General features: G+C 72.8%; 50 protein-coding genes, 1 other RNA gene and 3 pseudogenes. 16 read left to right on the top strand and 38 right to left on the bottom strand.

Going from position 1 to position 56,612, the window contains the following annotated elements:
• Positions 1-122 precede the first annotated feature (122 nt).
• Positions 123-488: a PadR family transcriptional regulator gene (locus ACWD6N_RS25670; RefSeq protein WP_354968539.1), complete on the top strand. Its 366-nt coding sequence runs from the start codon at positions 123-125 to the stop codon at positions 486-488.
• Positions 485-1,465, top strand: a complete 981-nt coding sequence (locus ACWD6N_RS25665) for a serine/threonine-protein kinase (RefSeq protein ID WP_354968538.1) — start codon at positions 485-487, stop codon at positions 1,463-1,465. The genes ACWD6N_RS25670 and ACWD6N_RS25665 overlap by 4 nt, the downstream gene beginning before the upstream one ends.
• 8 nt (positions 1,466-1,473) lie before the next feature.
• Here ACWD6N_RS25665 and mptB (ACWD6N_RS25660) read toward each other — a convergent pair whose 3' ends face one another.
• The 5 genes from mptB (ACWD6N_RS25660) to ACWD6N_RS25640 form a co-directional block, all read right to left on the bottom strand.
• Positions 1,474-2,955: a polyprenol phosphomannose-dependent alpha 1,6 mannosyltransferase MptB gene (gene mptB / locus ACWD6N_RS25660; protein WP_450005203.1), complete on the bottom strand. Its 1,482-nt coding sequence runs from the start codon at positions 2,953-2,955 to the stop codon at positions 1,474-1,476.
• Between the two features lie 14 nt (positions 2,956-2,969).
• The gene (gene mptB / locus ACWD6N_RS25655; protein ID WP_450005204.1) at positions 2,970-4,370 is read right to left on the bottom strand and encodes a polyprenol phosphomannose-dependent alpha 1,6 mannosyltransferase MptB; all 1,401 of its coding nucleotides are present in this window, start codon (positions 4,368-4,370) and stop codon (positions 2,970-2,972) included.
• Between the two features lie 71 nt (positions 4,371-4,441).
• The gene (locus ACWD6N_RS25650; protein WP_354968536.1) at positions 4,442-6,091 is read right to left on the bottom strand and encodes a hypothetical protein; all 1,650 of its coding nucleotides are present in this window, start codon (positions 6,089-6,091) and stop codon (positions 4,442-4,444) included.
• Positions 6,084-9,122, bottom strand: coding sequence for a bifunctional [glutamine synthetase] adenylyltransferase/[glutamine synthetase]-adenylyl-L-tyrosine phosphorylase (locus ACWD6N_RS25645; protein WP_354968535.1), 3,039 nt, complete (start codon positions 9,120-9,122; stop codon positions 6,084-6,086). Before ACWD6N_RS25645 ends, ACWD6N_RS25650 begins: the two co-directional genes overlap by 8 nt.
• A complete protein-coding gene (locus ACWD6N_RS25640; protein ID WP_354968534.1) occupies positions 9,122-9,889 on the bottom strand; it encodes a type 1 glutamine amidotransferase in 768 nt (255 codons plus the stop codon). Before ACWD6N_RS25640 ends, ACWD6N_RS25645 begins: the two co-directional genes overlap by 1 nt.
• A gap of 114 nt (positions 9,890-10,003) precedes the next feature.
• Between ACWD6N_RS25640 and ACWD6N_RS25635 the strand changes: the two genes are divergently transcribed.
• On the top strand, positions 10,004-10,939 hold the full coding sequence (locus tag ACWD6N_RS25635) for a S66 peptidase family protein (RefSeq protein ID WP_354968533.1): 936 nt from the start codon (positions 10,004-10,006) through the stop codon (positions 10,937-10,939).
• A gap of 19 nt (positions 10,940-10,958) precedes the next feature.
• On the opposite strand, the gene ACWD6N_RS25630 is transcribed toward ACWD6N_RS25635, so the two are convergent.
• Complete coding sequence (locus tag ACWD6N_RS25630; protein WP_450005202.1) at positions 10,959-11,843, bottom strand: virginiamycin B lyase family protein; 885 nt, start codon at positions 11,841-11,843, stop codon at positions 10,959-10,961.
• Positions 11,844-12,075: 232 nt separating this feature from the next.
• Between ACWD6N_RS25630 and ACWD6N_RS25625 the strand changes: the two genes are divergently transcribed.
• Positions 12,076-12,552 (top strand): hypothetical protein, encoded by a 477-nt coding sequence (locus ACWD6N_RS25625; RefSeq protein ID WP_354968531.1) that lies wholly within the window; start codon positions 12,076-12,078, stop codon positions 12,550-12,552.
• A 48-nt stretch (positions 12,553-12,600) separates the two neighbouring features.
• On the opposite strand, the gene ACWD6N_RS25620 is transcribed toward ACWD6N_RS25625, so the two are convergent.
• From ACWD6N_RS25620 to glnA, 4 genes are all read right to left on the bottom strand, one after another.
• Complete coding sequence (locus tag ACWD6N_RS25620; RefSeq protein ID WP_354968530.1) at positions 12,601-12,981, bottom strand: VOC family protein; 381 nt, start codon at positions 12,979-12,981, stop codon at positions 12,601-12,603.
• Between the two features lie 151 nt (positions 12,982-13,132).
• Positions 13,133-13,825, bottom strand: coding sequence for a helix-turn-helix transcriptional regulator (locus tag ACWD6N_RS25615; protein WP_354968529.1), 693 nt, complete (start codon positions 13,823-13,825; stop codon positions 13,133-13,135).
• Positions 13,826-13,861: 36 nt separating this feature from the next.
• Entirely contained in the window at positions 13,862-14,287 is a 426-nt protein-coding gene (locus ACWD6N_RS25610) for a DUF350 domain-containing protein (protein WP_354968528.1), read from the bottom strand.
• 88 nt (positions 14,288-14,375) lie between these two features.
• Positions 14,376-15,725 carry a type I glutamate--ammonia ligase gene (gene glnA / locus ACWD6N_RS25605; RefSeq protein WP_354968527.1) on the bottom strand — a complete coding sequence of 450 codons (1,350 nt, stop codon included), beginning with the start codon at positions 15,723-15,725 and terminating at the stop codon, positions 14,376-14,378.
• Positions 15,726-15,982: 257 nt separating this feature from the next.
• Here glnA and ACWD6N_RS25600 point away from each other — a divergent pair, with 257 nt between their 5' ends.
• The 3 genes and pseudogenes from ACWD6N_RS25600 (at position 15,983) to ACWD6N_RS25590 (ending at position 20,129) form a co-directional block, all read left to right on the top strand.
• Entirely contained in the window at positions 15,983-17,740 is a 1,758-nt protein-coding gene (locus ACWD6N_RS25600; RefSeq protein ID WP_354968526.1) for an NAD+ synthase, read from the top strand.
• A 120-nt stretch (positions 17,741-17,860) separates the two neighbouring features.
• Positions 17,861-18,706 carry a 3-methyl-2-oxobutanoate hydroxymethyltransferase gene (gene panB, locus ACWD6N_RS25595; protein ID WP_354968525.1) on the top strand — a complete coding sequence of 282 codons (846 nt, stop codon included), beginning with the start codon at positions 17,861-17,863 and terminating at the stop codon, positions 18,704-18,706.
• A 173-nt stretch (positions 18,707-18,879) separates the two neighbouring features.
• Positions 18,880-20,129, top strand: a pseudogene (locus tag ACWD6N_RS25590) (DUF222 domain-containing protein).
• 144 nt (positions 20,130-20,273) lie between these two features.
• Here ACWD6N_RS25590 and npdG read toward each other — a convergent pair.
• The 4 genes from npdG to ACWD6N_RS25570 form a co-directional block, all read right to left on the bottom strand.
• Positions 20,274-20,972: an NADPH-dependent F420 reductase gene (npdG, locus tag ACWD6N_RS25585; protein WP_354968524.1), complete on the bottom strand. Its 699-nt coding sequence runs from the start codon at positions 20,970-20,972 to the stop codon at positions 20,274-20,276.
• 81 nt (positions 20,973-21,053) lie between these two features.
• Positions 21,054-22,484 carry an RNB domain-containing ribonuclease gene (locus tag ACWD6N_RS25580; RefSeq protein WP_354968523.1) on the bottom strand — a complete coding sequence of 477 codons (1,431 nt, stop codon included), beginning with the start codon at positions 22,482-22,484 and terminating at the stop codon, positions 21,054-21,056.
• Between the two features lie 98 nt (positions 22,485-22,582).
• On the bottom strand, positions 22,583-23,425 hold the full coding sequence (locus ACWD6N_RS25575) for a histone (RefSeq protein ID WP_354968522.1): 843 nt from the start codon (positions 23,423-23,425) through the stop codon (positions 22,583-22,585).
• Between the two features lie 82 nt (positions 23,426-23,507).
• Positions 23,508-23,711, bottom strand: a complete 204-nt coding sequence (locus tag ACWD6N_RS25570) for a hypothetical protein (RefSeq protein WP_354968521.1) — start codon at positions 23,709-23,711, stop codon at positions 23,508-23,510.
• A gap of 198 nt (positions 23,712-23,909) precedes the next feature.
• Between ACWD6N_RS25570 and ACWD6N_RS25565 the strand changes: the two genes are divergently transcribed.
• Both ACWD6N_RS25565 and ACWD6N_RS25560 read left to right on the top strand, forming a co-directional pair.
• Complete coding sequence (locus ACWD6N_RS25565; RefSeq protein ID WP_354968520.1) at positions 23,910-25,184, top strand: M48 family metalloprotease; 1,275 nt, start codon at positions 23,910-23,912, stop codon at positions 25,182-25,184.
• A gap of 58 nt (positions 25,185-25,242) precedes the next feature.
• Positions 25,243-25,740, top strand: a complete 498-nt coding sequence (locus tag ACWD6N_RS25560) for an NUDIX hydrolase (RefSeq protein WP_354968519.1) — start codon at positions 25,243-25,245, stop codon at positions 25,738-25,740.
• Positions 25,741-25,750: 10 nt separating this feature from the next.
• Here ACWD6N_RS25560 and ACWD6N_RS25555 read toward each other — a convergent pair whose 3' ends face one another.
• From ACWD6N_RS25555 to ACWD6N_RS25545, 3 genes are read right to left on the bottom strand one after another with little or no spacing between them, the layout of a single operon-like run.
• Positions 25,751-26,716 carry a hypothetical protein gene (locus ACWD6N_RS25555; RefSeq protein WP_354968518.1) on the bottom strand — a complete coding sequence of 322 codons (966 nt, stop codon included), beginning with the start codon at positions 26,714-26,716 and terminating at the stop codon, positions 25,751-25,753.
• Positions 26,710-27,042: a PadR family transcriptional regulator gene (locus ACWD6N_RS25550; protein ID WP_354968517.1), complete on the bottom strand. Its 333-nt coding sequence runs from the start codon at positions 27,040-27,042 to the stop codon at positions 26,710-26,712. Before ACWD6N_RS25550 ends, ACWD6N_RS25555 begins: the two co-directional genes overlap by 7 nt.
• A 20-nt stretch (positions 27,043-27,062) precedes the next feature.
• Positions 27,063-27,935: an AraC family transcriptional regulator gene (locus tag ACWD6N_RS25545; protein ID WP_354968516.1), complete on the bottom strand. Its 873-nt coding sequence runs from the start codon at positions 27,933-27,935 to the stop codon at positions 27,063-27,065.
• 159 nt (positions 27,936-28,094) lie between these two features.
• Between ACWD6N_RS25545 and ACWD6N_RS25540 the strand changes: the two genes are divergently transcribed.
• Positions 28,095-28,703 (top strand): GrpB family protein, encoded by a 609-nt coding sequence (locus ACWD6N_RS25540; protein ID WP_354968515.1) that lies wholly within the window; start codon positions 28,095-28,097, stop codon positions 28,701-28,703.
• A 6-nt stretch (positions 28,704-28,709) separates the two neighbouring features.
• Here ACWD6N_RS25540 and ACWD6N_RS25535 read toward each other — a convergent pair whose 3' ends face one another.
• Genes ACWD6N_RS25535 through ACWD6N_RS25525 form a run of 3 tightly spaced genes read right to left on the bottom strand, consistent with a single transcriptional unit; the run spans position 28,710 to position 31,531 of the window.
• The gene (locus ACWD6N_RS25535) at positions 28,710-29,306 is read right to left on the bottom strand and encodes a GNAT family N-acetyltransferase (protein WP_354968514.1); all 597 of its coding nucleotides are present in this window, start codon (positions 29,304-29,306) and stop codon (positions 28,710-28,712) included.
• 44 nt (positions 29,307-29,350) lie between these two features.
• A complete protein-coding gene (locus tag ACWD6N_RS25530) occupies positions 29,351-30,304 on the bottom strand; it encodes a redoxin domain-containing protein (RefSeq protein ID WP_354968513.1) in 954 nt (317 codons plus the stop codon).
• Positions 30,305-31,531, bottom strand: a complete 1,227-nt coding sequence (locus ACWD6N_RS25525; protein ID WP_354968540.1) for an epoxide hydrolase family protein — start codon at positions 31,529-31,531, stop codon at positions 30,305-30,307.
• 242 nt (positions 31,532-31,773) lie between these two features.
• Here ACWD6N_RS25525 and ACWD6N_RS25520 point away from each other — a divergent pair.
• Positions 31,774-32,666 (top strand): IS5 family transposase gene (locus ACWD6N_RS25520; RefSeq protein WP_449941900.1). Its coding sequence is split into 2 segments (ribosomal slippage): positions 31,774-32,140 and positions 32,140-32,666, totalling 894 coding nucleotides; the frame shifts between segments, so codons are not numbered across the junction.
• Positions 32,667-32,809: 143 nt separating this feature from the next.
• Here the strand turns inward: ACWD6N_RS25520 and ACWD6N_RS25515 are convergent.
• On the bottom strand, positions 32,810-33,769 hold the full coding sequence (locus ACWD6N_RS25515; RefSeq protein ID WP_354965405.1) for a TIGR03619 family F420-dependent LLM class oxidoreductase: 960 nt from the start codon (positions 33,767-33,769) through the stop codon (positions 32,810-32,812).
• Between the two features lie 116 nt (positions 33,770-33,885).
• Here ACWD6N_RS25515 and ACWD6N_RS25510 point away from each other — a divergent pair, with 116 nt between their 5' ends.
• Positions 33,886-34,275 (top strand): MerR family transcriptional regulator, encoded by a 390-nt coding sequence (locus ACWD6N_RS25510; RefSeq protein ID WP_354965406.1) that lies wholly within the window; start codon positions 33,886-33,888, stop codon positions 34,273-34,275.
• 167 nt (positions 34,276-34,442) lie between these two features.
• On the opposite strand, the gene rnpB is transcribed toward ACWD6N_RS25510, so the two are convergent.
• Positions 34,443-34,859: RNase P RNA component class A (gene rnpB, locus ACWD6N_RS25505), an RNA gene on the bottom strand.
• 150 nt (positions 34,860-35,009) lie between these two features.
• Between rnpB and ACWD6N_RS25500 the strand changes: the two genes are divergently transcribed.
• Complete coding sequence (locus ACWD6N_RS25500; RefSeq protein WP_354965407.1) at positions 35,010-35,771, top strand: sulfite exporter TauE/SafE family protein; 762 nt, start codon at positions 35,010-35,012, stop codon at positions 35,769-35,771.
• A gap of 25 nt (positions 35,772-35,796) precedes the next feature.
• Here ACWD6N_RS25500 and ACWD6N_RS25495 read toward each other — a convergent pair whose 3' ends face one another.
• Positions 35,797-37,029, bottom strand: a complete 1,233-nt coding sequence (locus ACWD6N_RS25495; protein ID WP_354965408.1) for an MFS transporter — start codon at positions 37,027-37,029, stop codon at positions 35,797-35,799.
• A gap of 54 nt (positions 37,030-37,083) precedes the next feature.
• On the opposite strand from ACWD6N_RS25495, the gene ACWD6N_RS25490 reads away from it, so the two are divergent.
• Positions 37,084-37,569, top strand: coding sequence for a MarR family winged helix-turn-helix transcriptional regulator (locus tag ACWD6N_RS25490; RefSeq protein ID WP_354965409.1), 486 nt, complete (start codon positions 37,084-37,086; stop codon positions 37,567-37,569).
• A 78-nt stretch (positions 37,570-37,647) separates the two neighbouring features.
• Here the strand turns inward: ACWD6N_RS25490 and mctP are convergent, their stop codons facing one another.
• From mctP to ACWD6N_RS25455, 7 genes are all read right to left on the bottom strand, one after another.
• Entirely contained in the window at positions 37,648-39,297 is a 1,650-nt protein-coding gene (mctP, locus tag ACWD6N_RS25485) for a monocarboxylate uptake permease MctP (RefSeq protein WP_354965410.1), read from the bottom strand.
• Entirely contained in the window at positions 39,297-39,539 is a 243-nt protein-coding gene (locus ACWD6N_RS25480; protein WP_354965411.1) for a DUF3311 domain-containing protein, read from the bottom strand. Before ACWD6N_RS25480 ends, mctP begins: the two co-directional genes overlap by 1 nt.
• Before the next feature lie 163 nt (positions 39,540-39,702).
• Positions 39,703-40,860, bottom strand: a complete 1,158-nt coding sequence (locus ACWD6N_RS25475) for a bifunctional RNase H/acid phosphatase (protein ID WP_354965412.1) — start codon at positions 40,858-40,860, stop codon at positions 39,703-39,705.
• Between the two features lie 3 nt (positions 40,861-40,863).
• A complete protein-coding gene (locus tag ACWD6N_RS25470) occupies positions 40,864-41,601 on the bottom strand; it encodes a zinc ribbon domain-containing protein (RefSeq protein WP_354965413.1) in 738 nt (245 codons plus the stop codon).
• Positions 41,591-42,427 carry a Nif3-like dinuclear metal center hexameric protein gene (locus ACWD6N_RS25465; RefSeq protein ID WP_354965646.1) on the bottom strand — a complete coding sequence of 279 codons (837 nt, stop codon included), beginning with the start codon at positions 42,425-42,427 and terminating at the stop codon, positions 41,591-41,593. Before ACWD6N_RS25465 ends, ACWD6N_RS25470 begins: the two co-directional genes overlap by 11 nt.
• A 163-nt stretch (positions 42,428-42,590) precedes the next feature.
• Positions 42,591-43,163, bottom strand: coding sequence for a flavoprotein (locus ACWD6N_RS25460; RefSeq protein WP_354965414.1), 573 nt, complete (start codon positions 43,161-43,163; stop codon positions 42,591-42,593).
• Positions 43,164-43,179: 16 nt separating this feature from the next.
• Positions 43,180-44,409 (bottom strand): helix-turn-helix domain-containing protein, encoded by a 1,230-nt coding sequence (locus ACWD6N_RS25455; RefSeq protein WP_354965415.1) that lies wholly within the window; start codon positions 44,407-44,409, stop codon positions 43,180-43,182.
• A gap of 248 nt (positions 44,410-44,657) precedes the next feature.
• Here ACWD6N_RS25455 and ACWD6N_RS25450 point away from each other — a divergent pair, with 248 nt between their 5' ends.
• A complete protein-coding gene (locus tag ACWD6N_RS25450; protein ID WP_354965416.1) occupies positions 44,658-45,329 on the top strand; it encodes a bifunctional DNA primase/polymerase in 672 nt (223 codons plus the stop codon).
• 263 nt (positions 45,330-45,592) lie between these two features.
• Here ACWD6N_RS25450 and ACWD6N_RS25445 read toward each other — a convergent pair whose 3' ends face one another.
• Genes ACWD6N_RS25445 through ACWD6N_RS25425 form a run of 5 tightly spaced genes read right to left on the bottom strand, consistent with a single transcriptional unit; the run spans position 45,593 to position 51,821 of the window.
• Entirely contained in the window at positions 45,593-46,315 is a 723-nt protein-coding gene (locus tag ACWD6N_RS25445; protein WP_354965647.1) for an FAD:protein FMN transferase, read from the bottom strand.
• A gap of 49 nt (positions 46,316-46,364) precedes the next feature.
• A complete protein-coding gene (locus ACWD6N_RS25440) occupies positions 46,365-46,955 on the bottom strand; it encodes an FMN-binding protein (RefSeq protein ID WP_354965417.1) in 591 nt (196 codons plus the stop codon).
• Between the two features lie 11 nt (positions 46,956-46,966).
• Positions 46,967-48,385: a ferredoxin reductase family protein gene (locus ACWD6N_RS25435; protein ID WP_354965418.1), complete on the bottom strand. Its 1,419-nt coding sequence runs from the start codon at positions 48,383-48,385 to the stop codon at positions 46,967-46,969.
• Positions 48,382-49,764 (bottom strand): DUF1501 domain-containing protein, encoded by a 1,383-nt coding sequence (locus ACWD6N_RS25430; protein ID WP_354965419.1) that lies wholly within the window; start codon positions 49,762-49,764, stop codon positions 48,382-48,384. The genes ACWD6N_RS25435 and ACWD6N_RS25430 overlap by 4 nt, the downstream gene beginning before the upstream one ends.
• 8 nt (positions 49,765-49,772) lie before the next feature.
• Entirely contained in the window at positions 49,773-51,821 is a 2,049-nt protein-coding gene (locus ACWD6N_RS25425; protein WP_354965420.1) for a DUF1800 domain-containing protein, read from the bottom strand.
• A 430-nt stretch (positions 51,822-52,251) separates the two neighbouring features.
• Between ACWD6N_RS25425 and ACWD6N_RS25420 the strand changes: the two genes are divergently transcribed.
• Complete coding sequence (locus tag ACWD6N_RS25420; RefSeq protein WP_354965421.1) at positions 52,252-52,509, top strand: DUF3040 domain-containing protein; 258 nt, start codon at positions 52,252-52,254, stop codon at positions 52,507-52,509.
• A gap of 4 nt (positions 52,510-52,513) precedes the next feature.
• Here the strand turns inward: ACWD6N_RS25420 and ACWD6N_RS25415 are convergent, their stop codons facing one another.
• From ACWD6N_RS25415 to ACWD6N_RS25405, 3 genes and pseudogenes are all read right to left on the bottom strand, one after another.
• Complete coding sequence (locus ACWD6N_RS25415; protein WP_354965422.1) at positions 52,514-53,443, bottom strand: SWIM zinc finger family protein; 930 nt, start codon at positions 53,441-53,443, stop codon at positions 52,514-52,516.
• A pseudogene (locus ACWD6N_RS25410) lies at positions 53,440-55,605 on the bottom strand (DEAD/DEAH box helicase); the annotation flags it as partial. The gene ACWD6N_RS25415 and the pseudogene ACWD6N_RS25410, both read right to left, overlap by 4 nt.
• Before the next feature lie 107 nt (positions 55,606-55,712).
• Positions 55,713-56,612 (bottom strand): annotated as a pseudogene (locus tag ACWD6N_RS25405) (ATP-dependent helicase); the annotation flags it as partial.

Genomic DNA, 56,612 nt, shown 5'->3' with positions numbered 1-56,612 from the left:
CTCCGCTACCTCCTGCTCACCTTCCCCACAACCCCGGTGTGCCCGGCCCCCCCGTCCGCGCCCCCGACCCAGCCGCTTTATAACGCCCCCCGATATACCTTCGTCTCCGATATATTGAGGCGGTGGAAACACCGCTGCGCGAACCCACCTTCCTGATCCTCACCGCGCTCGCCGCCGAGCCAATGCACGGCTACGGGCTGATCGGTGAGGTCGCCACCCTCTCCGACAACCGCGTGTCCCTCCGCCCCGGGACGCTCTACGGGGCGCTCGACCGGCTGGTCGACGCCGGCCTCGTCGAGGTCGACCGGGAAGAGGTGGTGGACGGCCGGCTGCGCCGCTACTACCGGCTCTCCCCCGCTGGCGACGCCACGCTGAGCGCCGAGACCGAGCGGCTGCGCCGCAACGTCGAAGCCGCCACCGCGCGGCTGTCCAAGCGGACTCGCGCCGCCCACCCGATCACCCCGCGCACGGCCGGAGGGCTGGCATGAACGACCTGGAACGCCGTTACCTCCGGCTGCTGCGCATTTACCCCGCCGACTACCGGCGCGCCCGCGGCGCCGAAATCGTCGGCACCTACCTGGACCTGGCCGCACCCGGTCGGCGTTGGCCCTCGCCCGCGGACGCCGCGGACGTCCTGCGCGGCGGGCTCCGCCAGCGGGTGCGCGCTGCCGGCGCGGCCGACCTGGTGCCAGGCGTACGCCTCGCGGCTGTCCTGGCCCTCCTCGCCGCCACCTCGCTCGCCGGGGTCTGGGCGGTGCTGGAGCTACGCCCCGCTCCGCCCGGCTTCGGCGAGCCAGCCGCCGGGCCGTTCGTCTCGCTCGGCATCATGGCGTGGACCGCCTGGCTGCTCGCCGCGGTGGTGCATGCCCTGACGCCCGGTCGGTGGACCCGGCGCGCCATCACGCTCGCGGTGCTCCTCACGGTCGCACTCGTCCCCGCCGCCGCACTCACCGGCCTGCCGCGCCCGCCGCTGTTCGTGCTGCTACCGCAGGTCGCGTTGGGCCTGGTCGCGCTCGGCGCATCCGACGGGCTGCCGGCGCCGCTGCGGGCGGTGCCGCTGGTCGCCGCTGGCGCCGCCAGCCTCGCGGGGACGAATCTGTTGCCCCCGGACGTGTTCGCCTCGAGCTACTACACCTGGACCGTGGTCCCGGTTCTGCCGAGCGCCGCCGTGGCGGTGCTCGCCGTGGTGGTGCTGCTCGGCGCGGGGCTGGTGCTGCGCCGCGACCACCGGGGCGGCTGGGCCGGCCTGATCCTGCTCACACCGGTGGGCCTGCTGGCCCTGCAGCCGCTGGCGGGGGCGGCGGACGGCCTGCCGAGCAGGCTCGTCCCGAGCTGGGCGGCGCTCGCCGCGACGGCTGTCCTGGTCGCGTTGGTCGGCCCCGCCCTGCTGCCGCTGGCGCTCGCCCTGCGCGCCCGACTGGCCCGACCCCGCGCCTCCTGCCCTGCCTGCGGCGCCCGCCGCTAACCTCATGATCAGCGCGGTCGGGGATGCTGGCGCAGGGCGCGCAGGAGCACAGTCAGGAGTAGGGCGGTCATCGCCACGGCGCCGGGGGCCTTGGTGAAGCGGGCCAGGTTGGTGCCGTCGGGTAGTGCGAGGAAGGCCGCCACGGCCGCCGGCAGCACGAACCACGTCGTCCGCATGGCGGTGAGGGCGAGCAGCGCCAGCGGCCAGGTCGCGTACCAGGGGTGGAAGACCGGGGACAGGACGACGGTGGCGACCAGCGCCAGCGCCGCGCCGTGCAGCGCCACCCGGGGGCGGGTCGCGTCGATCCGGGCCACCCGGACGTCGTTCGACGCGCGCAGCGTCCGCCAGGCCCGCCACCAGAGCACCACCAGCACTCCGGCGAGCAGCAGCAGCGCGACCGCCCGGACCACCGGCACCGCCGCCGGGCCCCCGCCGACCAGCGCGCCCGCGTAGTCGACGACGAAACCGACCGCAGTGGGCGGCGACGTCCACTGCTCGGAGTCCCCGCTGTGGGTCAACCCGCCCACCCAGCCGAACCCGAGGCCGGACAGCGCCGAGGTGACCAGCAGCGCGGCGAGCAGCCCGCCGGCCAGCCACCCGCCGTCGCGCAGCAGCGCCCGCACGGTGTACCGGCCGTGCACCGCGGCCAGCGCGGCGAACGGCACCACCACCACGGCACTCGCCTTCACCGTCACCGCCAGCCCGAGCAGCGCCCCGGCGAGCAGCAGCGCCGCAGGTCGGCCCGGCCGGCGGATCACCACCAGCAGCCCGCACAGCAGCAGGCCCAGCATCACCGCGTCGTTGTGCGCGCCGGCCACCAGGTGCACCCCGACCAGCGGGCTGGCCAGCGCCAGCCAGGCGGCCCGTCGGGTCGGCACCCCGGCCGCGCGGGCCAGCGCGGGCAGACAGAACGCGGCCAGCAGCAGGCCCGCCACCGCGATCACCCGCAGCAGCACGATCGCCCCGGTGAGCCCGCCGCCGAGGCCGACCGCGAGCGCCGCGAGCAACACGAAGACCGGCCCGTACGGGGCGGGGGTGTCCCGCCAGATCGACGCCACGGTGTCCAGCCACGGGCAGCCCGCCGCCGCCACCGGAGTGGCGTACGGGTCGAGGCCGTGCGCGTACGTCCAGCCCTGGCAGGCGTACGAGTACACGTCCCGGCTGCCCAACGGCGGCGCGAGCAGCAGCGGCAACGCCCACAGGCCGGCGGTGACGTACGCCCACCGCGTCGACGGCGCGCCCTCGCGCAGCGACCACCACGCCCCGACCAGCAGTGCGGTGCCGCCCAGCCAGCAGATCAGCGTCGCCTGGCCGCCCGGGGAGCGCCAGATCGACACCGGCGTCGCGCCCAGCGGGGCGTCGGCCAGCGCCCCGCCGAGGTACCCGGCAACGGCGAGCAGGGCCGCGCCGGCCAGGCCGCCGTACCGGGCGGCACGCGCCGTCAGCGGACCGGGAGCGGCGGATGGTGGTGGGGCGCCGGGAGCGGTCACCGGCGCACCTTCCCTCAGTCGGCGGCGACCGGCTGGCGGGCCGCCCGAGCCGACCGTACCAACCGGATGACCACCACGATCACCAACAGCGTCATCAGCGGCGCCCCGACCGACTTGGTGTACCGGGGCAGGCCGGTGCCATCGGGCAGCACCAGGAACGACGCGACCAGGGCCACCACGGTGAACCACCGGGTCCGCCGGGCGGTGGCCGCCAGCACGAACAACGGCCAGGTCCAGTACCAGGGATGCACCACGGGAGAGAGCGCGACCGTGAGGGCGAGCGCGAGGCCGGCGTAGAACAGCGGATCGCGGGTGCGAGCCCGCCACCAGAGCCAGACCAGGAGTACGGCCAGGAGCACGACGGCGATCCCGCGCGTCACCGGCAGCGCGTCAACGTGCCCGCCGAACAGCGCCGCGACAATGCCGACCGTCTGTCCGACCGCTGTCGGCGGGGATGTCCACGCGACGGCGGCGCCTCCCTGGGACAACCCGCCGACCCAGCCGAAGTCCAGCCCACCGGCGGCGGTCACGCCCACAACGGTGGCGACCGCGCCGCCGACCACCCAGCCGCCGTCGCGGATCAGAGTCCGGATCCGGAACGGCCCGGCGGTGGCCGCCAGCGCGGCGAACGGCACCACCACCACGGCGGTGACCTTGATCGCCACCGCGACACCGAGCAGCACCCCGCCAACCAGCAGCAGCCCACGCCGTCCCGGCCGGGACGCCACCACGGCCAGCCCACCGACCAGCGCGGCGAGCATCAGCACGTCGTTGTGTGGGCCACCGATCAGGTGCGCGGCGACCAGCGGGCAGCCCAGCGCCAGCCACACCGCCCGCTTGGCCGGCACGCCGGCTCGACGAGCCAGCGCCGGCAGTGCCCACGCGCTCAACACCACCCCGACCAGCGACAACGCCCGGAACAGCACGATGCTGGCGGTCAGCGAACCGGCGACCTTGACCACCGCACCCGCGATGAGCACGAACAGCGGACCGTACGGCGCCGGGGTGTCCCGCCAGATGTAGGAGACCGTGTCCAGCCAGGGACAGGGCAGGGCGGAGACACCCTGCTCGTACGGGCTGATGCCGCCGACGAAGCTGGCGCCCTGGCAGGCGTACGCGTACACGTCCCGGCTGCCGGTGGGCGGCGCGACGAGCAGCGGCAGCAGCCAGAGCGCCACGGTGACCAGGGCCCAGCGGGTCGACGGCCCCCCGTCGCGCAGAGCCCACCAGGCGTATGCCATCAGGCCGATGCCGACCGCCCACGCGGCGAGGATCAGCGGTCCGTTCGGACCCTGCCAGATGCTGACCGGGGTGCTGCGCAGCGGGCCGCCGGGAAACGCGCCCCCGAGGAAGGCGGACAGCGCGAGCAGCGTCGAGCCGGCCAGGCCGGTCCAGCGCGCGAGGTGGTGAGGCACGTCCGACATGCTGCCAGCCCGTCGGCGGGGAGCCGACGGCAGGCACCCGGCCGGAGTGCGTCCCCGGCCGGTCAGCAGTGGTTCGCCGGTGCGAGGCCGCTGGAGATCGAGTAGTCACCGGCGGCGCGAACCCGCACCTCGGTCCACCCGTTCGCGCCGGGCCGCACGCAGCCGTCCGGGCCGGTGAGCGACAGCCAGCGCGACCAGCGGACCCGAACCAGCACGTCGCCCGGCGCGGCGGTCAACCGGACCGAGCCCCGGTCTGCGGCGACGAGCTGGCCCGGGTCCCCGACCAGCGGAGTCGGATCGACCACGGCATACATCCGCCAGGTCGGATCACGCCAGACCTCCCGCAGGTACGGCAGGCCGGTGCGGATCAGCTCGGCCTCGTCGCGGCCCCAGCGGTCCGCGGGAGCGTCCGCGAGCACCACGTAGGTCACCGCCACGTCGCGTAACCAGTGTTCGTAGGTCTCCGCGCTCAGGCCGCCGTCGTAGAACAGCGCATTGCGATCGCTGTCGACCTGGCGTTCCCAACCGCGGGCCAGCGGCACGGTCGGCGGCAGGTACGCGGACTCCCAGTGGTCCCGCAGCGGCACCACCTCGACCCGCCCGACCGGCTGCCGCCGCTCCAGTTCCGCGACGAGCGGCCGGTAGAACGCCGCGGCGCTCTCCGCGGCGCCGGCCCGGACGACGTCGCTCACCATCACCGGGGGCTGCCACCACACGGTCGCGGCGAGCAGCCCGGCCAGCCACGGCCCCGGAAGCGGGGCGTACCCGGCCAGCACGGGCAGGGCGAAGAGCATCGGCAGGCGCAACGCGTTGGAACCGATCGGGCTGGGCACGTAGTAGGCCCCGACCAGGAGCAGCACCGTGAGCACCGCGCCGACGCGCAGCACCCGGCGACGACGGGGCAGCACGACGCCCACCAGCACCGCGAGCGCGACGTTGATCCGCATCGACTCAGCCGAGTAGGGCTGGGTGCCTCCGTTGCCGAAGAACAACGCGATCGGAGCCAGCGTGACCGCGGGTGCCACGGCCAGGACGACGCCCTCCGCCAACGGTCGCTCCGCCCGCCAGCCACCCGGCAGTGGGCGGCCCGGCCCGTCACCGCGGCGCAGGGCGGCCAGCAGCAACGCCCCGCCGGCCAGCCCGGTGAACAGGCCGGCGACCGGGCTCGCGGCCGTCGCCAGGGCGGCGCAGGCGGCGGCGAGCGCCAGCCGTACCGAACGCGGTGGACGCTCCGCGCTGACCGCGCAGAGCGCCAGCAGCCCGAACGTCAGCCCCACGGCGAAGGTGATCCGGCCGCTCGCCAGGTTGCCGACCAGCACCACGGCACCGAGGACGCCGGCCAGCAGCGGCCGGCGAGCCCGATTCCGGTGGAACAGCCAGCCCAGCGCGGCCGCGCCGAGCACGGCGGCCACGGCGCCCAGCGGACGCACGCCCATCAGTGCGCCCAACCGGGCCGTGAACAGGCTGTAGCCGTACTGGTTGACGCCGCCGTACCAGCCGAGGTCGAGGGGCGTGGCACCGTACCGGTCGGCGAACTCGGCACGGGCCACCTGGGCGGCGAGGTCGGTGCCCATCCGCGGCGCGAGCAGGAACACGGCCGCGAGCAACACCGCGACCCCGGCAGCCGGCGCCCAGACCGCGTACGGGGATCGGGCGCGTCCGGTCCGCCGGCCGGCCGGTGTACCGGTCGGCTGGGTCAGCGCGTCAGGCATCGAGGACCCGTTCCGCCGCGGCGCGGGAGCGGCGGCCCGTGCGCAGGTACTCGTCGAGGAACTCCCCCGGGTCGTCCCGGCCGAGCAGCGCGACCACCCCGGCCAACTCGACCCCGTGCCGGGGCAGTTGGTCGCCGGCCCGACCACGGACCAGCATCAACGCGTTACGGACCTGCGCGGCCAGGGACCAGCCGGCCGCCATCTCGGCGGCGTCCGCCGGGTCGATCAGGCCGGCCCGCTCGGCGGCCGCGAGCGCGTCGAGGGTACGCGTGCCGCGCAGCGCGGGGACCGCGCCGGCGTGCCGGAGCTGGACCAGCTGCACCGCCCACTCCACGTCGGCCAGCCCGCCGCGGCCCAGCTTGGTGTGGGTGGCCGGGTCGGCGCCGCGGGGCAGTCGCTCGGTCTCCACCCGGGCCTTGATCCGGCGGATCTCGACGACCTGCTCGCGGGTGAGCCCCTCGGCCGGGTAGCGCACCGGGTCGATCAGCGCCTCGAACTCGGCGCCCAGGTCGGCGTCACCGCAGACGAACCGGGCGCGCAGCAGCGCCTGGGCCTCCCACACGCGCGACCAGCGGGCGTAGTACTGGGCGTAGGCGGCGAGGCTGCGCACCAAGGGGCCCTGCCGGCCCTCGGGGCGCAGGTCGGCGTCGACGCCGAGCGGCGGGTCGGGCGCGGGCACGCCGAGCAGCCGGCGCAGCTCCTCGGCGATCGCGTGGGCGGCGGCGCTGGCCGCGCTCTCGTTGCTCCCGGCGGGCGGGTCGTAGACGAAGAGCACGTCGGCGTCGGAGAGGTAGTTCGACTCGTACCCGCCGAGCCGGCCCACGCCGATCACCGCGAACCGCAGTCCGGGCGGTGCCGGCTGGCTGGCCTGGGCGGCTCGCAGCGCGGCGGCCAGGGTGGCGTCGGTGACGTCGGCGAGCGCCGTGCCGACGGCGGTGATGTCGGCCAGCCCGGGGGCCGGCCGGGTTCCGCCGTCCGTACGGGTGGGGGTGGGCGCGAGCGAACCGGCCCGGCAGAGCACGTCGGCGCACGCCACCCGGACCAGCTCCCGGCGGCGCAACGCGCGCACCGCCCGGGTGGCCTCGACCGGGTCGGTGTGCCGGGCCGCCGCCGCGAGAAACCCCTCCCGGAGCACCTCGCGTGGGCGGGGCGCCAGCTCGTTCTCCTCGGCCAGCAGCCGCAGCGCCTCCGGATCCCGCGCGAGCAGGTCGGCGGCGTACCGGGAGAGGGCGAGGACCCGGGCCAGCCGTCGGGCGACCGGGCCACCGTCGCGCAGCAGCCGCAGATACCAGGGGGTGCTGCCCAGCTTGTCGGAGACCTGTCGGTAGTTGAGCAGCCCCCGGTCCGGCTCCGGCGCGTCGGCGAACTCGCTGAGCAGGACCGGCAGCAGGGTCCGCTGGATGGCCGCGGTGCGGCTCACCCCTCCGGTGAGGGCCTGGAGGTGGCGCAGCGCCCCGGCCGGGTCGGCGAAGCCGAGGATCTCCAGCCGGTGCCGGGCCGCCTCCGGGGTGAGCCGCAGCCCGTCGGCCGGCACCCGGGCGACCGACTCCAGCAGCGGTCGGTACAGCAGCTTGGCGTGCAGCCGGCGTACCTCGGCGGCGTGCGTCACCCACTCGGCCCGGAAGGCTTCCACGGCGCTGCGCCCCGGCGTCGCCGTGTAGTCCAGCGCGGCGGCGAGCCAGCGCAGCGCGGCCGGCTCGGTGGGCACGGTGTGGGTGCGCCGCAGGCCCTGCAACTGGAGTCGGTGCTCGATGCCGCGCAGGAAGCGGTAGCCGCGCAGCAGCGCCTCGCCGTCGGCACGACCGACGTAGCCGCCGGCGACGAGCGCGCGTAACGCCGGGATGGTGCCGGGCACCCGCAGCGTCTCGTCGCCACGACCGTGCACGAGCTGCAACAGCTGAACGGCGAACTCGATGTCGCGCAGCCCGCCGGAGCCGCGCTTGATCTCGCGCTCCAGCTCCTTCGGCGGGATGTTGTCGATGATCCGGCGCCGCATCGCTCGGACGTCCTCGACCGCCTCGGGCCGTTCCGCCGCTCGCCACACCAGCGGCGCGAGCTGGTCGATCCACTCCTTCGCCAGCGGCAGGTCACCGGCGGCCGGGCGGGCCTTGAGCAACGCCTGGAACTCCCAGGTGCGCGCCCACCGGCGGTAGTAGGCCAGGTGGCTCGCGAGGGTCCGCACCAGCGGGCCCCGGTTGCCCTCCGGACGCAGCGCCGCGTCCACCGGCCAGGCGACCAGCCCGCAGATGTGGATCAGCCGGGTCGCCACCAGGGTGGCGGCGGAGAGGTCGGCGTCCTCGGCGGCCACGAAGATGACGTCCACGTCGGAGACGTAGTTCAGCTCGTCGCCGCCGCACTTGCCCATCGCCACCACGGCCAGCCGGGGCCGCGCGGTGCCCGCGGGCAGCTCCGCGACCGCGACCTCGTACGCCGCGGCCAGCGTCGCGTCCGCCAGCGCCGAGAGCGCGGCCATGGTCTGCTCCAGGCCGCGCCCGCCGGTCAGGTCGGCCGCCGCGATCCGCAGCAGGGCCAGCCGGTACGCGGACCGCAGCACCGCCACCGGGTTGCCGTCGCCGGCCGGCTCCAGCCGCCCCTCGGCGGTGGGGGCGAGCCCGTCCGGGGCGGTGCGCAGCGCCGCGTAGTGCTCGGGGTGGGCCACCAGATGGTCGCCGAGCGCCGACGAGGCGCCGAGCACCGCGATCAGCCGCCGCCGCAACCCGGAGTCGGCGTGCAGCTCCGCGAGCAGCGGCGACCCGGGGTCGGTCACGCCGGGCGCGGTGCCGCCGTTCGTGCGGCGTTCGGCCTCGACGATGCGGTGCAGCTGGCGAAGCGCCAGGTCCGGGTCGGCGGCCCGGGACAGCGCGGCGAGCAGCTCCACGGCCGGCTCGTCGACCGGCTCCTGCTCCGCCGGCCGCCACAACCGCAGCCCGTCCGGGCCGAGCAGGTCGGCGGCGCGCGCCCCGCCGTCGCCCTCGGCGGTGCCGAAGCCGTACCGGGCGAGCCGGCCCGACGCCCTGGTCGGCCGGCTCATCAGTGCCCGAGCAGCGGCAGGCCACGCCGCACGGTGCTGTCGTCCAGCTCACCGAGGGCCAGCGCGGCGAACCGGGCGGCGAACGGCTGCCAGACCTCCTCCACGTCGACCATCACCGAGGCGCAGGCCGCGACCACCAGCTCCGGGTCGTAGCCCAGGTCGGCGAGGAGCGTCGAGTCGGCGGCCCAGTCGGCGATCATCGCGGTGTCGCACTCGATGTGGAACTGCAGCCCCCAGGCCCGGTCACCGAGCCGGAACGCCTGGTTCGGGTAGCGGGTGGAGGCGGCCAGCAGGGTGGCGCCTCGGGGCAGCTCGGTGATCTCGTCCGAGTGCCACTGGAGCACGTCCGGGATCAGCGGCACGTACCGGAAGAGCGGGTCGTTCTCTGCGGCGTCCCGCCGGCCGACCACGCCGGGGCCGATCTCCGGCCCGGACGGGCTCCGCTCGACCAGCCCGGCGTGCGCGGCGGCGAGCAGCTGCGCCCCCAGGCAGACGGCCAGCGTGGGCACCCGGTGGCGGACCGCCTTGCGCAGCAGCCCCTCCACCGCCGGGAACCAGGGTGCGCCGGGCGAGCCGTCCGGCAGCGGGTACGCCTGCTGCTCGCCGCCGAGCACCACGAGCGCCGCGTACCCCTCCAGGTCGGCGGGGAGCTCGTCGCCGGCGTGCGGGCGGACCACCCACAGCTCCAGCCCAGCCTCGGTCAGCCATTCGCCCAGTCGGCGCAGGTCGTCCGACGGGTCGTTCTCGATCACCAGCGCGGTTGCCACCCGTCGAGGCTAGCCGGTGCGCCGCCGGGCGCCACGCCCCGCCACGGCCCCGCGCTCTCCGCCCCCGCCAACGTGCGCCGACCCGGCGCAGCGGGGTCGATAGGCTCTGCGGTTGTGATCAGCGAGGACCTGACCGTCATCCGCCCGCCCGCGCTGCGCCCGGGCGACACGGTGCTGCTGGTGTCGCCGTCCGGGCCGACCTCGCCGCAGCGGGTGGCCCGTGGGATGGAACTGCTCACCGGCTGGGGCCTGCGGCCGGTGCCGGCGCCGAACGCGTACGCCCGGCAGGGCTACCTGGCGGGCGCGGACGAGCTGCGCGCCGCCGACCTGAACGCCGCGTTCGCCGACCCGCAGGTGCGCGGGGTGATCTGCACCCGTGGCGGATACGGGGCCCAGCGGGTGGTGGACGCCATCGACATGGCCGCGGTCCGCCGCGACCCGAAGGTGGTGGCGGGCTTCTCCGACATCACCGCGCTGCAGTTCGCGCTCTGGCGGGGCGCCCGGCTCGCCGGGGTGCACGGCCCGGGGGCGGCCTGGCGGGATGAACGCACCCCGCTGCGCTCGGCCGAGTCGCTGCACGCCGCGCTGATGACGACCGAACCGGTGACGGTCACCGCGGTGGCCGGCGAGGAGACCTATCCGGTCCGCGTCCCGGGTCGGGCCACCGGCACCCTGCTCGGCGGCAACCTGTGCATGATCGCCGCGTCGATCGGCACGCCGGACCTGCCCGACCTGACCGGGGCGGTGCTGTTGATCGAGGACGTGCAGGAACCTCCGTACAAGGTCGACCGGATGCTCACCCACCTGCGCCGGGCCGGCGCGCTGGACGGGTTGGCCGGGGTGGCGGTCGGCCAGTTCACCGACTGCGCCGACGGCTGGGACACCACGATCGTCGACGTACTCGGCGAACGCCTCGGTGGCCTCGGCGTACCGGTGCTCGGCGGACTGCCGATCGGCCACGGCCCCGGCCAGCTGACCGTCCCCGTCGGCACCCAGGCCACCCTCGACACCACCACGGCCACCCTCACCGTCTCCCCCGCCGTCGCCTGACCCGCTCCCCTCGCCCGCGTCACAAGGTGAAGCGGGCCAGGTGGCCGTTCTCCAAGGCTGCGTAGATGCTGCCGTCGGGGGCGACGGTGAGGCCGTGCGGCTCGGAGTTCGGGGTGGGCAGCTCGTAGGTGTCGACCCGGCCGGTCGGGTCGACGTGGCCGATGCGGTTTCCGGCCCACTCGGTGAACCAGGCGCCCCCGGACGGATCGGCGACGATGCCGTGCGGCCGGGCCGTCCGGTCCGGCAGCGGGTACTCCTCGATCTGACCGTCGGGGCTGATCCGCCCGACCTGACCGGCCCCGATCTCCACGAACCAGAGCGCCCCGTCCACGCCCGCGGTGATACCGACCGGTGCGGCGCGCTCGGTGGGCAACGGGTGCACCCGTACGGCGCCGTCCATGCCGACCCGGGCGATCGCGTTCGCCTGGTTGAGGGTGCACCAGACGGCGTCGTCCGGGCCGGCCGCCACCATCGAGGCGAACGCCCCGGAGACCGGCAACGGCACCTCGGTGACCACCCCGTCGGTGCTCACCCGTCCGACGGTGTCGGAGTTCATCCCGGCGTACCAGAGGGCGCCGTCCGGGCCCGCGGCGATGCCGCACGGGCCGGTGCCCGCCGGCAACGCGACCTCGCGCTGCTCCCCGTCGGTGGTGATCCGGCCGATCCGGTCGTCCCCGGAGCGGGTGAACCAGAGCGCGCCGTCCGGACCGGACGTGACGATCAAGGGCCGGCTGCCCGGATCGCCGGCCGCCCAGCGGCGCACCGAACCATCCACGTCCACCCGGGCGATCGCGCCGGCGTGGACCAGGGTCAGCCATAGGGCCTCGTCGGGGCCGGTGGTGATGCCGTACGGCCCGGCCTGCGGGTCGGTGATCGGGAGTTCCCGGATCGGTGTGGACGTCACGAGAGGCTGCCTTCCGTCGGTGGATCCCGGTCGACCGGGCCCGCACGGCTCGGCCCACCCGGGGCACGGCGAGGAACCACCCTCACCCATCGGGCGTACCGAGGCAACCCGTTTGTCCGACTCGGCGGGCCGGATTGCCAGCTGGCGGACAGCTTCGGCACGGGTTCCACCCAGCCGGGCTGGTCACTGTCGGTGATGACATCGCAGCACCACCGAGAATCTGGAGGAGAGCATGTCCCGCACCATCCGCAAGAAGCACCTGCTGGCCGGTCTGGCCACCGCCGGCGTCCTCGGCGTGGGGATCGCGGCCCCGACGATCGCGTTCGCCGCGGACGCCACGTCGACGCCGAGCGCCAGTAGCACCGCCGACGGCCCGGGCACGAAGGCCGACCGGCAGGGCGAGTTCGCCGAGGCGCTCGCCAAGGAGCTGGGCGTCTCCCCCGACAAGGTGACCGCCGCGCTGGAGAAGGTCCGCGAGCAGCAGCGCGCTGACCGGCCGGAGCGGCCGTCCACCGAGGACCGGCAGGCCGCGCTCAAGGAGCGGCTCGACCAGGCGGTCAAGGACGGCAAGCTCACCCAGGAGCAGGCCGACGCGATCACCAAGGCCGTCGAGGCCGGTGTCTTCCCCGGCCCGGGCGGCCACCGCGGTCCGGGTGGTCACGGCGGGCCGGGCGGACACGGCGGCCCCGGCGGTACGGCCGGCAGGTGACCGTCGGCGGCCCCGCCCGACCGGGCGGGGCCGCCACCGACCAGACCGTCAGCCGGCGGGGGCGGGCGGGGGCGTGAACACGCCGAGGTGGTTGCCGGCCGGGTCGAGCAGATGGGCGAGGGTGAGCCCGCTCGGGGTCGTACGCGCCGCCACCAGCACCTTGCCGCCGGCCGCCTCGGCCCGCTGGCAGGTCTGGGCCACGTCGGCGACCTCGGCGTAGAACACGGCGTAGTTCGGCGACGTCCCGTCGGTCGCCCGGATCGCCCCGCCGATTCCGGTGTCGCCACCGGCGCCGGTCACCCGGTAGGACCCGCCGTTGGCCGCGCCCTGCTCCTCGAAGGTCCAACCGAACAACTCGCCGTAGAAGCGCTCCGCCTCCTCCGGCCGATCGGTGCCGATCTCGAACCAGGTGATGGGCGTCGTGGACATCTGCTGCCTCCAGGTTTCCCGTGCCGGCCGTGCGGCCGTCGTCAGGAGCAGTCTCGGGGCCGTCCGCGACACCGTCCTGTCGGTGTTTCCGGATCACCCGACGGGGTCCGCGCCGGCCGGGCCGTGCCCGACGCGACCCGCGCCGTCGGTCTCAGACCAGGCTGAGCCGTCGGACCCGCTCCTGCGGGATGTCGAGATCCGCCGGGCGCAGCTCCCGGGCCACCACCTCGGGCAGTGCCCGCACGCCCCGGATCCGGTCAGTGCGGAAGCAGCGCAGCTCGTCGCGCAGCCGGCACCAGGCGAGCAGGTACCAGTGTCGAGGGTTGCCGAGGTAGCCGAGCGGCTCGACGTCGCGTGCCGAATCAGCGCCGTCGCGGTTCGCGTACCGGATGCGCAGCACCCGCCGCGCTGCGACCGCGTCGGCGACGATGGCCGGGACGGGCGTGGCCGGCCCGTCGCCGATCAGGTGCACGCGGCCGGCGAGCCGGTGCGCCTCGGCCGCGTCGGCGGCCGGCAGGACCGCCACCAGCTTGCGCAGCGCGGTGGCACCGGGCCCGGCGAACGGCGTGCCGGCGAGCCGGTGCAGCGCGACGGCCATCGCCACCGCCTCGGCGGCGGTGAGGTTGACCGGGGGCAGGGTGCGGGCGCGGTCCAGCACGTAGCCGCCGGTGCGCCCCGGCTCCGCCCAGATCGGCACGCCGGCCTCCTGCAGGGCGCCGATGTCGCGCTCGATGGTCCGGCTGCTCACCTCGAAACGCGCGGCCAGCCAGCGGGCGCTACGCGGCCGGGGCGACATCGCCCGCAGCTCCTCGACCAGGGCGTAGAGGCGGTCCGTGCGGTTCATGCCCGGCACGCTACGGCCGGGGTACGACGACCGCGCTCAGGCGATGCAGGCGCAGACGATCAGCGCCGCGCCGAAGTGGGTGGCCGCGCTGACCCGGGCCGCCGGGTGCGGCTCCGGCGAGCAGATGACCTCGCCGAGCTTGCCCGGGGTGAGCAGGTCGAGCACCACGAAGGCCAGCGCCATGATGGCCAGACCGAGCAGCCCGAACACCACGGTGGAGGCGAGCCCCTTGCCGAAGTCGCTGTAGCTGGTGAGGATCGCGGTGAAGACGATCCCGGCGATGCCCAGCTGGTTGGCGGCGAGCAGCAGCCCCGCGTTGGCGTTGCGGTCCACCCAGATCAGGTCCCGCAGGCGGCCGGGAGTGAGCAGGTCGACCAGCCCGAACCCGGCCGCCATCAGCCCCACGCCGACGACACCGAACAAGACGCTCTGCCAGGCACCGCTGAGCAGATCCTCCAGCACCGACTGCCTCCCGACTCTCCGCCCGGAGGGGTACCGGCGCGGTGATCGAGACGATAGCGGCAGCGCGCAACGGCGTCAGCCCCCGTGGCTACAGCGCCAGGTAGCGCTGCCGCTCGTACGGGGTGACCTCGCGGCGGTACTGCTCCCACTCGGCTCGCTTGTTGCGCAGGAAGAAGTCGAAGACGTGCTCGCCGAGCACCTCGGCGACCAGCTCGGACCCGGCCATCACGTCGATCGCCTCGGCGAGGTTCTCCGGCAGCGCCTCGTACCCCATCGCCCGCCGCTCGGCGTTGGTCAGCGACCAGACGTCGTCCTCGGCGCCCGGCGGCAGCTCGTAGCCCTCCTCGATGCCCTTCATGCCGGCGCCGAGCAGCACCGCGAAGGCGAGGTACGGGTTGGCCGCCGAGTCCGGCGAACGGACCTCGACCCGGGCCGAGTTGGGCTTGCCGTAGGCCGGCACCCGGACCAGCGCGGACCGGTTCAGGTGCCCCCAGCAGACGTACGCCGGGCTCTCGGTGATCCGGTCCGGCAGGTGCTGCGGGAAGAGCCGCTTGTACGAGTTGACCCACTGGTTGGTGACCGCGGTGTACTCGCGGGCGTGCACCAGCAGGCCGGCGATGAACGACTTCGCCACCTTGGAGAGCTTCATCGGGTCGCCGTTGTCGTGGAAGGCGTTGCGCTCGCCCTCGAACAGCGACAGGTGGGTGTGCATGCCGCTGCCCGGCTGGTCGGTGAACGGCTTCGGCATGAAGCTCGCCTGCACGCCGGTGGAGAGCGCCACCTCCTTGACCACGTGCCGGAAGGTCATGATGTTGTCGGCGGTGGTGAGCGCGTCGGCGTAACGCAGGTCGATCTCCTGCTGGCCGGGGGCGACCTCGTGGTGGCTGAACTCCACCGAGATCCCGATCCGCTCCAGCGCCAGCACGCCCTGCCGCCGGAAGTCCCGGGCGACGGCGTGGGTGGTGTGCTCGAAGTAGCCGCCGGTGTCCACCGGAATGGGCACCGAGCCGTCCTGGGGGCCGTTCTCCAGCAGGAAGAACTCGATCTCGGGGTGGGTGTAGAAGGTGAAGCCCTTCTCGGCGGCCTTGGACAGCGCCCGGCGCAGCACGTGTCGCGGATCGGCCCAGGAAGGCCCCCCGTCGGGCAGCAGGATGTCGCAGAACATCCGGGCACTCTCGCCGCTGACCCCGCCCTCGAACGGGAAGACCTGGAAGGTCGTCGGGTCGGGCATGGCGACCATGTCGGATTCGAAGACCCGGGCGAAGCCCTCGATCGCCGAGCCGTCGAAGCCGATGCCCTCCTCGAAGGCTGCCTCCAGCTCGGCGGGCGCCACCGACACGCTCTTGAGCGTGCCCAGCACGTCCGTGAACCACAGCCGGACGAACCGGATGTCCCGCTCTTCCAGCGTACGGAGGACGAACTCCTGCTGACGGTCCACTTCCACCCCTCGCGACACCTGTTTGCCATCACCGGCCGGGCTGGCCGGGCCTGACCGACCAGTCTCCACGGGCCCGGTTACGCCGACGTTACGCCAACGCCCGGCCGCCGTCCTGCCGTGGCCGCCGAGGTGCCCGCGCGCGGACAGCGGCCCGACGTGAGCCGGCCGTCCGGTGGGTGGCCGAGCCCAGCGGCGCGTGGCCCGCATCTCCCGCCGGGCGCCGTGTCCGCCCCGAGCGGCTGGGGCAAGATGAGGGCATGCCCACCCTGCGTCTCGCCCTGTCCCAGGTCAACCCGAGCGTCGGCGACCTCGCCGGCAACGCCGACCTGGTCCGCAGCTGGACACGCCAGGCCGCCGACGCCGGCGCCCAGCTGGTGCTCTTCCCGGAGATGATGCTGACCGGGTACCCGGTCGAGGACCTGGTCTTCCGGCGTTCCTTCGTCGCCGCGTCCAGGGCCGCCCTGGAGCGGCTCGCCGCCGACCTCGCGGCAGACGGCCTCGGCGCGCTGCCGGTCGTGGTCGGCTACCTGGACGCCGACGGGCCGCCGCAGGTCAGCGGGGACGCCGAGCCGGGCCGGGGCGCCCGCAACGCCGCCGCCCTGCTGCACCGGGGCGCGGTGGCCGCCCGCTACTTCAAGCACCACCTGCCCAACTACGGCGTCTTCGACGAGGATCGCTACTTCGTCTCCGGCGACACGCTGACCGTCGTGCGGATCGGCGGGGTGGACGTCGCGCTGACCATCTGCGAGGACCTGTGGCAGGCCGGCGGCCCGTTCGCCGCCGCCCGGCAGGCCAGGGTCGGCCTCGTGGTCAACATCAACGGCTCGCCGTACGAGCTGAACAAGGACGACATCCGGCTGCCGCTGGTCCGCCGCCGGGCCGCCGAGGCCGGCGCCGCCATCGCGTACGTCAACATGATCGGCGGCCAGGACGAGCTGGTCTTTGAGGGCGACTCGATGATCGTGGGCGCCGACGGTGAGCTGCTGACCCGGGCCCCGCAGTTCGTCGAGCACCTGCTCGTGCACGACGTGGAGCTCCCGGCCGCCGCCGAGACACCGGCCGTGGAGGCCGTCGCGGACGCCATGCGGGTGGCGCACAGCACGGTGGACGTCATCCCGCCCACGCCGTCCGGGCCGCCCGCGATCGGCGGGTCGATCGAGCCGGTGGCCGACGAGGCCGAGGTGTGGCAGGCGCTGGTGCTCGGCCTGCGCGACTACGTCAACAAGAACCGGTTCCCGTCGGTGGTGCTCGGCCTCTCCGGCGGCATCGACTCCGCGGTGGTGGCCGCGCTCGCCGTCGACGCGCTCGGCCCGGACCGGGTGGTCGGGGTGTCGCTGCCCAGCCAGCACTCCTCGGAGCACTCCCGGGAGGACGCCGCCGACCTGGCCAAGCGCACCGGGCTGGATTACCGGGTGGAACCGATCCAGCCGATGGTGGACGGCTTCCTGGCCAACCTGTCGCTCTCCGGGGTGGCGGTGGAGAACCTTCAGGCCCGGGTACGCGGCGTGATCCTGATGGCCCTGTCGAACCAGGAGGGCCACCTGGTGCTGACCACCGGCAACAAGAGCGAGCTGGCGGTCGGCTACTCCACCCTGTACGGCGACTCGGTGGGCGGCTTCAACCCCATCAAGGACGTCTGGAAGACGCTGGTCTGGCGGCTCGCGAAGTGGCGCAACGCGGACGCGATGCGGCGGGGCGAGACCGCGCCGATCCCGGAGAACTCGATCGGCAAGCCGCCGAGCGCCGAGCTGAGCCCGGGCCAGCTGGACAGCGACACCCTGCCCGACTACGACGTGCTGGACCCGATCCTGATCGGATACGTCGACGGCGACCTCGGCCGGGACGGGCTCGTCGAGTCGGGCCACGACCCGGCGGTGGTGGACAAGGTGCTGCGGCTGGTGGATACCGCCGAGTACAAGCGACGGCAGTCCGCTCCGGGCGCGAAGATCTCGATGAAGGCGTTCGGGCGGGACCGTCGGCTGCCGATCACCAGCCGGTGGCGCGAGCACGGCTGAGTCGCCCGGGTGCGGTGGAGTGACATCTCGCACTGCGCCCTGCCGTCACCCCCTTCCGCGGTGCGACGATCGCTGCGGAACCCGGGGACCGCGCAGGCGGCCTCGAGGAAGGAGACAGTGATGGTGGAGTCCACTCCGAACGAGGTGACCGCCCTGTACGGCGGGCCGGCCACGCGACGAGTCCGTACCCGCGACCTCATCGCCGCCAAGGAGCGCGGCGAACGGTGGCCGATGCTCACCTCGTACGACCAGTACACGGCGGCGATCTTCGACCAGGCCGGAGTTCCGGTGCTGTTGGTCGGCGACTCGGCCGCGAACAACGTGTTCGGCTACGAGACCACCCTGCCGGTCACCGCCGACGAACTGCTCCCGCTGGTGCGGGCCGTCGTACGGGCGACCCGGCAGGCACTCATCGTCGGTGACCTGCCGTTCGGCTCGTACGAGGAGGGCCCGACCCAGGCGCTGCGCACCGCCGTCCGGTTCATGAAGGAGGGTGGCTGCCACGCGGTGAAGCTGGAGGGTGGCCGCCGCTGCGCCGCGCAGATCGCCGCGATCGTCGGCGCGGGTATCCCGGTGATGGCGCACATCGGTTTCACCCCGCAGAGCGAGCACACCCTGGGCGGTTACCGGGTGCAGGGCCGGGGCGACGCGGCCGACGAGGTGCTGGCCGACGCGCGGGCGGTGGCCGAGGCCGGCGCGTTCGCGGTGGTGCTGGAGATGGTGCCGGGTGAGGTGGCCAAGCAGGTCACCCACGAGCTGCCGATCCCCACGGTCGGCATCGGGGCGGGCCCGGCCACCGACGCGCAGGTGCTGGTCTGGCAGGACATGGCCGGCCTGCGTACCGGCAAGGCACCACGCTTCGTGAAGCGGTACGCGGATCTCGCCGGCGCCCTCACCGACGCCACCCGTCGATTCGCCGACGAGGTCCGCGGCGGCGAGTTCCCGGCCGCCGAGCACACCTTCTAGGACAGTGGGCGGCGCGGGCCGGCCGGCACGGCGTTTCCGCTCGCCGGCCGGCCCCGCCGCTGGGTCGGGGTCGCTGGGTCGCGGTCGCTGCCTCGCTGCCTCTCCAAACGACAGCGGCAGTCCAATCGATCAAGATGACTGAGATTGTCGTACACCTGTTCTAGTCTCTGGTCGTGGTCGAGGAGTTGGCGCAGGCGGAGGACGCGGTGGCGGCGTGCCTCGACGTGGCCACCTGGGCCGTCGCGGAGCACGACCTCGTCGCGGCGCTCGACGCCACACACCGGCTCGAGCAGCGCCTGGCGGCCGTCAAACTGACCCTCGTGCGCGAGCTGGACGGCCGAGGCACCGCCCGCGCCCAGGGCGCGTCCTCGACGGCGCTCTGGCTGCGAGATCGACTACGGCTCACCGTCCCCACCGCCCGGCGGCTGGTCGACCTCGCCAGCACCCTGGACGCCGGCGCCCCCGGAGTGCGCCGCGCGCTGGCCGACGGGGCCATCAGCCTGGAGCAGGCGCGGGTCATCGGCGACACCGTCAACACCGTGCACGCCACCGCCGGCGTCGCGGCCGCCGACAAGGCCGTCGGCGTGCTCGTCGAATGGGCAGGGCAGTTCGATCCCGTGCTGCTCCGCAGGCTGAGCGCACGAATCCTCGACCACGTCGCTCCCGAGGCCGCCGAAGCCGCCGCCCGGGCCGCGGTGGAAGCCGAGACCCACCGAGCCGCCCGAGACCGTCACGTCACCCTGTCCGAGCTGCACGATGGCCGCCTGCGGCTGACCGGCAGCCTGGACGCCGAGACCGCCGGCCTGCTGCGCGCCGCGATCGACCCGCTGACCGCGCCGTCGGGCCCGCACGACCCGCGCACCCCCGGGCAACGCCGACACGACGCGCTCGCCGACCTCTGCCGGCTCACCCTGCGCACCGGTGAGCTCCCCGAGCACGGCAGCGAGCCCGCCCAGATCGTCATCACCACCAGCTTCGACGCCCTGGCCCGACACCTCAACGCCGGCACCCTGGACACCGGCCTCCAACTCACCCCAGAGACGGTCCGCCGACTCGCCTGCGACGCAAGCATCCTGCCCGCCGTCCTCGGCGGCGCCGCTCAACCGCTCGACGTGGGCCGACAACGCCGCCTCATCACCGGGCCCCTCCGACGCGCCCTGGTCCTACGAGACCGCGGCTGCGCCTTCCCCGGCTGCGACCGCCCACCCCGCTGGTGCGACGCCCACCACATCCGACACTGGGCCGACGGCGGCGACACAAGCCTGACGAACGCCGTGCTGCTCTGCGCACACCACCACCGACACATCCACCACAACGACTGGACCGTCCGACAGAGCGGCGACGGCCACCCGAGTTCGTCCCACCAGCCTGGCTCGATCCCGACCGCCTCCCCCGCCGCAACCAATACCACCGGCGCACGTGAAGACGCCGCTGACCATCGACAAGACACGCGCAGGCCGACGAGCCAAACGGGCCATCGGCCGAATCAGGGCCGCCGACCGGTAACCCCGTCGGACAGACTCGCCGGTACGCGGCCCCGGCAAACGGGCTCGGCGGTGGTTGCCGCTCAGAGGTCGGTGACGCGGATGCCGGCGTGCGCCTTGTACCGCTTGTTGATGGCGATCAGGTTGGCGGTGAACGCCTCGATCTGGTGGGCGTTGCGCAGCCGGCCGGCGTAGATGCCGCGCATCCCGGGGATCCGGGCGGCGAGCGCGCCGACCACGTCGACCAGCTCGCGGTCCTCGGTGCAGATCAGCACGTCAAGGTCGATGCGGTCGACCTCGGGGTCAGCCAGCAGCGGAGCGCTGACGTGGTTGAACGCCGCGCAGACCCGGGAGTCGGGCAGCAACGCGGCGGCCTGCTGCACGGCGCTGCCCTCGGGGACGGTCAGCGCGTACGGGCCCTGCTTGTCGAAGCCGAGCGGGTTGACGCAGTCGACGACGATCGTGCCGGCGAGCGGCTCGGCGAGAGCGGCGACGGTCGCGGCGTGCCCGTCCCACGGCACGGCGATGATGACCACGTCGCTGCGGCGGGCCACCTCGTCGTTGGCGGCACCCGTGATGCTGGCGTCGGCCGGCATCCGGGGCAGGGCGGCGATCTCGGCGGCGGATTCGGCGGCCCGCTCCGCGGACCGGGAGCCGATCAGCACCGTCTGCCCGGCTTGGGCGAACCGGTAGGCGAGGCCCCGCCCCTGGTCGCCGGTGCCACCGATGATGCCGACCGTCAGTCCGGACACGTCGGGCAGCGTGCTCGCGTCGTATGCCATGGGCTCATCCTCGCAAACCGCCCGGTCCGGCAGCAGCGCCAGGCGCTGTGACAATCCCCGCTGCCGCCCGCCGCGGCCGGGTCAGGCCAGCTCGAACAGGACCGAGCGGGCCTCCGGGTCGGCGGTGACCAGCCGGACCCGGACCCGTTCGCCGAGCGGCAACTCACCGAGGCAGCGGGCGCGTACCGGCGGCGCGTCCAGGGCCACCGTTCCGCCGGGCGGTCGGGGGCGGGAGCGGCCGTTCGGTGGGGCGTCCACGTCGAGCACCGCCGCGTCGAAGGTCTCACCCACCCGGTGCGCCAGCAGCACCGCCTCGGCCAGCTCGACGGCACCCCGGCTGGCCGCCGAGGCGGTCCGGTCGGTCGTGGCCATCACCTCGGGCAGTCGGGGCATCGCGGCGCGCGCCCAGTCGGGCACCGGCCGGCCCGCGTGCAGGGCCAGGCAGACCTCGGTGGCGTACCGGTCGGCCAGGCGCCGCAACGGCGCCGTGACGTGGGCGTACGCGGCGGCCACACCGCCGTGCTCCGGCTGCTCGGGCAGCGTCCCGTCGAACGCGGTGTACGCCGCGCCGCGCATCAGCTCGGCCGCCTGGTCGATGAACGCGGCGGCTCGTGGCTGGGCGGCGTCCAGCCCGGCGATCACCTCGCCCGGGCTGGTGTCGTCCGGCCAGTGGACGCCCAGCGGCGTGGCGGCGGCCCGCAACCGCTGCACCGCCTCCGGCTTCGGCGCTGGCATGGTGCGCAGCAGGCCGATCCGGCCGGCCAGCATGATGTCGGCGGCGGCCATCCCGGTCAGCAGCGAGATCTGCGCGTTGTGCTCCTCCATGGGCACCGGGCCGCGCAGCACCAGCCGCCAGCCGTCGCCGTCGGGCTCCACGTCCTGCTCGGGCAGCGGCAGGTTGATGGCGCCACGACGCAGGCCCCGGGCGGTCAACCGGTCGCCGATCTCGGGCAGCAGCGCGATCGGCTCGGGCAGCCGACCGGCATCGGCCGCGGCCTGCACCCCGGCGTAGTCGAGCTTGGCGCGGCTGCGGACCAGGGCGCGTTCCAGCTCGACAGCCACCGTGCCGCCGTCGGCGTCCAGGTCGATGGTCCAGACGACGGCGGCCCGGTCGTCGTCGGGCAGCAGGCTGGCGGCGCCCTCGCTGAGCGTCAGCGGGTGCAGCGGCACGTGCCCGTCGGGCAGGTAGACGGTCTGCCCCCGCCGCCAGGTCTCCGCCTCCAGCGCGCCGCCCGGGCGGACGTGCGCGGCGACGTCGGCGATCGCGTACCGCACCCGGTAGCCGCCGCCCGGCCGGCGGGCGAGGTGCATCGCCTGGTCCAGGTCCCGCGACGTCGCGGGGTCGACCGTCACGAACGGCACGTCGGTGCGGTCGACGGGCGGCCGCGGCGGTGCGGCGGCCGCCTCGTCGGCCTCCTTCTGGGCGGCGGTCGGAAAGCCCTCGGGCAGGCCGAGCTCGCGGCGCAGCGCGCCGAAGTCGATGCGGGGCGCGAGTACGCGTCGGATGACCACGGGTCAATCCTGACAGCGCCGCCGGTGATCCGCTTCCGGTGACCGGCCGAGATCTCGGACCGGCGTGTCGGGAAGCGCCCGGTTGGGGCGGCCTACGGTCAGCCGGTCGCCTTCCGGGCGGCGGTCCGGGTGCCACGCGGGGCGGTGGTCCGGGCGGCGACCGGACGTGCCGGTGACTTGCGGGCGGTCACCTTGCGGGCCGGAGCCTTGGCCGCCACGGTCTTCTTCGCCGGGGCCTTCTTCGCCGCCGCCTTGCGGGTGGTGGTCGACGAGGTGGCGGTCGACTTCGCGGCCGGCGCCTTCTTCGCAGGGGCCTGGCGGGCACCACCGCTCGGGCCGGTGGACGCGGCCTTCTTCGCCGCCGTCTTCTTCGCCGGGGCCTTCTTGGCGGCCGTCTTCTTCGTGGTGGACGCCTTGGTCGCGACCTTGCGCGCCGGCGCCTTCGCCGCGGCGGTGGTCTTCCTGGCCGCCGCCGTGGTGGTCTTCTTCGCGGCGCCGGTCGTCTTCTTCGCGGCGCCGGTGGTCTTCTTCGCGGCGCCGGTCGTCTTCTTCGCGGCGCTGGTCGTCTTCTTCGCCGTACCGGCGGTCTTCCGCGCCGTGCTGGCCGTGGTCTTCTTCGCCGCCGACGCCGGGGCCTTCTTGGCGGCGGTGGTCGTCTTGCGGGTGGCGGTCGAGGCCTTCGCCGGCGCCTTCTTGGCCGCGGTGGTGGTCTTGGTGGCGGCCTTCTTCGCCGGGGCCTTGGCCGCCGTGGTGGTCTTCTTGGCCGGGGCACGTCCCGCCCCGCCGGCCGCCTTGCGGGCCGGCGCCTTCGCCGCAGCCGTGGTGGACTTGCGCACGGGGGTGGTTCGGCTCGCTGCCGTGTTCCGCTCTGCCGCGGCGGTCTTCTTCGCGGTGGTACGCCGGGCGGCCGGGCGGGTGGTGGCCTGCTGTGCTTCGGCCATCGTGGTTCCCTCCTTGGGGACGTGCTCTCGCGTGCGTCCTCGCGGAGCACGAAATACCTCGGCGCGGGCCGTCCCGCGCCGTCTACCTGTCCTCCCCGGCCCACCGGGCGTCCTCGGCGTCCCACGCCTCGTTCCGCTCCTGCACCCGTTGCAGGGCGTTCTCCGCGTCGGCCGCCGAGTCGTACGGGCCGAGGACATGCTTCGCCGGGCACACGTCGGCGCCCGTCTCGACCCGGTGGTGCCGGGTGCACCAGTAGAACTGCCCACCACGTCCGCTGTCGCTCATGGGAATCACTGTGCACCGCGAACCGACCGGCCGCCACCGGATCGCACAAGTAGCCGACCCTCTCCACAGTAGATATGCATTGCGTCTGTCGGGCCGGAACACCAAAAGAAGGCCAGGCCGGGATACTTCGCGCCCGCCGCCGGCCGTCGGCTGAACGGCCGGTTCCGGCGTACGACGGGCCTGGGGCAGGATCGTCCCGTGATCAACACGGTGACCGGCACGGGGGCGTGCCCGGGGTGTGGGGCCAAGACGGAGTCCGTACGCGACGCGGTGCCATGGTGCCCACGCTGCGAGTGGAATCTGGACACGTACGACCCGGTGCGGCGCGAACGCGAGTTTGGCTGGACCTGGGTCGACCGGTGGACCTACCGGATGGCGTTCCGGACGACCAGCCGGCAGTTCACCCAGCTGGCCGGGCGACCGCTGGGCGCCAACGGGTCCAACAGCGCCCGGACGCTGACCGCAGTGGCGTCGCTGGCGCTCGTCGCGGCGGTACTCGCGCTGGCGGTCACCGGCGCATGGCTGATCGTGGCGTTCCCGTTTCCGAACCTGGCGATCCTGCCGGGTGTAGCGATGGCCGGTCTGGCGGTCGCCCTGCGGCCCCGGTTCGACCGGCTCGACCCGGAACTGGAGGTGCTCTCCCGCGACCGGGCGCCGGAGTTGTTCGCGCTGATCGGCGAGGTGGCCACCGCGATCGGGGCACCGGCGCCGGACGTGGTCGGCGTCGACAGCGACATCAACGCGTACGCGGGAGCGGTCGGCGTGCGGCGCCGGAAGGTGCTCTGCCTCGGACTGCCGTTGTGGGGTTCACTCACCGCCAGCGAGCGGGTGGCGTTGCTCGGTCACGAGCTCGGCCACTTCGTCAACGGTGACCCGCGCCGGGGGCTGCTCACGCAGCCCGCGTTCACCATGCTCCGCTCCGCCGCCGACCTCTTCCGGCCGGTACGAACGAGCGTCGGCGCCGGGCTGGTGGAGATGGTGGGTGACGCGCTGGGCCGGGCGTTCCAGTGGGTGGTGTCCCGGGTGCTGTTCGTCGCCCACCTGCTGTTGGTGAGCATGGCGCTTCGGGACAGCCAACGCGCCGAGTACCTCGCCGACGAACTCGCCGCCCGGGTGGCCGGCTCGACTGCCGCGACCGAGCTGCTCGACGCCCTGCTCGGCGGCGAGTCGATGGCGCTGGCGGTGCGTCGGGAGACCCAGGCGGGACACGGCCCGGACCGGTGGCGTTCGGCGTTGGCTGAGGCCCGCGCCGCGAGCGCCGATCGGCTGCCGCTGCTGCGCCAACTGTCGGTCCGCGACGAGGCGTCGCTGTTCGCCGCCCACCCACCGATCGGACTGCGCCGCCGCATGCTCACCGACCGCCCGTGGCAGGACCCCGCGGTGGTCCTCACCGAGGCCCGCATGGAACGGATCGACGCCGAACTCGCCAGGGAGTACGAGCGCTTCCGCCGTACCGTCAGCTGGTCGGCCTGACGCTGACCTGGCGCGACGGGACGGCGCTGCCCGGTGGGGTCGTGCCTATGATCGCCGGATGGGAACACCGGACTACATCGTGGGGCTGCGCAAGCACGTCGGCCACGACCTGCTGTGGCTGCCCAGCGTCAGCGCGGTGGTCCGCAACGACGCCGGTGAGCTGCTGCTCGGCCAGCGCGCCGACGACGGACGCTGGTCGGTGATCAGCGGGTTCGTCGAGCCGGGCGAGCAGCCGGCCACCGCGCTGGTCCGCGAGGTGCGGGAGGAGACCGGCCTGGACGTGGTGCCGGTACGGCTGTCCAGCGCCGTCTCGCACCCGCACACGTACCCCAACGGGGACCGCTGCGAATACCTCAACCTGGGCTTCCTCTGCCGACTGGTGGCCGGCACCGCCCGGGTCAACGACGATGAGTCGCTGGCCGTGCGGTGGTTTCCGTTGGACCGGCTGCCCGAGTTGGACAAGCACGCCCTGCTGGTCATCGCCTACGCGCTGCGCGAGAACCAGTCGGCCGGGTACCTGGAGCCGGGCACGACGTGGGACGACGTGCCCGACTGAGCTGCACGGATCAGACCGACGACGGGGTCGGTGTCGGCGCGACGGCGGCGGGCGCCGACCGGGCCGCCCGGATGGCGTACGCGAGCGCGTAGGGCGTGCACGCCAGGTAGAGCATGGGTTCCACCTGCACCTGGTAGGTGATCAGCTGGAAGATCTCCACTGAGATGGGCCCGGGTGGGCCGACGTTCCAGTCCGTCCAGGCGGCGAAGAGCCACAGCGGCGCGGAGAGCCAGTCGACGCTGTCCGGTGACAGCGCACCGCTGAGCGGGCCAGCACCGCTGCCCGCCGGCATGATGTCGACAACGACGCGGATCACCGCAAGGTCGGCCGCTGCGAGCGCGCCGAGGACGCCCAGCCACCAGGCTCCGCGGAGCCGGTTCCGGGTGGCGAGGCTCGCGGCGGCCCAGAGAGCCAGCGTCAGGCCGACCAGCCAGAACAACAGACCGGGTACGGCGCGGGCCAGGTCGTCCGGGTAGATGACGTACAGGAGCGGGACCGCGACCGCACCGATGGGGAGCACCACGCCGAGCGCGATGCGCAGCGGGCCGTCGAGTGCGGTGTGCCGGGCCCATCGGGCGGCGTACGCCGCCAGCAGCACCGCCAACCCGACGGTGAGCGCCGTCCAGATCGGTTTCTGCGACCGCTCCGACCAGCCCACTCCCGTCAGCCCGACCTCGATCGGGTACACGGCGAAGGCGCCGCCGACCACGATCCCGACGCAGGCGATCGGGGACAGCAGCAACGCGGCCACCGTACGGCGGGCCCGACCGCGCATCAGGCTGCGATCGACGAGCGGGGCACCGGCGCGGCTGACGGCGAGGCTCACCGCGAAACCGACCATCTTCGTCCAGCGACCGCTCTCGGCGAGGACGTGCAACTCGGCGGCCCACTCGCGGCGCAGGTCGTCGCGGACGTCGGCCGGCCAGCGGCGCGCGGCCATCTCCAGCAGCAATTCGGCGGCCCGGCGGGTCACCACGCTGGCGCCCCGGTGGGCTCGGTGCCGCCCCACGAGGGACGGCCGTCGGGGATCGCGGCGCGCAGGTCGGCGAGCGCCCGCCGGGCCTGCGCCACCCCTTCGGCCGTCAGGCGGTAGTAGCGGCGGGCCGGCCGGCCGGCCGCGACGGGGTCGATCGCCTCCCAGTCGGCGGCCAGCCAGCCGGCCCCTCTCAGCCGGTGCAGCACCGGGTAGAGGGTGCCGCTGGGCAGGCCGGTCAATCGCATCAGGTCCAGCCCGTAGCGCTGCGCGTCGGGCTCGGCGAGCAGCGCCGCGAGCACCTTGGCGACCGGAATGGTGATCCGCATCCGACCACTGTATCGGGTCTCTACATAGGGGTGGGTACCCGTTCGACGGGAATCCACAACTCGGCGTCCGCCTCGGTGCCGTCCGCGGACACCCGGACCCGGGAGATCTCCGGTCCAGGTCGGCTGCGGTACGGGTTGGACGGAAACCACTGCGTGAACACGTCCCGCCACAGGTACTGCACCGCCTGCGGAAACGCCCCGGAGGTGGTGAACACCGCCCACGTCCCGGCCGAAACCGGCAGCGCGTCCAGGTCGTCCGGCGGTGCGGCTCCGGTGACCACCCCGTGCCAGTAGTCCAGCTCGGTGCCCTCCGCCCGACTGCCGGCGAGGTTGTCACTGACGTTGACGATCCCGCTCGGCTCCTGATCGGAGAGCGCCTCGATCCGCCCGGTCGTCTCCTTGTCGATGCCCCGGATGAACGCGACGATCGCCGGGTTCATCCCCTCGTGCACCAGCGGGACTCGGGCCTTCCGCCCCACCAGTGTGAACGCGTCCTTGCCGACGATTCGGTACTCCATGCTGCCGCTCCCTTCGACGGTGAGACGGAAGGACATCCGGGGCTGGGCACGCAGCGCTGCCCCCGTACGCCGAGCCTCTCCGGGACCCACGCCGTGCACGGCGTGGAACGCCCGGGCGAACGCCTCGGCCGAGCCGTAGCCGTAGTGCACGGCGACGTCGAGCAAGGTCCGCTCCCCCGCCAGGACGTCCGCGCCGGCGACGGTGAGCCGACGACGACGGATGTACTCCGACAGCGGCATCCCGGCCAGCGCGGAGAACAGCCGCCGGAAGTGGTACTCCGACGTGAGTGCGATCCGCGCCAGGTCGGCCACCTCGATTCGCTGGTCGAGGTGCCGCTCGATGTACGCCAGGGCCTCGTTGAGCCGCTCCAGCACCCGGGCCTCCTTCCCTTTCGAGCACTGACGCTAGGTCGCGGGGCAGATGCCGCACCCGACATCCGGTGCCCGCAACGGTCGGGTCTGCCCCCGGTCGCCGCCTCGGCGTGCACCGCCGATGTCGTAGCCTGGCGGACTTTGCTTCTCAAGGAGGTTGACGTGGCCGAGTATCCGCAGGACGTCGTTCAGCGCTTCCACGGCACCCCCGAGCAGGTGGACGCCGGCCTGGTGGGCGAGCCGCCACGCACCTGGGGGTCCGTCGTCATCGAGGAGTACGACCCGACCTGGGCGCAGCGGTTCGCCGCCGTCCACGCGTCGCTCTCCACGGCGTTGGAGGACCTGATCATCGGGGTGGAACACATCGGGTCCACCGCGGTGCCGGGACTGGCAGCCAAGCCCGTCATCGACATCGACCTCACGATCGAGGACACAGCGGAGGAGTCCACCTATCTCCCCGCCCTGGAACGGCTCGGATACCGACTCGCCCTCCGGGAGCCCTGGTGGCACGGGCACCGGATGCTCCTCAGCCCCGCCGAGGACGTCAACCTGCACGTCTGGCCGCGGGCCGCACCCGAACCCGTCCGGCATCGGCTCTTTCGCGACTGGCTGCGCTCGCATCCGCAGGACCGGGAGCTGTACGCCGCTACCAAGCGGCGCCTCGCGCGGGACACCGCGCACCGGCCTCGCGACTACAGCCTGGCGAAGAACCCCGTCATCGACGAGATCTACGCGCGCATCTTCGCCAGTCAGGAACAGCCGAAGCGGTAGTCGGGGTCAGCGAGTCGGCTGCCGCATGATCCAGGTGGGGACGGGCTCCGAGAGGGAGTCCACCACCTCCCAGCCGGCGCGGCGATACAGCTCGACGTTGGCCGGGTTGCTGGTCTCCAGGATGGCCGGCAGACCGTCGGCGGCGGCGCGATCCAGCCCGGCCCTCATGACGGCGCGCCCCCAACCGCGTCCAGCGCTGTCAGGGTGCGTGCCCAGGACGCCGAGATACCAGAACGGGAACGCCGGCAGGGCGGCATGCACGGCCTTGTCATAGCCCTGAACGCGGGCCAGCACGTCAGCGGGGAAATGAGCGGCGAAGCCGCTGTCCGGCGATTCGTGCCCGGCGGCCGACAGCTCGGCCGACAGTTCAGCCGGCGGCTCCCAGATGGCGACCGAGGCACCCCCGCCGATCGTCCAGATCGACGACCTGTGCACCCGCTTGTCGAAGAGATGCCCAAAGAAGGCGGCGGCGTACCGCGGGTAGGTGTCCTCGTCCGGGAACAGGTACCGCAGCACGGGATCCTTGACGAACGCGGCGACCAGCGAACCGACCACCGCGTCGCGGTCCGCTGAGGTGGCGATGGTGATCTCGGGCGCTGTCACAGCAGTCGACACTATCCCGGCCGTGTTGGCGAAAGTGACCGCGCCTATCCGAAGGTGAAGGCGTACGCCTCCGCGCCTGGCTCGCCGAACGTGATCTCCAGGGTCGACTCACGGACCGCGTCGTGTTGGCGTACGAGCTGGTAGAGGCGGCCGTCCTGGAGTACGCCGTTGCCGTCCTCGTCGATGTCGACGCCGTGCGACGGGCCGGGAGCCGCGCCATCGAGCAGCACGCGGAACGGGATCGACTGTCCCGCCCCGGGAGCCAGCACGAGATGCGCGTCGCGAGCGTGGAACCGGAAGGCGATGCTGCCGCCGGCCCGGTCCGCCACGACGTTCTCCGACCCGATCGTCCACTCGCCCGCCAGGGCCCACTGGTTCAGGGCCAGGCTCTCCGGCAACTGGTAGGCGCGGCGTTCGTCGAGCGCGGCGCCGTTCGGCGACGCGAAGTGTTCGCCGCGGCTGAAACCGAGGTACGTCTCGGGCGTCCGCAGTTCGTCCCAGTCGGCCGCTGCCTCCGGGCCGAGGCCGTCGACGGGCACCGGCGCACGCTCGACGCCGAGCAGGTCCTGGAGCACCCGCTCGGACTGCTCGTAGCGCCCCTCGCCGAAGTGCTCGTCGCGGATGACCCCGTCCGCGTCGACGAAGTAGAGCGCCGGCCAGTACAGGTTCCCGAAGGCCCTCCAGATCGCGTAGTCGTTGTCGACCGCGACCGGGTAGCCGATCCCGCGCGCGGTGATCGCCTGTCGCACCTGGTCGACGTCGTGCTCGAACGAGAACTCCGGCGTGTGCACCCCGAGAACGACCAGCCCGTCGTCGCGGTACGCCTGCGCCCACGCGCGCACGTACGGCTCCTGGCGCAGCCAGTTGATGCACGTCAACGTCCAGAAGTTCACGAGGACGACGCGCCCACGCAGGTCGGCGGGGCCGAGTGGCTCGGAGTTGAGCCACTCGACCGCCCCGTCGAGCGGGGGCAGGTGTGGACGCCCGAACACGGCCATCTAGCGAAGCGACCGGAAGGCGGTACGCAGCTCTTCGGAGAAGATCTTCGGCTGTTCCCAGGCCGCGAAGTGCCCGCCCTTGTCGAGCTTGTTGTAGTAGATGAGGTTGGGGTACGCCTGCTCGGCCCAGCTCTGCGGCGCCTCGTAGAGCTCGTCGGGAAAGACGCTCACGGCGACCGGGACGTTCACGCCCTTGGCGGCGAAGAATGACAGCTTGTTCTCCGTGTACAGACGGGACGCGGAGATCGCGGTGTTCGTCAGCCAGTAGAGCGAGATGTTGTCCAGGATGTCGTCGCGGGTGAGCCCCTCTTTGGCCCCGTCGAAGACCCGCGAGATCAAATCCAGGCTTTTCGCGTCATGGTCGAGCAGGAAGGCCGCCAGGCCGACCGGAGAATCCGTCAGCCCGGTCAGCGTCTGCGGACGTGTCGCCATCATGAGGGCATAGGCCACGTGCTTCCAGACGAAGTTGACTTCCTCGGCAGCACGCATTTCGTCGTCGGACAGACCGGATGGCAGCGAACCCATGGCGTTGTTCGCGCCGGTGGTGTCGCCCTGGAACAGCAGGTCGATCTCGGGCGGGACCGCACCGGGCATGTTGGTGTGGATGCCGAGCAGTTCCGGAGGCGCCTGGATGCCCATCTGGTCCACGACGACCGCGCCCCAGTCGCCGCCCTGCGCGACGAACCGGTCGTAGCCGAGCCGCTTCATCAGCTCGGTCCAGGCGGTCGCGATCTTCTGCGGGTTCCAGCCCGACGCGGTCGGCTTGCCCGAGAAGCCGTGGCCGGGCAGTGACGGGATCACCAGGTGGAAGGCGTCCGACGCGCTCCCGCCGTGCGCCGTGGGGTCGGTGAGCGGTTCGATGATTTTCATCTGCTCGATCACCGAACCCGGCCACCCGTGCGTCACGATGAGCGGCAGCGCGTCCTCGTGCTTGGAGCGGACGTGGATGAAGTGGATGTCCACCCCGTCGATGGTGGTCATGAACTGCGGTACGGCGTTCAGCCGCGCCTCGACCTTGCGCCAGTCGTACTCGTTCTCCCAATAGCGGGCCACGGCCTGAATCATCGCGAGTGGCACGCCCTGCGACTGGTCGTCGACGGTTTCCTTTTCCGGCCATCGGGTGGCCGCGATCCGCCTTTTCAGGTCGTCGAGGTCCGCCTGGGGAATTTCCACCGTGAACGGCCGGATCTCCGTGGTGCCCGGACGAGTCTTGGTCTTGACAGCCATGCGTGCCTTCCTCTCCGCTTGAGCTTGTTGGAGGGCATGTTCGACAAAGGCGCTGACCGGAAGTGTGTGCCAGTTCGACGGAGGCACGCGGACGCCATATGTCGGAGCCTAGGGCCTGTGTCGAAGTCGCTGCCAGGGCTTGAGCTATTGGGTGCGGATCTTCGCGTGTCGGTGTTCGAGATATAGCGAGATCTCCGGTATCTGGTTCAGCGACCAAGCAGAACCCGAACACCGGAGACCTCGTGGACACCCTAGCGGTGGCGAGGCGGCACGACCTGACCGACGCAGAGTGGGTGGCGCTGGAGCCGTTGCTGCCTGCGGGGCGTAGGCCAGGTCGGCCGCCGACATGGACGAAACGGCAGCTCATTGATGGGATTCGGTGGCGGACACGGGTCGGTGCCCCGTGGCGGGATGTCCCGCAGTGCTACGGATCCTGGGCTGCGGCGTATGGGCTGTTTCGGCGTTGGCAGCGTGATGGGACCTGGGCGAAGATCCTGACCGTGTTGCAGGCGCTGGCTGATGTGGTGGGACGCATTGTCTGGGACGTGTCGGTGGACTCGACGGTTGCCAGGGCTCATCAGCACGCCGCCGGGGCGCGTAAAAGGGGGATCTGCAGGCCGAGCCGCCGGGTGGGGTCACGGTGGAGCCGACCGATCACGCGCTCGGTCGGTCGCGGGGTGGGCTGACCACGAAGCTGCACCTGGCCTGCGAGCAGGGTCAGAAGCCGTTGTCGATCGTGTTGACCGCTGGGCAGCGCGGGGACAGCCCGCAGTTCATGGCGGTGCTCGACGGGATCCGGGTGCCCCGCCTGGGCTCGGGTCGGCCTCGGACCCGCCCGGATCGGGTCTTGGCCGACAAGGCGTACACGTCGAGGGCCAACCGCCGCTACCTGCGCCGACGCGGCATCGCCGCGACGATCCCCACAAAGACCGACCAAGACGCAAACCGGCTCAAGCTGGGGTCCAAGGGCGGCCGCCCACCGATCTTCGATCCCGAGCGGTACAAGCAACGTCATGCCGTGGAGTGCGGCATCAACCGGCTCAAGGGCAACCGAGCCGTAGCGACCCGCTTCGACAAACTCGCCGTCCGCTACGAAGCCACCGTCCACATCGCCGCCATCAACGAGTGGCTGTGACCGACTTCGACACAGGCCCTAGAACGGAAGACGTCGTGGTCGCGGCCATACAAGCACTCGCCTCTGAACGCATATGGTCACGTCGGGCGCATTCGGCGCAGACAGTTCGAGGCGGGTTGCGCCCGCACCCGGGGTGCCATCGGTCACGAGACCGTGGCCCGTTCGCGGATCTCCACCGCCGTCTCAAGCATCTGCCGAGTGCTGGTGAACCAGTCCTGCAGATTCAGATCCACGATGAGCTCGTCTGCGCCAGCCTCTGCGGCCGTTTCGACATCGTCCATGATCTGGTCGAGAGTGCCGACGAACGGGGATCGGTCAGGTCCTGCCGGACGGTCAGTGAAGGTCACGTTTCCCACCACGACCATCTCCATCCGGCTCGCGTCCCGGCCATACCCGGAAGCCATTTCCCGGATACGAGCCCAGCTTGCGCGCAGTTCCGCGGCTCCCGCTGGTCCAGGTTTGCTGAGGAACGGCAGCCAGCCGTCCGCGCGTCTGGCAATGCGTTCCACGGCCTTGGAACGGGTGCTGCGGCCTATGTTGCTGCCACCACCGCCCAGCATCACGGGGATCTTCGAAACGGGCTTGGGCAGGACCGAGGCGTTGTCGATGACCACGCGAGGACCTCGGACGGTCACCGGGTCCGGCCCCCACGCGGCATCGAAGACGTCCAGCGTCTCGTCGAGGAAGCGGCCGCGATCCGCTCCGGTGGCGCCAGTGGCCCGGAACTCGTCGGTGGACCAGCCGGCGCCGAGGCCAGCGACCATGCGGCCGCCGCTGATCTGATCGATCGTGGCCAGCGCCTTCGCCAGCTGGATGGGAGTGTGGAGTGGAGCGATCAGCACAGCGGTACCGAGGCGCACCTTTTCGGTCGCCACCGCCGCTGCCGTGAGAACTGCCAGGGGGTCGGCCGCCTGGCGTTGGGTTGACGGCCACGGCACATCAGGCAGAGCGGAGTATGGCTCGGCCGGTGTCTCGGGGAACAGCAACCGCTCATACGTCCACAAACTGGCGTATCCGCTCGCTTCGGCCGTTCTGGCTGCTTCGACCAGGTCGTGTTGTAGGTCGACTCCCAATCTCTGGGGCAGCCGAAGTCCGAGTTTCATTCTAAGCCCTCCGCTGTAGTCGTGATTGTCGTGGCCGCCGCAGAAACTGTTCTCGGTCCACCCACCCAAGGTTGAACCCTCACACTGATGTGAGTGTCAAGTGTAGGCTTGAGCACATGCAGATCGGAGAACTCGCGGAGCGTACGGGCACATCCCGTCGACTACTGCGCTACTACGAGGAGCAGCAGCTGCTCACACCCAGCCGCGCCCTCAACGGTTACCGTGAGTACCAAGAGTCACACGTGTACATCGTGCAGCAGATCAAGGGACTGCTCGATGCCGGACTGCCGACCCGAATCATTCAGCAGCTCCTGCCGTGCCTGGACAAGCCGCAGACCATCTACGTCCCCAACGTGACACCCGAAATGATCGCCACACTGGAACGCGAACAAGCTCGGCTATCCGAACGCATCGAGTGCCTGACCCGTAACAGAGACGCAATCGCCGACTACCTCGACACGGTTCTCAGCGTCAAGTCAGCGAACGCCCGAAGCACTGCCACGTAAATGATCTGACGAGCGTCTCGCCGCATCCAGTTGCTGCTCGCCGCTGTCAGCGAAGCCGCACACCCACCCGGCGCACCACGGGGCTCGGCAGCAACCGCGCCTGTCGTGACAGCGCGGATGGTGGGAGCCTCGATCGAGTGGCCCGGGGGCTGCGGCCTGGTGGGCGACGGACGAGTCGACCTGTACGCCGGATTCTGTGCGCGGCGCGTACCCCAAAGGGGTCTGCGCCGGCGGCGGCCATCCATCTCGGCCTGCCGTCGCCGGCAGGCTCCAGCGGCCTACCCGCAGACATCGGGCGGGCAGCCCTCAAGCGTCTGCGCCGGGTCGTCACCTTGCGGTGACGGCCCTTGCTTGGCCTTGCTCCGGGTGGGGTTTACCGAGCCACCCCGGTCACCCGGGGTGCTGGTGGGCTCTTACCCCACCGTTTCACCCTTACCGGCCCCGATGGGGCCGGCGGTCTGTTTTCTGTGGCACTGTCCCGCGGGTCACCCCGGGTTGCCGTTAACAACCACCCTGCCCTGTGGAGTCCGGACGTTCCTCGGCGGCGGGCCGAAGCCCGCCGACGCGGCCGCCCGGTCGACTCGTCCGTCGCGCTCTCATCCTAACGACGGGCGGCCCACCGGTATTGCCGCCCCGCCTGATCAAGATCGCGCAGCTCAGGGGCGGTGGCGGCGTTCATCGGGCGGGAGTCCGGCGTTCCCGCCCGAGCGGGCGGGGTCTAGCCTCGTGGGGCTATGGATCTCTCCCACGCCGCGCTGCTGCTCGCCGCCGGTCTCGCCGCGGGCACGGTCAACGCGGTGGCCGGTGGCGGTTCGCTGATCACCTTTCCAGCGATGATCGCGGTCGGGCTGCCCCCGGTGCCGGCGAACGTCAGCAACTCCGTCGCCGTGTTTCCCGGGTACCTGGCCAGCGTGGCGGGCAGTCGCGCGGACCTTCCGCGCGGGCGGGCGCTGGCCACGCTGGTGCCCACCACGATCGTCGGCACCATCCTCGGGGCGCTGCTGTTGCTGGCAACCCCGGCCCGCGCGTTCGAGGTGGTCGTGCCGTTCCTCGTGCTCGGCGCGACCGCCGTGCTTGCCTTCCAGGACCCGCTGCGCCGGCTGGTCGGTCACCCGCGGGACATGTCGCCGCGCCAGCGGACGATCGCGGTGCAGACGATGGTCGGGCTCGGTGCGGTGTACGGCGGGTACTTCGGTGCGGCGCTCGGCGTGATGCTGGTCGCCGGGCTGGCGCTGGTGCTGGACGCGACGCTGGCCCGGGTGAGCGCGATCAAGAATCTGCTCTCCGCGGTGGTGGGGTTCACCACGCTGGTGGTGTTCGCCCTGTTCGGGCCGGTGAACTGGGCCGCCGTCGCGGTGGTCGCGCCGGCCACGCTGATCGGCGGGTACGTCGGCGCCCGGCTGGTCCGCCGGCTGCCGCCGGTGCTGCTCAAGACGATCATCGTGGTGTTCGGCACGGTGATCGGGCTCTACCTGCTCTGGCGCGCCCTGAGCTGACACCGGCGGCGGCGGGGATGCGCGGTCAGTACGCCTCGCCGACCGGCTCCTCCGGGGCGTGCTCGGTGTCGGCTGCGGCGCGGTTCCACCGGGACCAGAGCACCCGCTCGCCGTAGCCGGCGGCCATCACGTGCGCGAAGGCCAGGTAGACCAGCACGCCGACGGTGAGCACCCCGAAGCCGACCCAGAACGGCAGCGACAGCGAGTGCTCGGCGAGCTTGCCGGAGATGATCGGCGCGGGCGCGGCGGCGCCCCAGCGGACGAGGTTGAAGGCGCCGGTGGCCACCCGGCGGTCGCTGGAGCCGAGGCCGAGCGCCAGGTCGGTGAGGTTGGCGTTGGCCAGCCCCATGCAGAGCCCGGCGAGCACCAGCACGACGAGTGCCTCGGTGGTGCTGGTGGAGGTGGCGAAGAGGACCATGCAGACCAGCAGCCCGGCGATGGCCACGCCGACGGTCTGCACCGCGCCGATCCGGTGGGCCAGGCGGTGGCCGATCAGCAGGATGCCGGTGGCCAGGCCGAGTCCCCAGCCGGTGAACGCCAGCCCCAGCGGGATGATGTCCAGGCCCAGGAAGAGCGGTGTGTAGCCGAGCACCACGAAGAACACGAAGTTGTACGTGCCGGTCACCACGCAGAGCGCGATGAACGCGGGACGGCGGTAGGTGGCGAAGATCTGACCGACGCGCACCGGGGCCTGCCGGTTGGTCGGCTCGCGCAGCTTGCGGGCGGCCACGCCGAGGGCGAGGACCATGAACACGCCGCAGACGAAGAACGGCAGTCGCCAGCTCACCTCGCCGAGGAGGCCGCCGATCAGCGGGCCGACGGCGAAGCCGAGGCCGAGGGCGGTCTCGAAGAGGCCGACCACCCATTCCCGGTCGACGGCGAGGTTGACCAGCACCACCATGGCGGTGGCGAAGAACATCGCGTTGCCCAGTCCCCAGACGCCGCGCAGCACGGACAGCTGCACGATGTTGTCGCTGAACGAGGCGAGGATCGCGGCCAGGCCGACCACGGAGACTCCGGCGATCAGCACCGGCTTGAAGCCGAACCGGCCGCTGGCCAGGGTCGCCGGGATCATGCCGAGGGCCATCACCGCGATGTACGCGGTGAACAGCAGCTCGACCTGCCAGGCGGTGACCCCGATCGCGTCGCCGATGGCCGGCAGGATCGGGTCGACGACGGCGATGCCGGCGATCGCGAGGAAGGCCACCAGTGTGGTGGCGTAGATGGCACTGCGGTTCGGTTCGGAACGCCGATCCACTCCAACTCCCCAATTAGCTGTATAGTACAGGTACTTATCCTGTATCATACAGCTATGAGCGATGACCCCTACCGGGACGCCGAGGCCGAGACCGACGAGGTCACCCTGGGCCGGATCGAGACCGAGGTGGCCCTGCTGATGCGCTTCGGCGAGGCGACCCGACGGGCCACCGGCACCGCCGAGCACCGGGTGCTCGACCGGGCGGCGTACGTGATCCTGCGTCATCTGGACACCGCCGGCCCGCAGAACGTCTCCGCGCTCGCCGCCCGACTCAACCTGGACGGCTCGACCGTGACCCGGCAGGTGTCCGCGCTACAGCGCGACGGCCTGATCACCCGTACCCCGGACCCGTCCGACGGCCGGGGCACCGTCATCTCCCCCACCGCCACCGGCCTGCAACGGATGGCCGCGGTCCGGGCCGCGCGGACCCGGCTCTACGGCGACATGCTCGGCGACTGGCCCGCCGAGGACCGGGAGACCCTCGCGGTGCTGCTGCGCCGCCTCAACGAGGCCCTGGAAGCGCGCAACCGCCCCCGCTGAGCCGCGCCGCACGCAGTGAAAGGAAGGGCCCCTTGTTAACGCCAGGCGTTAACAAGGGGCCCTTCCTTTCACGGGACGTCAGGCGACCGGCTCCCGGGCGGAGTCGACGTCGCGCTCCGTGCCGGCGGTGACCCGGGGGTCACCCTCGTCGGCGAAGTAGTCGTCCGGCGTGGTGCCGTCGACCCCCTCGGCCACCTTGGCGGCGCGCACGGCCAGCGTCACCAGCGCCGCGACCGCCAGGTTCACCAGCACCGCCACGATGCCCACGTAGATCGTCTTGGTGGTGTCGAACCCGAACTCCGAGAGCGGGAACGCCGAGCCACCGAAGTGCTTCCGGGTGGGGCTCGCCACCTGGTAGAGCATCCACATGCCCAGCCCCATGCCGGCCGCCCAGCCGACGATGAGCCCGGTGCGGTGGAACCAGCGGGTGTAGAGACCCAGCGCCACCGCCGGCAGCGTCTGGAGGATGATCACGCCGCCGATCAGCTGGAGGTCGATGGAGAACTGCGGGTCCAGGAAGACGATGCAGGCCACCGCGCCGACCTTAACCACCAGCGAGGTGATCTTCGAAACGTTCGCCTCCTGCGCCGGGCTGGCGTCCCGCTTCAGGTACTCCTTGTAGACGTTGCGGGTGAACAGGTTCGCCGCCGCGATCGACATGATCGCCGCCGGCACCAGCGCGCCGATGCCGATCGCCGCGTACGCGACACCGGCGAACCAGTCCGGGAACTGCTGGTCGAAGAGCAGCGGCACGATGGTGTTGTTGTCCACGCTGCCTTCCGACGCACCCGGCAGCGGCTTCACGCCGGCCGCGATCGCCATGTAACCGAGCAGCGCGATCAGCCCGAGCAGCAGGCTGTACGCGGGCAGCGCCGACATGTTCCGCTTGATCACGTCGCGGTTCCTGCTGGCCAGCACGCCGGTGATGCTGTGCGGGTAGAGGAAGAGCGCCAGCGCCGAGCCGAACGCCAGGGTGACGTACTGGAGCTGGTTGTTGCCGTTGAGCAGGATCCCGTCGTTCGGGTTCGGTGAGGCGTCGAACTTCGCGTCCGCGGCGGCGAAGATGTCACCCCAGCCGCCCAGCTTGTACGGCAGGTAGACGATCGCCACCAGGATCACGATGTAGATCAGCGTGTCCTTGACGAACGCGATCAGCGCCGGCGCGCGCAGCCCCGACTGGTAGGTGTAGGCCGCCAGGATGGCGAACGCGATGATGATCGGCAGGTGCCGGGCCAGCGCGTTGTCGCCGGTCACCCCCATCGTCTTGAGGACCGCCTCGATGCCGACCAACTGCAACGCGATGTACGGCATGGTGGCCACGATGCCGGTGATCGCGATCAACAGCGCCAGCACCGGCGAGTCGAACCGGTTGCGGACGAAGTCGGCCGGCGTGACGAACCCGTGCCGGTGCGACACCGACCAGAGTCGGACCAGCACCAGGAAGACCAACGGGTAGATCACGATGGTGTACGGCACCGCGAAGAACCCGGCCGCGCCGGCCCCGAACATCAGCGCCGGCACCGCCACGAAGGTGTACGCGGTGTAGAGGTCACCGCCGACCAGGAACCAGGTGATCCAGCCGCCAAAGCTGCGCCCGCCCAGCCCCCACTCGTCGAGGTGGGCCATGTCCTTCGGGGCACGCCACCGGGCGGCCACGAAGCCCATCCCGCTGACCAGTAGGAAGAGCAGGGAGAAGACGATGATCTCGGTGAGATGGTCCCGCCACATCAGTGCTCACCCCGCTTCTTCGTCATCTGGTAGACCAGCGTCGTGGTGGCCACGCCGAGCAGGATCCAGGCGAGTTGCAGCCAGTAGTAACGCGGGAACCCGAAGATTCGGGGAGAGTCGCCGTTGAAGAAAGCCGGGATCAGCGGCACCACGATGGGGATGAAAAGCAACCAGTTCCAGGGGCTGTGGTCCTTCGCCCTGGGCGGCGCCGTGGTGGGCGCCTCCGGTTCCGGTGCAGCCATGTGACACACCTCCGGGAAGAATGGCTCGCGATGTAACGGCCGGAGGCTACGACTCTGTGACCGCTGTCACGCGCGCTGCGCGAAGGGTGCTGCGCCGAGCGGCCGACGGCATGCGCCGAACGGCGCGACCGGTCGGGCCGACGGGCGAGCAGGTCCGGCCGGATCAGCCGGCGGAGAGGTGGGCGGTGTCGTTGACCGTGCGCACCGCGACGCCGCCGTCGGGCCACATGTCGAGCACCGAGATGCCGGCCGCGTCCAGGAAGAGCCGGTGCAGGAAGCCGTCGCTGGCCGCGAGCGCGTCCCGCAGCACCAGCTTGATCGGCGAGACGTGCGAGACGACCACCACGGTCTCCCCGGGGTACGCCTTGATCAGCCCGGCGACCACCCGGTGGCAGCGCTCGGCCACCTGGGTGAACGACTCACCACCTGGCGGGGCGATCCGGGGTGAGGCGAGCCAGGCGTCCATCTCCCCCGGCCATTGCGCGCGCACCTCGGTGAAGGTGCGCCCCTCCCAGTCCCCGAAGTCGCACTCGATCAGGTCGTCCTCGGTGCGTACCGGGACGTCGCCGAGCGCCCCGGCGATCGCCGCCGCGGTCTGCGTACACCGGGACAGCGGGGAGCTGAGCACGGCCGCGACGGACGGGGCCAGCGCGGCCACCCGGGTGGCGGTGGCCCGGACCTGGGCCCGGCCGCGCTCGGAGAGCGGCACGTCGCCCCGGCCGGAGTAGCGCCGCTGCTCGGTGTACGCGGTCTCGCCGTGCCGGACCAGGATCAGCCGGGTGGCGGTGAAGCTCGGTCGCGGCTCCCAGGAGGCCGGCGCGGTCGCCGGGTCGCTGCCGGTGGTCGTCGCCGCGGGTCGCCCGACGGTGGCGTCCAGCGCGGCGGTGGTCGGCGTCGCCGCGGGTCGCCCGGCGGCGGCGTCCATCGCGGCGTTTGCCAGCGCGTCGGCGTGCCGGTTCTGCTCGCGGGGGATCCAGGCGAACCGGACCGCCGCGAACCGGCCCACCAGGCTGGCCGCCTGGGCGGCGAGCGGTCGCAGGCCGGGGTGCTTGATCTGCCACCGGCCGCACATCTGCTCGACCACCAGCTTGGAGTCCATCCGGACGTCCACCTCGGCGGCGCCCAGCTCGGCGGCGGCCGTCAGCCCCGCGATCAGGCCCTGGTACTCGGCGACGTTGTTGGTCGCCGTACCGATCGACTCGGAACGCTCGGCGAGCACCTCGCCGGTCCCCGGGTCGCGCACCAGCGCGCCGTAGCCGGCCGGGCCCGGGTTGCCCCGGGACCCGCCGTCGGCCTCGACGACGACCACGCGCGGCGCCACGACCTACAGGCCCGACTCGTTGGTGCGGACCATGATCCGCCGGCAGTCCTCGCAGCGGACCACGTCGTCCGGGGCGGCCTTGCGGATCCGGGCCAGGTCGGCGCCGGAGAGCTCCAACCGGCAGCCGCCGCAGCGGCCCGCGGTGAGCAGCGCGGCGCCCAGCCCGGTGTCCTGGCGGATCTTGTCGTAGAGGGTGACCAGCTCGCTCGGGAGGTCGGCGGCCAGTGGCTGACGGGCCCCCCGCTTGAACTCCTCGTCCTTGGCGATCTCGGCCAGCGCCTCGTCCCGGCGCTGCTCGGTGGCGGCCCGCTTCTCCCGGGTCTCGGCCAGCCGCTGCTCCACGCCGTCCAGCACGCCCTGCGCGGTCTCCCGCTGCTCCATCAACTCCAGCTCGGCGTCCTCCAGGTCGCCCTGGCGCCGGTTCAGCGAGACCAGCTCGTGCTGGAGCGCCTCCAGCTCCCGGGCCGGCCCGGTGCCGGCAGCCAGCCGGTTCTGGTCCTTCTCCTTGCGGGCCCGGACCTGGTCGACGTCCTTCTCCAGCCGGGCGATGTCCCGGTCCAGGTCGTCGACCGCCACCTGGGCGCGGACCCGCTCGTCCTCCAGCGACGACAGCTCCCGGGCCAGCGCCTCCAGCTCCGCCCGCTCGGGCAGCGAACGCCGGCGGTGGGCGAGCTGGGCGAGGTTGGTGTCGATCGCCTGGAGGTCGAGCAGGCGGCGCTGCACCTGGGGGTCAGCCTTCACGGTCGGGCTCCTTGTCGTCCACAACGGGTGCGGCGGCGTGCACGGTCCACGGGTCGGTGTCCAGGTCGGACACCAGCGTCTCGACGCCCGGCGCCTCCCGCAGGAGGGCGGCCAGGTCGTCCAGCCACGGTCGTTCCGTCGCCCAGTGGGCGGCGTCGATCAGGGCGGGACCATCGGCGGCGAGGTGCTCGCCGGCCGGGTGGTGCCGCAGGTCGGCGGTGAGGTACGCGTCCACCCCGGCGGCGGTCGCGGCGCCGAGGAAGCTGTCCCCCGACCCGCCGCTGACGGCGAGGGTACGAACCATACGCCCGGGATCCCCCGCGGCGCGAACTCCCCACGACGTGACGGGGAGCACCGCGGCGGCGTGCCGGGTCAGCTCGGCGAGGGTCATCGGGCGGGGCAGCTCGCCGATCCGGCCGATACCCCGCTCGTCGCCGTACGCGGGCGACCCGGGCGCGGGCCGGTGCAGCGGGCGCAGCCCGGTCAACCCGAACCGGGCAGCGAGGGCGTCGGAGACACCCGGGGAGGCCACGTCGGCGTTGGTGTGGGCCACGTAGAGCGCCACCCCGGCCCGGATCAGCTGATGGACGATCCGCCCCTTGAACGTCGTCGGAGCGACCGAGGAGACCCCGCGCAGCAGCAGCGGGTGGTGCGCGACGATCATGTCGACGCCGGCAGCCAGCGCCTCGGCGACCGTCTCGGGCACCACGTCGACCACGCAGAGCACCCGGTGGACCGGGGCCGTCGGCTCGCCGAGCACCAGACCCACCCGGTCCCACTCCTCCGCCCAGACCGGCGGGTAGCGCCGTTCCAGCTCGGCCACCACGTCGGTCACCGTGGGGGTGGATCCGCATACGCTCACGGCGGGCCAGCTTACCGTCGCGCGGGCCGCAGGGCGGCGATGCCCGGCCCGGCCGCGCCGGCCGAGCGGCGAGCCGGACACGTCCGCCCGACGATCCGGCGGCGAGCCGGACGTGCCCGCCCGGCGGTCAGGCGGCGCGGCTGGAGCCGGCGAGCAGTGCGGCCAGCGGCATCTGCCAGGGAAACGCGTGCAGGTGCTGCTCGCCCGTTCCCGGCGGGTGCAGGGCGACCACGTGATCGCCGAAGAGCACCGTGACCCCCCATTCGGCCAGCCGGGCCAGGCCGGCCCGGAACGCCGGGTGGGCGGCCATCGCGGCGTTGGTGTACGGCACCGCCACGATGGGGACGCCCTTGCCCTGCGCCTCGACCAGCAGGCCGAGCGCGAGGGTGTCGGCGATCCCGGCGGCCCACTTGTTGACCGTGTTCACGGTGGCCGGGCAGACGATCATGGCGTCGGCTGGCGGCAGCACGTCCGGGTCGCCGGGGTTCTTGTAGTGCGTCCGCACCGGGTGACCCGTCTGCCGGATCAGGGCGGACCTGTCGACGAACTTGGCGCCGTCCGGCGTGGCGACCACGCAGACCTCCCAGCCGTCCTGCTGGGCCAGGTCGACCAGGCGGCCGACGTGCCGGGCCAGCGGCGAACCGCAGGCGATGACATAGAGCACCTCGCGGTGCCCGCTGGTGCGCTGTGAACCGGCCATCAAACCGGCTCCGCGCTCATACCCCTACTCCCATGTGCTCAGCCAACTCCGCTACCGGAGAAGGCGGCGCACCACGTGTGCGACGCAGGATGTCCGACATCACCTCGTGCGCGATCGGCCGGCAGCGGATCTCCGACGGGGCGAGCCGGTCGCCGCGCAGCAGCATCTCGCCAGCGTTCGCCACGTCGCCGACCTGGGCGAAACCGCGGGCGATGTCGAGCAGGTGGTGCGCCCGGCGCTCGGGCAGCAACGCGTTGAAGGAGGGCTCCACGATGCGCAGCTGGTGCACCTCCACCGCCCGCCCCCCGTCGCCCAGCTCCACCGCGGCCGCGGCCCGGTGCAGCTCCACGTTGGTCGGGCCGAACGAGGTCCAGTAGTGGTTGTGGTCGCCGCCGAGCAGCGTGGCCGCCTCCTCGGCGCCGTTGATGAGGTCGTCGACGGTCGCCGAGTCACCGATCCGGGAGGCGGCCATCGCGCCCTGGAGCAGCAGCATGCCGTAGACGGAGAGCCGGGCCGGGGACACCTCGTTGCCGCCACCGGGTGCGAGCCGGTTGGCGATCTGGACGTTCAGCTCCAGCGCCGGACGGGCACGCCCCATCGCGACCAGCGCGTTGCACACCCGGGTGGTGGCGATGCCGGCCAGCAGCGGGTCGTCGGCCCGCTGGGCCACCGCCATCGAGCGGTCCGCGGCCAGCCAGGCCAGCTCGCACTCGCCGAGCTTGCGCAGCACGGAGGAGGCGATCTGGTAGACCTGCCCGAGCAGGTGCGCCGCCTCCGGGGCCTGCTCGCCGCCGTAGCCGGCGTCGGCCGCCTGAGCGTCCCGCAGCAGCTTCGGCAGCGCCCGGGTGAGCATCCCGTAGCGGCCGTACTGGTAGGTGAGCCAGGCGTGGTTGACGGCCTTGCGCATGTCGTCCAGCGGGGGTGGGTACGGTGCCGCGTCGAAGTACGCGCTCATCGAGTCGTACCGCTCCAGCGCGGCCCTGATCTCCTGCACCTCGACCTGATCGATGCAGTTCAACGCGTCGGTCCGCCGCTCCGGGTCCTTGCCCATCAGCAGCTGCACGTCCGCCTGGAGGATGTCGGCGATCTCGTAGAGGACCGAGAACTTGTCCAACCGACGGACGCCGCGCTCGACCTTGTCCACCCAGCTCTTCGACTTGCCCAACCGGTCCGCGAAGACCTGCTGCGACATCTTGCGTCGCCCCCGCCAGTAGGCCACTCGCCGCCCTATGGGTAGCTCGTCCATCTGCCCATCCCTCCCCCTGACGCCCCGGCCATCGGGTCCGGGCGATGTCCGCGGGTGCGGCGAACCTCGTTCATCTTCAGGTTTTCGCTGGTCGCACAGCCAGTGCGTCAGCCGTACAGCCAATCCTCGTACTTTTCGTGCAAGTTGCACGAGCCGTTCGTCAACCTCAACGATCGTGGGTTACGGCAGTGACGGTGCTCGAACTGCGACCTGGCGTTCGCCGGGCCCGATGAGGGGAGATGGCACACATGTGGGGGAACGTCGGACCGCGCGTCGCCGAACTGTCGCCGTTGGAACGGGTCCGGCTGCGCCGGGTCGCCGTGCGGTACGCCGCGCACGGGTGGGAGGTGACCCCGGGGGCGTGTCTGGCCCGCAGCCGGTTCGTCTGCGGCCGGGCCGGCTGCCCCACCGTGGGCTGCCACCCGGCGCTGGAGAACTGGGAGCTGGCGGCCAGCGCCGACCCGGCCCGGGTGGCCACCTGGTGGCGGAGCCGCCCGCACGGCCTGCTGCTGCCCACCGGTCGGGCCTTCGACGTGTTGGAGGTGCCGGCCCACCTCGGCCGACGCGTGCTCGACGCGGTGCAGATCCACCCGGCCGGCACCGGCGTACGCGGGCCGGTGCTGGTCACCCCCACCGGCCGCTGGATGTTCCTCGTCCGCCCCGGTGATCCGCTCCGGCCGGAGCTGGAGCACTGCTTCCACGTGGTCCGGCACGGGCCGGGCTCGTGGATCCCGGCGCCACCCACCCGGCTGCCGGAGGGGACGGTCCGTTGGGCGGTCGCCCCGGAGCAGGCCCGCTGGCAGCTCCCGGACTCCTACCTGGTGCAGAACACGTTGATCGAGGCGCTGCGCGCCACCGGTGTGACACTCACCCCCGACCTGCTCCCCGGTCACCTGCCGCTGCCCCGGCGAGGCATGTGAACGCGCCCCGGCAGCCAATTCGATCCCGTCGCCGACAGCGTCGCCGGGGTGCCGGTCCTCGTTGACAGGAGGACGGCGCGAACGCGCGCCACGAGCGGGGGAATGATGTCCACGGACGACAGAGCGTCTCATCCCGGCGGCACCGAACCGCCCCGCCGCAGCCACCCGCGGCACCGCTGGGCCGGCACTCGCCCGTCCGGCTCGCGCCCCGGTCGGCCCCGCCCCACCGGCACCCGCCCCGCCGGCACCCACCGCCCGCTCCGCTAGTCCGTCAGGGGCAGGTTGGCGGAGAGGAACTGGTACGCGTCGTCGGTGATGACGGCGTGGGTGTGGTCGGCGAGGCGGTCCAGCCAGCCGATGCCGGTGACCCCCATGGCCAGGGCCGCGGTCGCGTACGCGTCGGCCACCCCCAGGTCGGTGCCGACCACCGTCACCGAGCGCAGCCCACCGGCTGGAGCGCCCCGGCGCGGGTCCAGCACGTGCCGGCCGCGCTCGTAGACACCGGAGGTGGCCACGGCCAGATCGGTCCCGGTGAGCACCAGGCAGGTCGCCATCGCGTCCCACGGGTGTCGGATGCCGATCCGCCACGGCTCCCCCGACGGGGAGTGGCCACGCACCCGCACGTCGCCGCCGGCGTTCACGCAGTGGTTCGCCGCGCCGGCTGCGAGCAGCCGGTCCGAGGCGACCTGCGCCGCCCAGCCCTTGACGAACCCGGACGGGTCGAGCCCGCCGGTGGCGTACGCGTCGAAGAACCCGTCGGTGGCGCCCCACAGGTCGGCGCAGGCCTCCAGCACGAACCGCAGGTTTTCCGACGCCTCGGAGAGCAGCACCTCACCCCGGTCGAAGCGGCACACCTCGCTGTCCGCCCGGTACGTGCTGAACCGGGCGTCCACCTCGCGCATCCAGGTGAAGACCTGATCGGCCAGCTCGTGCAGGGTCGCCGGCGGTAGGTCGTCGGCGAGATCCAGGGTGATCGCCGTACCCATGATCTGCTCGACCCGGCACAGCCCGGGTCGGGTCATCGCCGCCGGCACGTCAGAACGCCTGCTCGATCGCGCCCCGCAGCGACTGCTTGTAGGAGTTGCTGGTCTCGGTGGCGCCGGAGACGGTGTTCAGGTTGGCGCTCTGCTTCTGCACCACCTCGCCGCCGGTGCCGTTGTACCGGTCCCGGACGTCGCCGCTGTGGATGTCGGACTCACCCCCGCTGGGCAGGGACAGCGAGATGGCCTCGACGATGCGGTTGCCGGAGACCACGATCTGCACCTGCACGTACCCGTACTCGTTGTCCACGCCCGGCCCGGTGACCCGGCGGGTGGTCGGCTGCGGCGCCTTGGTGGTGGTCCGCGGCGTGGTCGGAGCCTTCGTGGTGGTGCGGGTGCCGGGCGGGCGCGCGGTGCTGCCGCTCCTGCTCGCCCTGGGTGAGGAGGGCGCGTCGGCGCTCACCGACGGCTTCAGGGCCACGCCCGCCGGGGCGACGCTCGGGTCCGCACCCTGCGGGGTGGGGTTGACCGGCTGGGCGGCCGGCAGGTCCTGGGCGACCTGGGTGGTGCCCGGCGAGCCCTTGAGGACCACCAGCGCGGTGGTGCTGGCTGCCAGACCGGTGATCGCGAGGAACGCGCGACGCATGCGATGCCTTCCTACAACTCGAAGGTGGCCAGGTGGATCTGCCGGCGGGGCACGCCGGCCCGGCGCAGCGCGCGCACCGACTGCTCGACGAGCCCGGGCGGCCCGCAGAGGTAGACGTCGCGTCGGGCCACGTCGGGCACCAGTTGGCGCAGCCCGTCGGGGCTCATCAGCTGGCGGGGGCCGGGGTCGTCGCGGGAGCCGATGACGTACCAGATCGAGGTCTCCCGGGCCTGGGCCAGCCAGTCCAGCTCCCGGCTCAGGAGCACGTTGGCCGGGGTACGGGCCCGGTAGATCAGCGCCGCGCCCGGCGGCAACTCCTCCAGCATGGCCCGGATCGGCGTGATGCCGCTGCCGCCGGCGATCAGCAGTGCTCGGTCGCGGACCCGGTGCGCGGCGGTGAAGGTGCCCGACGGACCCTCCGCCCAGACCCGGGTGCCCGGGTCCAGGTCGCGCAGGTCGGCCGTGTGCGTGCCGACCACCTTGACGGTGAGCCGCAGCCAGCGACCGTTGGCCGCGGCGGAGACGGAGAACGGGTGCGACTGCCACCAGCAGCCCCGGGTGAGGAAGCGCCAGCGGAAGTACTGTCCGCCGAGCACCGCCAGCCGGTCCAGCCGCTCACCGGTGAGGTAGATGGAGATCGTGTCGGGGCTCTCCGCGACCACGTCGGCGACCCGCAGCCGGTACCGCAGGTTGAACGCCAGCGGCGCGATCACCCGGCCCCACAGCAGGGCGGCGACCACCAGCAGGTAGAGCGCGATCCAGCCGGTCCGTACCGGCCCGGGCTTGTAGAGCTGCGCGCCGTGGGTGAACTGGTGCGCGTAGCCGAGCAGCAGCACCAGGTAGCTGGACAGGTGCAGCAGGTGCCACAGCTCGTAGGGCAGTGCCCGCCGGATCGCCCGGATGCTGCTGAACCCGACCAGCACCATGATGCCGGCGGCGACGAACGCCGAGACCATGTCCTCGTAGTCGCCGAGCAACGTGCCGACCTCGGCGAAGACCGACTGGTTCCGCAGGTCCGCGTAGCCGACCAGGGTCAGCGACACGTGCGCCAGCACGGCGACGAGCAGGGTGGCACCGATGTCACGGTGCCAGCGGGCCAGCTGCTCGCCGCCGATCCACCGCTCCAGCACCGGCAGCCGGCTCATCATCAGCACCTGCACCAGCAGCAGGTAGCCGGCGACCAAACCGGTGATCCGGCCGGCGGCCGTCAGGGTCGCCGCGGTGGTCCGCAGCGAGCCGGCGGGGGTGCCCAGCCACCACGGCAGCACGCTGGCGAGCAGGCCGACCAGGAGCAGCGCGGCCAGCAACCGCCGGCCGCCGGGGCCGCGCCGGGCCGGGGTCTGCGGGGGTACGGGCGCAGCCGACCGGCCGCCGTGCCAGGACGTGGTCCCGGTACGGCGGCCGGCGGCGTGGGTGTGCGAACGCGTCACGCGTACAGCTTCATCGGGGCGTACTTCTGGCGGGGGAAGACCTTGTCCACCTCCGCGTTGGTGAGCCCGAACCGGCCCTGCGCAACCGCGCCGTAGACGTTGAACATGTTGTTGTACTCCGGCACGTCACCGGAATCCAGCTTGTCCAGGCCGTTCCAGGTGCCGAGCAGCGAGCCGGCCAGCTTCTTGCCGGAGAGCAGGGTGACCACCCCGCCGTGCCCGTGGTCGGTGCCGCCGCTGTTGGAGCCGACCCGCCGGCCGAACTCGCTGGACACCATGATCGTCACGTCGGCTGCCTGCGGGCCGAGGTCGGTGAAGAACGCGGCCATCGCGCTGGCCAGCTCGTTCAGCCGGCGGTGCAGCTGACCGCCGTCGCGGGTGCCCTGGTTCTCGTGGGTGTCGTAGCCGCCCATCCCGACCGTGGCGACCCGGACGTTCGCGCCACCCTTGATCAGCTGGGCAAGCTGCTTGAACGCGTTGCCGATGCCCTGGTACTCGATGCCCGCGGCGGGCTGGTACGGCTTGGCGGCGAGCTTCTGCGCGGTGGCCAGCGCGCCCATGCCCTCCTGCACGGCCTCCTCGACCGGGTGGTTGATTCCGGTGAAGAGGCCCTTGATGGCCTTCTCGGTGGCGGCCCGGAACCGGTCGTCGCCGTTGAGTCGCAGCGAACCGACGTTGTTCAGCGAGAGCGCGCCGTTGTTGCCGACCAGCGAGCGGGGCAGCGTGCTGCCGACGCCGACGCTGCGGAACGCGGTGCCCTTGCCAAGGTTGTCGACCAGGCCGTCGAGCCAGCCCCGGCCACCGGTCTCGTTGGGGAGCCCGCCAAGGTTGCAGGCGTCCGCGGCCTGGAAGTGGCTGCGGGACAGCCGCTCGTCGGAGACCGCCGGGATGAAGCCCAGCTGGCCGGCCTTGAGCCACTGCTCCAGCGGCTTGAACGCGCTGGTCAGCTTGAAGCCGCGGCCCAGGGCCAGCGAATCGTTGCCGAGCAGCAGGTCGGGGCGGGCCTTGGCGAGCACCGGGTCGTTGTCCGGCGCGACCAGGCTCAGCCCGTCCAGCCCACCGTAGAGGAAGACGTGGATCAGGGTGCCGGTCTTGGTCGCCGCGAACGACGCCGAGGTGGTGACGAACTGGGCGGTGGCCAGCGCGGTGGCGGTGGCCGCGGCACCGGCGACGAAGGTCCGTCGAGTGACGCCGCGACCGTCCTGCTGGGCCTCCTCCAGGTCCTCCAGGGTGCGGTAGCGGTCGGCCTCGGCGGCGTTCTCCGCGGCGACGAGGTCGGCCTCCGCCCGCAGCAGCGCCTCGGCCGGGTTGTCGGCCAGCCGCCGCAGGTCGGGGCATTCGGGGTGCAGGGGGAAAGAGTTGTACACAGTCTTCTCCATCGGGTGCCTCACCGGAGGTGGTGCTGAGGGGACGCGAGGATCGCCCGCGCGACGGCGGTGATGGCCCCGTTGAACGTGGCATCGACCTTGGCGCTCGCCGACACGCCGGCCACGCCGAGGATCAGGTTCCTCTCCCGGGCGCTCAGCTTCTGGTTCACCAGCCGCTGGGCCAGCGCGTCCACGTACGCCCCGGCGGTGGCCGGCGGCTTGGCGACCAGCTTCTCCGGCGCCGTGTACGTGAAGGCGGTGCGGTAGCCGGCCAGGATCTCGCCGGCCTCGTTCCAGCCGTTGACCATGGTGCCGGCCGAGGTCCAGGCGATGTAGACGTCGGGGTAGCCGTCCGGGGTGGGCTGGCCCATCGGGTACTGGCCCAGCTCGCGCAGCTTGTCCTGGATCTGCCGCAGGCCGCGGGCGAACGGGGTCCGCTTGTTGTCGCCGTTGTCGTTCTTCGCCGACGGGTCCGGCGAGACGCCCAGGACGCGGTACGTGGAGACCAGGTACTCCATCGGCCGGCGTACCTTCTGGCCGACCCCCGCCCAGAACTCAGAGGAGCTGAACAGGGCCATCAACACCGGCTTGATCAGGCCGTTGTTGGTGCTGTACGTCTTGGCCAGCCGGTCCACGAGGGACTTCGGCGGGGTGTCCGAGACGAACCGGGTCGCCAGGCTCTGCGCCACGTACTTCGCGGTCGACGGGTGCAGCGCGATGTAGGTGATGTACCGGTCGATCGCCGCTTCGGCCTTCTTCGGGTCAGCCGAGTTGTTGGCGTGCGTGAAGCCGAGGATCTTCACCTTGCCGACGTAGTGCTGCTCGGGCTTGAAGGCGTACTTGCCGTCCTCGACGCCGCGGCCGGTCTGGAGCATGGCCGCCTGGCGCACGTCCGGCTCCTTGTAGCCACCGTCCACGCCGACCGAGTAGAGCTCCAGGTTCTCCCGGGCCAGGTTCTCGTTGATCGCGTCCTTGCGGGAGTCCTTCTGGTTCAGGTAGATCAGCAGCGCGGGGTGCTTGTTCGCGGCGACCAGCATCTCCGGGTAGCTGCCCAGCGCGTGCGCCCGCACCACGTCCTTGTCGAACGAGTTGCGGTACACCTCGCCGCCGTCGAATTCCGCGGCGACGTGCAGGAAGTCGTTCCAGAAGTCGACCATCACCTCGAACAGCTGGCGCTTCGACCAGATCTGCCGGGCGAGGGTGGCGTCGATCATCTCCCGCTCGGGCTGGGCGCCCTGCTCGTTGAGCTTGTCCCGCTGGTCGCGCAGCTGCTGCACCGAGAGCTTCTGCGTGGGCAGCTCGGCGAGCTTCAGCTCGGCCTTGCTCGGCTCGATCTTGTCCGGTTCGAGCTGGGCGCGGATCCAGCCGTCGATGCCCAGCCTCTTGATGTCGGCGACGACCGCGGGCGTCGCACCGAAGGTGGCCCTGCGGGCCAGGTGCAGGATCGGATCCTTGGCCAGCACGGTCTTGACGGTCACCTTGGTCGCCGCCGCGGCGGCGGCCGGGCCGGAGAACGTCCGGCCGCCGGAGGGCGCGTTCTTCTTCAGCGCCTCACCGGCGCGGGAGCCCATGTAGCTCTCGTTCTGCTCGGTGTAGGTGCGCACCGTGCTGGGCTGCTGACCGCTGGGCCGGGCCGCGGTGCCGTCGGTGACGGTGCTGCCGGTCGCGTCGGCCACCGCGTCGTCACCGAAGAGGCCGCGGAACTGCGGGATCATGGCGAGCGCCGCGCCACCGGCGACGACCGCGGCGGTGCCGCCGAGCGCGACCATGGCCCTGCGGCGACCAACCCTGGGGCCGGGCTCGTCGTCATCGTCCAAGGTGGGCAGTCCGGTTCCGGCCGGCCGAGCCAGGGCCGGGCGACCGAGACCCTCCGGGCCGACCCACTGCGGCCCGCGCGGGGCGGGGGCGGGCTGCCCGTACCCGTCGGTGTACTGCTCACGCGGGTCGGCCTGAGCCGGGTAGCCATCCTGGGGGTGGAGCGAGTCGTACCCGTCCGAGGTGTGGTGCTGGCGTCCGTCCCAGCCGCGGTCGTCCCGCGGTCGACGTGGTGGCACATTCTGGTCGGCCATGTACCAATCCCGATTTCTGAAGAGCGCCGGAAGCTGCGACCGGGCAGGTGCGACAGGTGCGGCGACTGTTGCCTGAGGGGGTTGCTACGGCAAAGTAACCAAGGCCTCAGGTGCCTTCAAGGTGGGCGGAAGACCCCCGCGAGGGCACTTAAGACACCGCTCAGCGCCGCGGTGTCGGCGTGCCGCGTACCGGGGCCGGGGCCGTACCTTCCCAGCAGGGCGGACGCACGCCAGCCGGGTACGGAACGGGCCCCGCCGCCGTACGCGGCACATTCAGCGCCGTCCACCACCACAGGCAAACTTAAGGCTCGGATAAGCCGGAGGTGAGGTGCCCTCGCGCGGAGGAAAGTAGCAGCAACGGGTGAGCGTGAGCCGCCGCCACAGCGGGTATGCCGCCGAACCGCTGAACGCGTGAGGGGAAGGCAGCGCCATGCTCAGCAAAGAGGATCAGCGCAGGTTCGACCAGATCACCCGTCAGCTCCGGGAGAGTGACCCGGCGTTCTTCAACCGACTGGATCACCGTGTTCGGGCCCGCCGAGGCCGCTACCTGATGTTGTTGACCATCCTGCTGTGGGCGTCGCTGCCAGCGATGACCGTGTTCGCCGGCCGGCTGGCCGGCGCGATCTGCGCGGTGGTGCTGGTGGCGAACGCCGCGATCATGTGGCGGTTCCGCCGCCGCTGGACGTAACCGCTCACCGGCCGGCCGGGCCGAACGCCCGGTACGCCCGGCGCAGTCGTTCCAGCAGTCCCGGCCCGCCGATGGCCGGCGCTGGCGGGCCGAGCTGGCGCAGCAACAGATCCGGTCCGGTCGCCAGCCGGGGCGGGCGGTCGGACAGCGGCACCGGTGGCAACCAGAACCGGTCCACCGCCTCGACCAACGGGGCCGCCGACATCCCGGCGAGCGCCCGCGCCGCGCCGGCCGGCGTCCCGGCATCGTCCACAACGGACAAGTCCCGGTCCGGAAGGGACCCGTCGTCCGCATCCGTGGGCGGGGTGGTGACCGGTCCGGACAGCTCCGCGCCGGTGGCCTCGGCGCGTCGGGCCCGGAGCCGCTCGAGCAGTTCCGCGCGAGCCCGGCCGCGCCAGTGCAGCAGCTCGAACGGGTCCGCGTCGAACGCCTCGGCCAGCAGGTAGAACGTGGCCGCAAGGTGCTTGCAGGGCACCGCGAAGTCGGGGCAGCTGCACCGCTGGGTCAGCTCCTTGACGCCGGTCGGGAAGAGCGGAGCGCCGGCGGCGACGAACAGCTCCTCCAGCTCGTCGGGCAGGTCCCCGGCGAGCAGCCGGGCGCTGAAGAACGCCTGCCCCGCCAGCTCCACCTCGATCCGGGACCAGAGCGCGGCCGGGAACGGCGCCAGCGCGATGGAGACCTGGTACGGCTTCGGCCGGGAGCCCTGCACCACGGCGCTGACCAGCCCGGGCGCGATGTCGAGCCGGAGCACCTGACCGGCTCGCGCGTACGACCGACCCCGGGTCAGCCGGGTGCCGAGCGCGAACGACTCCAGCACCTCCAGGAAGCGCCGGGACCACCAGGACTGGCCGATCGCTCCCCGGGCGCTGCGCGCCCGCAGGCCGCCGTCGACGCGCCGGGGACGGCCGTAGTCGGCGAACCGGTCGGTACTCACTCCACCACCGCCCCGGCCTCCAGGGCGAACAGCTCGCGCAGCTGCCCGGTGGACAGCTCGGTGATCCACTGCTCGCCGGTGCCGACCACCCGCTCGGCGAGGCTTCGCTTGTCGGCGATCAGCGCCGCCACCTTCTCCTCCACCGTGCCGGCGCAGACGAACTTGCGGACCTGCACCCGCCGCCGCTGCCCGATCCGGAACGCCCGGTCGGTCGCCTGGTCCTCCACCGCCGGGTTCCACCACCGGTCCACGTGCACGACGTGGTTCGCGGCGGTCAGGGTGAGCCCGGTGCCACCGGCCTTGAGCGAGAGTACGAACAGCGGTGGCCCGTCCGCCGACTGGAACCGCTGCACCATGGCATCCCGCTCGGCCTTGCCGAGCCCACCGTGCAGGAACAGCACCTCCCGCCCGAACCGGGCCGACAGGTGACCGCGCAGCATCGCGCCGAACTCGGCGTACTGGGTGAACAGCAGCGCCCGCTCCCCCGCCGCCAGCACCTCCTCCAGGATCTCGGTCAGCCGGGCCAGCTTGCCGGAGCGACCCTCCAGCGGCGAACCGTCCCGCAGCATCTGGGCCGGATGGTTGCAGACCTGCTTCAGGCGAGTCATGGTGGCCAGCACCAGCCCTCGCCGTTCGATGCCGTCGCTGGACTCGATCCGGGCGAGCATGTCGTCGACCACCACCCGGTACAGGGCGGCCTGCTCGGCGGTGAGGTTGCAGAGCACCTCCATCTCCAGCTTCTCGGGCAGGTCGGAGATGATCGACGAGTCGGTCTTGAGCCGGCGCAGCACGAACGGGCCGGTGATCCGGCGCAACCGCTCGGCGGCCTCGGCGTCGCCGTGCCGCTCGATCGGTTCGGCGAACCGCTTGCGGAACGTCGCGGCCGGGCCGAGCAGGCCCGGATTGGCGAACTGCATGATCGACCAGAGGTCGGCGAGCCGGTTCTCGACCGGCGTGCCGGTCACCGCCACCCGCTGCCGGGCGGGCAACGCACGGACGGCCTCGGCCTGCCGGGTCGAGGCGTTCTTGATCGCCTGCGCCTCGTCCACCACCACCCGGTGCCAGTCGATGCCGGCCAGATCGACGGCGTCGCGGGCGGCCACCGAGTAGGTGGTGAGGACCAGGTCCGCACCGTGCGCGGCCGCCGTGAACTCCGCACCCCGGGCCCGCTCCGCCCCATGGTGTACGTGCACCCGCAGCCCCGGGGTGAACCGGGCCGCCTCCCGCTGCCAGTTGCCGACCAGGGACATCGGGCAGACCAGCAGGGTCGGTCCGGCGTCCGGCGGGTCCCCGGCCAGCAGCGCTAGCAACTGCACGGTCTTGCCCAGCCCCATGTCGTCGGCCAGCACGCCGCCCAGGCCCAGCGACCGCAGGAACGCCAGCCACGCCAACCCGCGCCGCTGGTACGGCCGCAGCGTGCCCTCGAAGCCCGGTGGCGGGTCCAGCGGGGTGAGTCGTCGCTCGACCGCACCGGCGAGCAGGTCGCCCAGCGCCCCGTCGGCGGTCACCTCCAGCACCGGCAGCGCTCCGGTGTCCTCGCCGTCGGCCAGCCCGAGGCGGAGCAGGTCGGCGACGGTCAGCTCGCCGGCCGAGCGGAGCAGGCGCAGCCCGGCGGCGAGCCGCCCCGGGTCCAGCTCCACCCACCTGCCGCGCAGGCGCACCAGCGGGGTCTTCACCTCGGCCAGCGCGGCCAACTCCTCGGCGGACAACGGCTGGTCGCCGAGCGCCACCTCCCAGCGGTAGTCCACCAGGGCGTCCAGGCCGACCCCTGCTTCGGCGCCGGCCACCGTGCCGGGTGCGGTCCGGCTGCGGGCACGCAGCCGGGCGCCGAGCCGCGCTGACGGGCGCTGCCACCAGGAGGGCAGCAGCACCCCGAAGCCGGCGGCGTGCAGCACCGGGGCGCCCTCGCTGAGGAACCGGTGCGCTCCCTCGACGTCCAAGTCCATCGCCTCGGGGGCGGCGGTGCGCAGCGCGGCGTCGAGGTCCGGCCAGAGCCGGCTGGCACGGCCCAACTCGGCGAGCAGGGTCTCCTGCGGGCTGGCGGTACGACCGGCCAGGCCGCCGAGCGTCTGCGGTGCCCGCCAGACCTGCCCGGCGTCGACGTGCAGGCCCGGCTCGTCGGCCGCCTGCAACCCGAACTCCAGCCGCCACCGCCCAGCCCCGACCGGCTCAGCCTCGACCGGGCCGCCCTCGGCCAGGCCGACTCCGGCTGTCGACGGCGCGGTGCCGGCCGGCACCGGGCGGGTGGCCAGGATCGGTTCGGTGACCTCGTCGGGCGCCGGTTCCACCAGCCGGAAACTGGCCCGGACGGGACCGCCGGCGGCGTCGCGCTGCCAGGCGTCCAGTTCGACGCGGAGGGTGGCCAGCGCCGCCGGATCGACGGTGAAGTCGCGACGGGGGCCGGCGAGCGCCGCCAGCCACGCCGGCGCCGGGCCGCCCGGCCGCAGCCCCCGGGCCAGCGTGGTGGTCGCCAGGGCGGCCCGCGCGGCCGCGTCGGTCAGCGCGTCGAGCGCGTCCGCGACCAGCGCACCGGCCGTCAACTCGGTGCTGTCCGGTTCGGGAGCGGCCGGCGCGATCGCGTCCGAGGCAGCGGCCGATGCGGTGGTGGCCGGCACGGTGACGGCCCGGGCGGCTGGCGGCAGGGCCAGCGCCAGGGACCGCGCCCACGCGGCATCGGTGCCGGTCAGCAGCGGTCGCCAGATGGCCCGCGCCGGCACCTGCACGTCAGCGTCCGCCGATGACGCTCCGGCGGGCCGGTCCCCCGACTCGGCCACGCCCGCACCCGGCATCGCGCCGACGCCGGGCAGGACACGGCCCCGGGCCACCAGGTCGGCGGCGAAATCGGCCAGCTCTGCCAGGTGACGCAGGGTGGCGCCAGGCACCACCGCAAGCTCGTCCAGGGCGCGCAGCAGCGGCAGCGCGTCGTCCGGGGCGTACACCAGCACGGGGACCCGCCACCCGGCCAGGGTGAGCTTTCCCCGGGCCGTGGGCGCGACGGCGGTCCGGATCAGCTCCGGTGAGTCGGTCGGCGCGCCGCCCCGGGTGGGCAGGGTGAGCAGCGCGGTGTCCGGACGGGCCGGCTCGGCGGCGTCGGCGAGGGCGGTGACCAGGGTGGCGTGCCCGGCGGCGAAGGGGTGCGGGCGCTCGCGGGGCGCCCGGCCGGAGCGTG

Source organism: Micromonospora sp. NPDC005163, assembly GCF_053599835.1.
This window is presented reverse-complemented; position numbering and strand designations above follow the sequence as displayed.

Bases quoted from the DNA above. Each gene is read 5' to 3' on its own strand.
- ACWD6N_RS25665 (WP_354968538.1), top strand. From the start codon at position 485: ATGAACGACCTGGAACGCCGTTACCTCCGGCTGCTGCGCATTTACCCC.
- ACWD6N_RS25650 (WP_354968536.1), bottom strand. From the start codon at position 6,091: ATGCCTGACGCGCTGACCCAGCCGACCGGTACACCGGCCGGCCGGCGG.
- ACWD6N_RS25645 (WP_354968535.1), bottom strand. From the start codon at position 9,122: ATGAGCCGGCCGACCAGGGCGTCGGGCCGGCTCGCCCGGTACGGCTTC.
- ACWD6N_RS25625 (WP_354968531.1), top strand. From the start codon at position 12,076: ATGTCCCGCACCATCCGCAAGAAGCACCTGCTGGCCGGTCTGGCCACC.
- ACWD6N_RS25620 (WP_354968530.1), bottom strand. From the start codon at position 12,981: ATGTCCACGACGCCCATCACCTGGTTCGAGATCGGCACCGATCGGCCG.
- ACWD6N_RS25615 (WP_354968529.1), bottom strand. From the start codon at position 13,825: ATGAACCGCACGGACCGCCTCTACGCCCTGGTCGAGGAGCTGCGGGCG.
- ACWD6N_RS25600 (WP_354968526.1), top strand. From the start codon at position 15,983: ATGCCCACCCTGCGTCTCGCCCTGTCCCAGGTCAACCCGAGCGTCGGC.
- panB (WP_354968525.1), top strand. From the start codon at position 17,861: ATGGTGGAGTCCACTCCGAACGAGGTGACCGCCCTGTACGGCGGGCCG.
- npdG (WP_354968524.1), bottom strand. From the start codon at position 20,972: ATGGCATACGACGCGAGCACGCTGCCCGACGTGTCCGGACTGACGGTC.
- ACWD6N_RS25575 (WP_354968522.1), bottom strand. From the start codon at position 23,425: ATGGCCGAAGCACAGCAGGCCACCACCCGCCCGGCCGCCCGGCGTACC.
- ACWD6N_RS25570 (WP_354968521.1), bottom strand. From the start codon at position 23,711: ATGAGCGACAGCGGACGTGGTGGGCAGTTCTACTGGTGCACCCGGCAC.
- ACWD6N_RS25560 (WP_354968519.1), top strand. From the start codon at position 25,243: ATGGGAACACCGGACTACATCGTGGGGCTGCGCAAGCACGTCGGCCAC.
- ACWD6N_RS25550 (WP_354968517.1), bottom strand. From the start codon at position 27,042: ATGCGGATCACCATTCCGGTCGCCAAGGTGCTCGCGGCGCTGCTCGCC.
- ACWD6N_RS25530 (WP_354968513.1), bottom strand. From the start codon at position 30,304: ATGGCCGTGTTCGGGCGTCCACACCTGCCCCCGCTCGACGGGGCGGTC.
- ACWD6N_RS25525 (WP_354968540.1), bottom strand. From the start codon at position 31,531: ATGGCTGTCAAGACCAAGACTCGTCCGGGCACCACGGAGATCCGGCCG.
- ACWD6N_RS25515 (WP_354965405.1), bottom strand. From the start codon at position 33,769: ATGAAACTCGGACTTCGGCTGCCCCAGAGATTGGGAGTCGACCTACAA.
- ACWD6N_RS25510 (WP_354965406.1), top strand. From the start codon at position 33,886: ATGCAGATCGGAGAACTCGCGGAGCGTACGGGCACATCCCGTCGACTA.
- ACWD6N_RS25500 (WP_354965407.1), top strand. From the start codon at position 35,010: ATGGATCTCTCCCACGCCGCGCTGCTGCTCGCCGCCGGTCTCGCCGCG.
- ACWD6N_RS25490 (WP_354965409.1), top strand. From the start codon at position 37,084: ATGAGCGATGACCCCTACCGGGACGCCGAGGCCGAGACCGACGAGGTC.
- mctP (WP_354965410.1), bottom strand. From the start codon at position 39,297: ATGTGGCGGGACCATCTCACCGAGATCATCGTCTTCTCCCTGCTCTTC.
- ACWD6N_RS25480 (WP_354965411.1), bottom strand. From the start codon at position 39,539: ATGGCTGCACCGGAACCGGAGGCGCCCACCACGGCGCCGCCCAGGGCG.
- ACWD6N_RS25460 (WP_354965414.1), bottom strand. From the start codon at position 43,163: ATGGCCGGTTCACAGCGCACCAGCGGGCACCGCGAGGTGCTCTATGTC.
- ACWD6N_RS25455 (WP_354965415.1), bottom strand. From the start codon at position 44,409: ATGGACGAGCTACCCATAGGGCGGCGAGTGGCCTACTGGCGGGGGCGA.
- ACWD6N_RS25450 (WP_354965416.1), top strand. From the start codon at position 44,658: ATGTGGGGGAACGTCGGACCGCGCGTCGCCGAACTGTCGCCGTTGGAA.
- ACWD6N_RS25445 (WP_354965647.1), bottom strand. From the start codon at position 46,315: ATGGGTACGGCGATCACCCTGGATCTCGCCGACGACCTACCGCCGGCG.
- ACWD6N_RS25440 (WP_354965417.1), bottom strand. From the start codon at position 46,955: ATGCGTCGCGCGTTCCTCGCGATCACCGGTCTGGCAGCCAGCACCACC.
- ACWD6N_RS25430 (WP_354965419.1), bottom strand. From the start codon at position 49,764: ATGGAGAAGACTGTGTACAACTCTTTCCCCCTGCACCCCGAATGCCCC.
- ACWD6N_RS25425 (WP_354965420.1), bottom strand. From the start codon at position 51,821: ATGGCCGACCAGAATGTGCCACCACGTCGACCGCGGGACGACCGCGGC.
- ACWD6N_RS25420 (WP_354965421.1), top strand. From the start codon at position 52,252: ATGCTCAGCAAAGAGGATCAGCGCAGGTTCGACCAGATCACCCGTCAG.